Genomic DNA, 56,721 nt, shown 5'->3' on the forward strand with positions numbered 1-56,721 from the left:
GTCGAGAGCATCGGCCAGGGCATTCACACCCTCCGCCACCTCCGCGAGTTCGCGGATGCGCGGCGGCGCGAGACGCTGGCACAGGCCATCGTGTTCGAGCTCGCCGAGCGCGGCCCGAAACCCGCCGAGATCGCGCCGCACCCGTCCGAGGGCCAGGAACAGCGCCGCCAGCACCGCCGCGTTGACGGCCAGCGCGACGGCGGCGAAGTCGGACACATCTCCCCACACCTCCGCGACCTCGTCGTCCGGCACGCCGGCCACCCGGACACGGGCGATCAAGGCGCCGCCGGCCACGATATCGATGTCGCGCACCGGCGGCTCCACCCCCACCAGCCGCGCGAACCACTCCGGCGCGGCGTCGACCCGTTCGGCCGGCGCACCCGGCCCGGACGGGAGGGCGCGCCCCTCGGCATCGCTCAGCGACAGCCGCACATGACGCAGGTGGCGCAGATGCATCGGCAGCGCCGCCTCCAGCGCACCAGGATCGGCCGCCACGCGTTCCGCCACCTCGCGCACCATCTGCGCCGCCATGTCCACGGAGGCCGCCATTTCATCGCCGGTGGCGCGGCGGGCATTGGTCACCACCACGAAGCCGGCCACCAGCGCCGCGGCCGCGTTGATGGCCAGCACAGCGCCCAGCACCTGCGCCCGCAGCGACAGCCTCCCGCGGCCCACGGACACCGCCCGCCCGGCCCGACGCGCGCGCATCGCCCGCATCCTCAAGGCACCGGCCGCGCTCACGCCCATCCTCGACAGGCGACCGAAATCGTAATCACGCCAGCCTCCTCAATTCTTCTAATGATGTTCTTATTATTTCCGTCAAAGCACCCAAACACCCAGCATGAAGCATCGGCATTATACGTCACGGCGACACGCCGACCAGCCTCTATGCCGCGCCGCGGGCCAATCTGTGAATACCTGTGTTTTGTTCTTATTCCGGCGCGCCTTAGTCATCCTTCCCGCATCTGATTGCCACTTCTTCCCGGCGCCAATTGCACAAACACCGCGAGACAAGCGGGCCGGAAGGCCTTCAAATCCACTCACGCCAAACAGAACACACAAGAAAAAACTAAGAACACGCAAGAGCTGGTCGCAATCGGAGGGCGACGGCGTCTTCAGAACAACCCAGACCCCCGTGCCGTCGCGCGCCGAAAATCGAACGCGCCGGAGGCCGGCAGGTGGCGATCGCGCCACGATCGCACGTGACGGCGACCACCAACCGGCGCCGTCCGGCCGCAGAGCCATAACAATAAGCCGACCGAGGAAACCCAAGGAAACGCCATATGAACAGACTGTTGTCGTCCGCATCCCTTGTCGCCGTCACGCTCGCGCTCGCCGCCACGGGCATTGCCGCCACCGCCGCGAAGGCCAACGACAAGCTCGTCGAGCTCGCCAAGAGCGACGAGAACTGGCCCATGACCGGCAAGAACTACAATGCCAACAACTTCAGCCCGCAAAAGCAGATCAACAAGGACAACGTGAAGGAGTTGCGGCCGGCCTGGTCCTTCTCCACCGGCGTCCTCAGCGGCCACGAGGGCACGCCGCTGGTGGTGGACGGGGTGATGTACGTGCACTCGCCCTTCCCCAACACCACCTTCGCCCTGGGCCTGGACGATCCCGGCCACATCCTGTGGCAGCACAAGCCCAAGCAGAACCCCACCGCCCGCGCCGTCGCCTGCTGCGACGTGGTCAACCGGGGTCTCGCCTACTGGCCCGGCGACGGCAAGACCGGCCCGCTCATCATCAAGACCCAGCTCGACGGCAACGTGGTGGCGCTCAAGGCTGACACCGGCGAGGAATACTGGAAGCTGGAGAATTCCGACATCAAGGTCGGCTCCACCCTCACCATCGCCCCCTATGTGGTGAAGGATACGGTGCTGGTGGGCTCCTCGGGGCGCGGAACTGGGCGTGCGCGGCTACGTCACCGCCTATGACGTGAAGACCGGCGCCCAGAAATGGCGCGCCTACGCCACCGGGCCCGACGAGCAGGTGATGCTTGCCGACGATTTCAACAAGGCCAATCCGCACTATGGCCAGAAGGGCCTCGGCACCCAGACCTGGGAGGGCGACGCCTGGAAGATCGGCGGCGGCACCAACTGGGGCTGGTATGCCTTCGATCCCTCCACCAACATGGTCTACTACGGCTCCGGCAACCCGGCGCCGTGGAACGAGACCATGCGCCCCGGCGACAACAAGTGGACCATGACCATCTGGGGCCGCGACATCGACACCGGCGAGGCCAAGTTCGGCTACCAGAAGACGCCCCACGACGAGTGGGACTATGCCGGCGTCAACGTGATGATGCTGTCCGACCAGAAGGACAAGACCGGCAAGATGCGCAAGCTTCTGACGCATCCGGACCGCAACGGCATCGTCTACAGCCTCGACCGCACCGACGGCACCCTGGTTTCCGCCGACAAGATCGACGACACCGTCAACTGGGTGAAGCAGGTGGACCTCAAGACCGGCCTGCCGCAGCGGGACCCGGAATTCGGCACCCGCATGGACCATCTGGCGCGGGACATCTGTCCGTCGGCCATGGGCTACCACAACCAGGGCCACGACAGCTATGACCCGGAGCGGCAGTCCTTCTTCATGGGCATCAACCACATCTGCATGGATTGGGAGCCCTTCATGCTGCCCTACCGGGCGGGCCAGTTCTTCGTCGGCGCGACGCTGAACATGTATCCCGGCCCCAAGGGTGACCGGCAGAAATATGAGGGCCTGGGCCAGGTGAAGGCCTATGATGCCATCAACAACAAGTTCAAATGGGAAGTGATGGAGCGTTTCGCGGCCTGGGGCGGCACGCTCGCCACCGCCGGCGGCGTGATGTTCTACGGAACCCTGGATGGCTTCATCAAGGCCCGCGACAGCGACACCGGCAAGCTGCTCTGGAAGTTCAAGCTGCCGTCCGGTGTCATCGGCCATCCCATGACCTACACCCACAAGGGCGTGCAGTACGTCGCCATCTATTACGGCGTCGGCGGCTGGCCGGGCGTGGGCCTGGTGTTCGATCTCAACGACCCCACCGCCGGCCTCGGCTCGGTGGGCGCCTTCAAGCAACTCCAGCACTACACCCAGATGGGCGGCGGCGTGATGGTGTTCTCGCTCGACGGCAAGGGTCCCTACGACGACCCGAACGTGGGCGAATACGCCTCCGGCGGCTGATCGTCCCGTCGCCGGCCGCCGCTTGACCTCGGCGGCGGCCGGCGCTCCCCCCTGCGACCGTGATCCAACCCGTTGCGTTCGCCACGCGCACCGCGCCCGAACGCCTGTCCGACCCCTTTGAGGAGGCGCCCATGCCCCGTATCGCCCCCCCCGCCGGCCACGCGCTCCGCGCCCTTGTGCTCGGAACCACGCTCGCCGCCGCCGGCAGCGCCGGCGCGCAGACCGCGCCTGCTCCGGCCAAATCCGCCCCGCCCCTGCGCATCTGCGCCTCGGAGGTGGAGGCGCCGTTTTCCCAGAAGGACGCCGCGTCCGGCCAGGCGACCGGGTTCGAGAATCGCATCGCCACGGTGCTGGCCAAGGCCATGGGCCGGGAAGCGGTGTTCGTGTGGTCGCCGAAGGCCGCCATCTACCAGGTCCGTGACGGCCTGGACAAGAACCTGTGCGACGTGGTGATGGGCATCGACACCGGCGATGCCCGCGTGCTCAGCTCCAAGCCCTACTATCGCACCAGCTATGTGTTCGTGACCAAGGCCGACCGGAACGTGACCACCGGCGACTGGCAGGACCCGCAGATCAAGGCCCTCGGACGCTTCGTGGTGCGCTTTTATTCTCCCGGCGAGACCCTGCTGAAGCGGCTCGGCAAGTATGAGGACAACGCGGCCTATCTCTATGGGCTCGTCAACTTCAAGTCGCCCCGCAACCAATATGTGGAAGTGCCCGCCGACCGCATGGTGAGCGAGGTGGCCAGCGGCGAGGCCGACGTCGCCTTCGCCTTCGCGCCGGAGGTGGCGCGCTATGTGAAGGCCTCCACCGTGCCCCTGCGCATGACCGTGGCCACCACCGACCTCGCCCGCTTCGACGGCACTCCCATCCCCCTGCACTACGACCAGTCCATCGGCGTGCGCAAGGGCGACGCCGCCTTGCTGCAGGAGGTGGATGCCGCCCTGGCGAAGGCCCGGCCGGACATCGACGCCATCCTGACCGAGGACGGCATTCCCCTGCTGAAGCCCAACAGCTGAGTGCCCGCACGCCGCGGCTTCTGCCCCACATACAGCCCTGGTTATCGAGACATGCGCGATTTCTGCTGGATCAAGCTCGCCACCCGCGGCCTCGTCGCCACCATCGCGGTGCTCGGCTGCGCCCTGACCGCCCAGGCGACGCTGAGCTTCACCCACACCATCACCGGCCAGCCCCTCGACCTGTCGGAAGCGGCGCCGGAAGGACGCGACACCGAGGCGGTGAAGGTGTTCCTCGCCACCGGCAAGAACATCTACGTCGAGAATGAAAGTTGCCTGCCCAAGGCCAAGGACCTGTTCTTGTCCATGTGCTCGGGCTGCCATGGCCACTATGGCGAAGGCAAGATTGGCCCCGGCCTCAACGACGCCTATTGGACCTACCCCAAGAACATGAGCGACCAGGGTCTGTTCGAGACCATCTTCGGCGGTGCGCAGGGGCAGATGGGGCCCATGTACGGCGCCCTCAACCTCGACGAGATGCTGCTGGTGATGGCCTGGGTCCGCCATTTCTACAAGGACGACCCGAAGGAGGCGGTGTGGCTCACGCCCGCCCAGCGCGCCGCCTTCAAGCCATTTGACGAACACAACGATCACACCCCGCCCATCGAGCAGGCGCCGGTGTGCAAGGCGACCGCCTCGACCGCGGCCAGCCTCAATTCAGAAACGGGAGGACTCAAGCAATGATTTCCCTGGTGACCCTTCGCCATCCGTTCGCGCGCGCCACTCTGGCCGCCGGCCTCGCCACCGGCGCGGCGCTGCTGTCCGCCGCCGGGGCGCTGGCCTATGACGGCACCAACTGCCGCGCGCCAGGCAATTGCTGGGAGCCGAAGCCCGGCTTCCCGGACAAGGTGGCGGGCTCGAAATTCGACCCCAAGCACAATCCGACCGAGCTGAACAAGCAGTCGCAGTCCATCACCGCGATGGAGGAGCGCAACGCCAAGCGGGTCGCCTATTTCCAGAAGACCGGCAAGTTCGTCTACGACGTGAGCAAGATCCCCACGAACTGACGACTGCAGCACGCGATCCCACCAGCAGGGCAGAAGCCTGAACTTTTTCTGCCGGGCAATCCTCCGATGGATGGTGGGCCAACTGGCGCGGCCTGTCGGGACGCCAACAGGGTCTCAGGGGGGCTCTCCTCGCCCCGGCCGGCTGCGCCTTTCTTCGACGCCTTCGGGCGAACCACGGGGACGAACATGCAACGGATCGCCAGCTCGGACGCCACGCTCGCGGACTGGCGGAACCGGGCCCTCGCCTTCGAGCGCGAGGTGGCCAAGGTGGTGCTGGGCCAGGAGCGGGTCATCCGCCTCCTCACCATCGCCGTGTTCGCCCGGGGCCATGTCCTGCTGGAAGGCGACGTGGGGGTGGGCAAGACCACGCTGCTGCGGGCCATGGCCCGCGCCATCGGCGGCGCCTATGCGCGCGTCGAGGGCACCATCGACCTGATGCCCACCGACCTCGTCTATGACGCGCGCATCGGCGAGGACGGCCGCCCGCGCATCGACCCCGGCCCGCTGCTGAAGCGCGGGGACGACCTGTCCATCTTCTTCTTCAACGAGATCAACCGCGCCCGGCCGCAGGTCCATGCGCTGCTGCTGCGGCTGATGGCCGAGGGCTCGGTCTCCGCCTTCGGCGCCGAGCGGCATTTTCCCCATCTCCAGGTGTTCGCCGACCGCAACCGGGTCGAGCGGGAAGAAACCTTCGAGCTGCCCGCCGCCGCCCGCGACCGCTTCTTCATGGAAGTGCAGGTGGCCGCCCCCGCCGACCGGGCGGCGCGGCGCGCCCTCATCTTCGACCCCCGCTTTCACGACACCGACCGCCTGCTGGAGGAGATGGGCGCGGGCCTCATCGACCACGCCAGGCTCGGCGACATCGCCCGCCGCATCCAGGAGGGCGTGCACGCGAGCCCGGCCATCACCGACTACACCATCGGCCTGTGGGATGCGGTGCGCCAGCCAGGTGCGGCCGGCATCACCCTGCCCGACGTGCGCATGGAACGGCTGGTGCAGGGCGGCGCCAGCCCGCGCGGCCTCTCCTTCCTGGTGCGCGCGGCGCGCGTGCGCGCCTGGCTGGAAGGCCGCGACATGATCGTGCCCGAGGACCTGCGCGCCGTGTTCCCCGAGGTGATGGCCCATCGCATCTTCCTCGACCCGGTCTATGAGATGCGACGCGACACCCTCGCCCCCGCCCTGTGCCGCGCCGCCTTCGAGACGGTGCCCGCGCCATGACCGCCCGGCCGAACGCCGCCGCGACCGACACGCCGCCGCGCGACGATACGGCACCGCCCATCCCGGTGCTGCCCCTTGCCCTTGGCTGGCGCCCGCGCGGCCATAAGCCCGGCGCTCACGCCGCCGCCGGGGATGGCGGCGATGGCCGCTTTCACAGCCTCGCGCCGCTGCTGGCGCGGCCGGACCCGCGCCGCATCGACATCCGCGCCAGCATCCGCGACCCATTCGAAGCCGTCCATGTGCGCACCTTCGCGCCGCGCCGGGCGGTGACTGTGACGGCGCTGGTGGACCTGTCCGGCTCCATGGGCTGCGCCGGGCTTGCCGGCGCGGTGGCGCGGCTGGTCGCCACCTGCGCCGCATCCGCCATCGCCGGCGGCGATGCCTTCAGCCTGATCGCCGCCGACGCCGCCCCGCGTCCCGATCTGTTCATCCCGGCGAGCCGCCGGCGGGGCCTCGCCCGCGAGGTGCTGCACCGCCTCACCCACGCCCCGCGCGCCGGACGGGGCGCCACGGGCCTGCTGGCGGCGACGGAGCAGATCCCGCGCGCGCGGGGGATCGTGGTCCTCGTCTCGGATTTCCTGATGCCCCAGACAGAGCTGCGTGCCCTGCTCGACGCCCTGCACCGGCACGACGTGATTCCGGTGGTGGCGCGCAGCGCGGCGGCGGAAGGCGCGCTGCCGCGCTTCGGCCTCATCGACCTCGTCGACGCCGAGACCGGGGCGCGCCGGCTTGTCTTCATGCGTCCAGGCCTGCGCGCGCGCTGGCAGGCCCAGGCCCAGGCGCGCGGCAGGGCGCTCGACACCCTGTTCGCCAGCCATGGGCTGGCGCCATTTTCCCTCACCGACCGGTTCGACCCCGATGCCCTGCTCGACTTCCTGTTGCATCGCTAGGAAACCGGCATTGGCGCGCCGCGTGGCGGCCGGCGTCGCGGCTTGGCTCGCGGCCTGGATCGCGTTGTCGGCCGGGCCCGCCGCCCGGGCTGACAGCGTGACCCTCACCGCGCCCCGCGCCTTCGGCTACGTGATCGGCGACACGCTGACCCTGGATGCCGACATCCGCCTCGACCCCGGCGCCCGCCTCGATCCCGCCAGCCTGCCGCGCCCGCATTCGGTTTCGAGCACGCTCGACCTGGTGGCCGTGCACCTCATGCCCCTGCCGCTCGACGGCGCCGCGCCGCGCTATCGGCTGCAGCTCACCTACCAGAACTTCTTCGGCGCGCTGGAGCCGCGCACCCTCGACATCCCGCCCTGGCCGCTGACGGTGCGGGACGGCGCGGCACGGCGCGAACTGCTGGTGCCCGGCTTCGCCTTCGTGGCCACGCCCCTGCGCGAACTGGTGTCCAGCCGGGGCGGCAACCCGCTGGCCCTGCAACCGGACATCCCGCCCGCGCCCATTCCCCTGTCGCCCCTCGCCGCGCGCACCGGCCTTGCCGCCACGCTCGCGCTTTTTGCCTTGCTCGCCCTGGCGCTGGTGCGCGGCTGGCGCCCGTTCCGCCGAGCCGTCCGCCCGTTCGCGCAGGCCGAGCGCGCCATCCGTCGCGACGGAACCGGGGATCGCGACAGTTACCGCGCCGCCCTCCTCGCCCTTCACCGCGCCTTCGACGCCAGCGCCGGCCGCCGCCTGCTGAGCGACGACGTGGGCGCATTCCTGGCCCAGGATCGGCGCTTCGCCGGGCTCGCGGGCGAGATCGACGCGGTGTTCGCCGCCTCCCGCATCGCCTTCTTCGGCGCCGGCCTCGACGCCGCCCGCGCGCAGCTGTCCGCCGACAGGCTCCGCGCCATCGCCCGGCGCCTGACGCGCGCCGAGCGGCGCGCTCCGCCCCCACACCCTGCCATGCCGGAGGCGGCGACATGAGGCTTGGGCTCGGCCTTGGCGTCGATCATCCCGTCGTGCTGGCGCTCCTGATCCTGGCGGTGCTGCCGGTCCTCGCCGGCCCGTTTCGCGGCACGGCGCTGCCGGCGCTGGTGCAGGCGCCGACGGATCGGCTGTCCGCCGGCCTCGGCGTCGCCCTCAAGATGGCCGGAATCGTCGCCATCGCCGCCCTGGTGCTGGGGCTCGCCGGGCTGCACCGCAGCGCCGTCACCATCACCCGCCTCGGCCCCGGCGCCCATCTGATGCTGCTTCTGGACCGATCCGCCAGCATGGACAACACCTTCGCCAACCGCCAGCCGGGCCAGGGCGAGGAATCCAAGTCCGCGGCCGCCAAGCGCCTGCTCACCAACTTCCTGGCCCGCCGCCCGCGCGACAGCATCGGCGTCGCCGCCTTCTCCACCTCGCCGCTGCCGGTGCTGCCGCTGACCGATCACCACGACGCCGTCGCGGCGGCGGTGGCCGCCATCGACCGGCCCGGGCTGGCGCTGACCGACGTCGGGCGCGGGCTGGTGCTGGCCCTGCAGGCGTTCGAGGATACCCCGGCCGCGACCGCCGGCGCCGTGCTGCTGGTGTCCGATGGCGCGGCGCTGGTCGATCCGCGCGTGCAGGCGGCCTTGCGCGACGCCTTGGCTCGCCGTCCGACGCGGCTCTATTGGCTGTTCCTGCGCACCGCCGGCGCGCACGGCATCTTCGACCCGCCGAGCGCCCCCGGAGAGGACAAGCCGCAGGTGATGCCCGAGCGTCATCTCAACCTGTTCCTGGCCAGCCTCGGCGTGCCCTACCGCGCCTTCGAGGCCGCAAGCCCCCAGGCGGTGGCGGATGCCATCGCCGAGATCGACCGCCAGGAATCCGCCCCCGTGCTCTACGACGAGCGCCTCGCGCGGCGCGACCTGGCCACCGCATGCTACGCCGTCGCCGCCCTCGCCTTGGCCCTGCTGACGGCAGCCAAGCTCGCCGAGCGCGACCTCTCCCCCGAGCCGGCGAAGCCGCGCGCGGAGAGCGCCGGCGCAAGTTCAGACACACCGGAACGGAGCGCCGCGTGATGCCGCTTTCCCTGCCCCTTCACGGCCGCTGGCGGGCGCGGCGCCTCCTGGAGGCGGCTCTGGCGCTGCTCCTGGCGACGGCGTTGGCGGGGTTTGCCGCATCCACCCTCCAACTTATGGCGCGCTGGCGCGAGAATGCCGTGATCGCCGCCCTCGGCGCCGGCCGCGACGTGCCGGTGGAAACCGACGCGCCGCCCCGCGTGGTGCTGGCCCGCGCCCACTTCCTGATGATCCGCGACCGCCTCGACGAGGCCCAGCCGCTGGTGGACCTGCTGGCGCGCCGGGACGATACGGCCACCGCCGTCGCCGGCCTCTACGACCTGGGCAACGCGCGCCTCGCGCAGGCCATCTCCCATCTGGAGCGCATGCAGATCGAGCAAGCAATCCCCCAGGTGCGCCTCGCGAAAGCCGCCTATCGCGGTGCCCTGCGGCGCGATCCCGGCCTGTGGAACGCCAAGTACAATCTCGACATCGCCCTGCGCCTGGTGCGCGACTTCCCCGACCTCGACCGCGCGCCCAAGGACGAGCCCCCGCAGGCGCCCAAGCGCGTGTGGACCGACCTGCCCGGCCTGCCCAAGGGCCTGCCATGAGCCGGGCCGCCCGCCTGCGGAACGCCGTCCGACCCGGCGATGCGCGCGCCCTGGTGCTGGCGGCGGCGCTGCTGCTGGCGCTCGCCGCCGTGTTCGCCCCGCGCCTGCCCAGCCGCGACGGCGCCTACGATCTGCTTGCCGTGATCGATGTCACCGGCTCCATGAACGTGCGCGACATGAGCCGCGACGGCCGCCCGGCGGCGCGGCTCGACGTCGCCAAGGCCACGCTGCGGGAGCTGGCGGCGGACCTGCCGTGCGGCTCGCGGCTGGGACTCGGCATCTTCACCGAGCGGCGCAGCTTCCTGCTGTTCGAGCCCATCGACACCTGCGCGAACTTCTCGGCCCTCGACGGCGCCATCGCCGCGCTCGATTGGCGCATGGCCTGGGAGGGCGACAGCCACGTGGCCAGCGGGCTCTATTCCGCCATCGCCCTGGCCGCCCCGCTGGACGCCGACGTTCTGTTCTTCACCGATGGCCAGGAGGCCCCGCCCCTGCCCCGCTCCGGCCTACCGCCCTTTTCGGGAGAAAAGGGCAAGGTGCGCGGGCTCATCGTCGGAGTCGGCGGGCCGACGCCGGCTCCGATCCCGAAATTCGACCGATTCGGCCGCGAGATCGGATTCTACGGCCCCACCGACGTGCCGCAGGAAAATCGCCATGGCCTTCCGCCGGAAGGCGCCGAGGCCCGGGAGGGCTGGCACCCACGCAACGCGCCCTGGGGGGCCGACGCGGCGACCGGCGAGGAACACCTGAGCGCCCTGCGCGCCGGGCATCTGGAAGCCCTGGCCGCCGCCACCGGGCTCGCCTACATGCCGCTGGCCGACGCCCCGCCCCTGAACCGCGCCCTTGCGGATGCCGCCCGCTCCCGCCCGGTGCCGGGCGCGCGCGACACCGCGCCGGTGCCGGCGGGTCTCGCCCTGCTGCTGCTCGTCGGCCTGTTCGCGGCCCCGTTCCTGACCCGTCGCCGACCCGCCGGGCGCCAACCAGAAGCGTCCCGCGGGCCGGCCTGAAACCGGTGCCCCACCCGGACCCACGCGCCGGCCGGCCCCCACCCCGCTCCATCCGCACCACGAGGACCCTCCGCCATGACCGCCTCCACCTCCCGATGCCTGCCCCGACGCTCGACCGGAATGCTGGCCCTGTACGGCATGGTCGCAGCGTGCGTGCTCGCCGTTGGCGCAGGGCCAGCCCGGGCCCATGGACCGACGCCACAGAAGGCGGAGGCCGAGGTGGTGATCGCCGCGCCGCCGGACGCAGTGTGGGCGCTGGTGGGCGATTTCGGCGCCATCGGCGGCTGGCATCCGGATGTCAAATCCGCCCGCGCCACCGGCAGCGCTCCAGGCGCCGAGCGGGTGCTGGTGCTGGAGAAGGGCGAGATTTCCGACAGCCTGGATGAGATCGACCCCGCCGGCCGACGCATCGCCTATCGCTTGGGCACGGAGAATGTGGCGGCGTTCCCGGTGAGCTTCTACACCGCCACCGTCACAGTCTCCGATGCCGGCGGCGGCAAGAGCAAGGTGGAATGGGCGGCGCGCCTCTATCGCGGCGACACCAGCAACTTCCCGCCCGACGAATTGAATGACGAAGCCGCCGTCATCGCCACCACCACCTTTTTCGAGAACGGCCTGAAAGGGCTGAAGGCCAAGGCCGAAGGCGGGGCGGCGGGCCGGTGAGGCGCAGCGCCGGCCGCCCGGCCCACGCCCGGGCCTGCCTTCTCACCGGGCTGCTGATCATCCTGTCGCTGGCCTTGTCGGCCGCCGCCCCGGCAAGGGCGGCGCGCCTGCTGGTGGTGTGCCAGGGCGGTGGCGTGGTGAGCGTGGTGGATACATCGGCGCTGCGCGTCACCGCCGAGATCGCGGTGGGGCCGGGGCCCGCCGCCATCGCCGTGTCGCCGGACAGCGCCACCGCCTATGTCACCCATCCCGACGCCGGCCGGCTGACGCGCATCGACACCGCGCGCGGCGCGGTGCGCGATGCGGCGCGGATCGGCGGACAGCCGTTCGGCATCGCGGTGGATGGGGATGGCACCCTTTATGTGAGCGATTGGTCTGCGGATGCGGTGCGGCGCCTCGACCCGGGCACCTTTGGCATCACCGGCGTGGTGAAGGTGGGCCGCGCCCCGGCCGGACTGGCGCTCGACCGCCGCCGCCGGGAGCTCTACAGCGCCGACCGCGAGGCCGGCACCTTGAGCATCATCGACCTTGCGACCTTCACCCGAAGTGCCGCGCTGCCCGTGGGAGACGGGCCCTATGCCTTCGACACCAGCGACGATCCCCACACCTTGTGGCTGGTGAATGCCCGTGGCGGCGACCTTGTCGGCCTCCGAAAGGCAACCCGAACCCTCACCCGCGTCCCGGTCGGCAAGATGCCCTACGGGGTGGCCAGCGATCCCGATTCGGGCCGGGTGCTGGTGGCGAACCAGCAATCGGGCACCTTGAGCCTCATCGCATCCGACCCGGCCACCGCCCCCCGCACGTTGCGCGTGGGCGGATCGCCGGAGGGGGTGCGCATCGATCCCGCCGCTCCGATCGCCTATGCGGTCGACTGGTTCAGCGACGCGGTGCTGGTGATCGACCTCGACACCTTCTCCGTCCGCACCCGCATTCCGGTCAGCAAGGGCCCGCGTGCGCTGGTCCTGGTCCCCTGACGGTAGCGTGCGCTGGTTCGACGCGGGCCGGAAGCCGCCGGCCGCCGGCCCCACATGACCGCCACCCTGCAAAAGAAAACGCCGGCCCAGGGGGCCGGCGCTTCGCATCACAGGCGTCGGGCGCCGTCGTCGCAGCTTCAGGCCGCCAGCGCCTTCGACAGGTTGTCGGAGACCTTGTCCAGGAAGCCGGTGGTGGAGAGCCACTTCTGGTCGGCACCCACCAGCAGAGCCAGGTCCTTGGTCATGTCGCCGGCTTCCACCGTGTCCACGCACACCTTCTCGAGGGTGGCGGCGAACTGGGCCAGGGCCTCGTTGCCGTCGAGCTTGGCGCGATGCGACAGGCCGCGCGTCCAGGCGAAGATGGAGGCGATGGAGTTGGTGGAGGTCTCCTTGCCCTTCTGGTGCTCGCGATAATGGCGGGTGACGGTGCCGTGGGCCGCCTCGGCCTCCACCGTCTGGCCATCGGGGGTCATCAGCACCGAGGTCATCAGGCCGAGCGAGCCGAAGCCCTGGGCCACGATGTCGGACTGCACGTCGCCGTCATAGTTCTTGCAGGCCCACACATAGCCGCCGGACCACTTGAGGGCCGAGGCCACCATGTCGTCGATCAGGCGGTGCTCGTAGGTCAGGCCGCGCTTGTCGAACTCGGCCTTGAACTCGGCCTCGTAGACCTCCTGGAAGATGTCCTTGAAGCGGCCGTCGTAGGCCTTCAGGATGGTGTTCTTCGTGGAGAGGTAGACAGGATAGTTGCGCAGAAGGCCATAGTTCAGCGAGGCGCGGGCGAATTCACGGATGGATTCGTCCAGATTGTACATGGACAGAGCCACGCCGGCGCCGGGGAACTTGTAGACTTCCTTCTCGATCTTGGTGCCATCCTCGCCGACGAAGGAGACGGTGAGCGTGCCCTTGCCCGGGACCTTGAAATCGGTGGCGCGGTACTGGTCGCCGAACGCATGGCGGCCCACAACGATGGGCTGGGTCCAGCCGGGCACGAGGCGCGGCACGTTCTGGCAGATGATGGGCTCGCGGAAGATCACGCCGCCGAGGATGTTGCGGATGGTGCCGTTGGGCGACTTCCACATTTCTTTCAGGTTGAACTCCTTCACCCGCGCCTCGTCCGGGGTGATGGTGGCGCACTTCACGCCCACGCCATGCTTCTTGATGGCGTTCGCCGCGTCGATGGTCACCTGGTCGTTGGTGGCATCGCGGTTCTCGACGGACAGGTCGTAATATTCGAGGTCGATGTCGAGATAGGGGTGGATCAGCTTGTCTTTGATGTACTGCCAGATGATCCGGGTCATCTCGTCGCCGTCGAGTTCGACGACCGGATTAGCCACCTTGATCTTCGCCATGTGGACGACCTTTCGGGGGTGCTCTGCGCGTGGATGGAATTCGTTCAGAAGTCGCCTTAGGGTTCCGGGCTCGCGGTCCTCGTCTCGCGTGTCGCTCGCGCGGTTTTGGGCCTGCCTGCCCCTCGGCAATCCTCCCAGCGCGCCGCTATAGCACCGGCGCGGGCCCAAGCGGAAGCGCCATCGCCACCGCCTTTGGCATGAATTGCATGAGAATGTGTACAAGGCTCGACGCGCCCGGCGGGGCATGCGAGACAGCCGGCGGAGACAAGATGATGCCAGGTTCCGGAACGGACAGCACAAAGCCCTGGATCGCCGGCGGGCCGGTGGTGATTCTGGTGGAGCCCCAGCTCGGGGAAAATATCGGCTCCGCCGCGCGGGCCATGGGCAATTTCGGCCTTTCGCGCCTGCGGCTGGTGAACCCCCGCGAGGGCTGGCCCAACGACAAGGCGCGCATCTTCAGCGCCGGCGCCGATCGCATCCTCGAGGGAGCGGCGCTCTTTCCCGATCTGCGGTCGGCCCTGGCCGACGTCAAATACGCCTTCGCCGCCACCGCGCGCGAGCGCGGCATGGCCAAGGCGGTGCTGGGCGCCGACGACGCCGCCCGGCAGGCGGGCGAGCATCTGGCCGCCGGCGAGGACGTGGCGCTGGTGTTCGGTCGCGAGCGCACTGGCCTTTACACGGAGGAAGTGTCGCTGTGCGACGCCATCCTTACCCTGCCGGTCAACCCGGCCTTCGCCTCGCTCAATCTCGGCACCTGCGTCGCGGTGGTCGGATACGAATGGTCCAAGGCCGCGAGCGCCGGGGTGCTGCCCTTCGCGGCGCCCGACAAGTCGCCCCTCGCCGACAAGGGCGACCTGTTTGCCTTCTTCGATCACCTGGAGGGCGCGCTGGAGGCCTCCGGTTTCTTCCGCTCGCCGGAAAAGCGCCCGTCCACCACACGCAATATCCGCAACATCTTCCATCGCCTCGGCCTGACCCGGCAGGATCTGGCGACCCTGCACGGCGCCGTCACCGCCCTGGTGGAGGGCCGCGCGGGCCGGGAAGCACGCAAAGAACGCCACAATGCCGAGGCCGCCGCCCGCCGCGCCGAAAAGGCCCAGCTCAATGCCGGCGAGAACGACCCGCCAGCAGGTTGAACCGCGCCCGCCAGGCTTGGCACAGCAAACATCCGCGGCTGTGAGGAACCACCAGCACGCGCGGGGGCACCCAGGAAGGCTGCCATGGCGCCGCTGACGTTGCCCCAAGTTTTATCTAGCTTTGAGTTCGTTCTGGCGGTTGGGTTTGGCCTTTTCGGCCGAGAGAGCGAGGGAATCTGGTGCTGAGCTTTTGGCTTGGCGCGGCGTCAGCTCCCGTCGCCGGTGGAAGGTGGCGGCAAAGCCGGAGGGGGTCTGCCAGCCGAGGGTGAGATGGTCCCCATTTGGCGGACAGATTGGCGGCTTTTCTAGGCTTGGTTCCGGTGTGCGTCAGGCCGCCATGTTGATGCCGTCACAGGCCGTATGGACCTCCTCCGGCGTTCTGCCGCCGAGGGCTGAGGGGGCCTCGTGCGATTGTAGCAGGTGATCCACCTGCCGATCCCGGCCCTGGCCTGGGAACCGGTTGCAAATGCATTGAGGTCGATGCACTCGTATTTCAGCGACCGCCAGAGGCGCTCGATGAACACGTTGTCCATCCACCGGGCGCGGCCATCCAGGGAGATCCGCACGCCGGCCTCCAGCAGCATCTTTGTGAAGCGCGGGCTGGTGAACCGGCTGCCCTGGTCGGTATTGAGGATGCCGGGCCGCCCGAACCGGGACAGGACCTCTTCCAGCGGCTCGATGCAGAAGTCCACCTCCATGGTGTTGGAGAGGCGCCGCAGCAATCCAGAACGGATTGCGTGCGCAATCCCATGGACAGAACCCTGCGCCTGTTCCAGTCCATGATGGCGATCAGGTGCAGGAACCCGCGCCGCATCGGGATGGAGGTGATGTCAGCGCACCAGACCTGGTCTGGCCTGTCGATCGCCAGGGTCCGCAGGAGATAGGGGAAGACGCGGTGCGGGGGGCCGCACCGTGGTCTTCGGCCGCTGGCAGATGGCGGCTAATACCATCGGCCCCGGTCTTCGACCGGTGCCAAGTGGGTCCGCTCAAGCGCCGCGCGGGCTTGACCAGAGGCCCATGAGTCACGCTCATGGGCCTTTGGTATAACCCCATACGGGCCATGAGGCGCCGCACGCGCTTGCGCCCGGCCGCATGTCCCTGCGGGCGCAGATGACGGACCATCTGCCGCGAGCCGGACCACGGCGTTTCCAGGAACTGGCCGTCGATCGCCCGCATGACGGCAAGGGTCTCGGGGCTTCCAGTCCGCGGGCCGCCGTAGAACGCCGACCGGATGATGCCGACCAGGGCGCAGTGGCGGGTGATCGGCAGGTGTGGGTGATCCGGTTCGATCATCTCGCGTCTCGCCCCCACGCTCAGCGCCCGGAGGTCCGACGCAAAGAATCCCGTTCCACCACCAGTTGCCAGATCTTGGCATGGAGCTGGTCGATCTCACCCTCGCGGGCGACCTCGGCGGCTTCCGCCTTGCCCGAGAACACCGTGGCCATGCCCTCGACCGCCTGCGTCTTCCAGGCGTGGATCAGGGGCTGATGGACGCCATGCTTCGCAGCCAGCTGCGCCACCGTCTGCTCCCACGAAGCGCCTCGAGGGCGACCTTCGCCTTGGGACGAAGTGAACGCGAAACAGACAAATCCGCAGAATGCCGCGTCCTCTTCCCGGTCATCGGGCTCGTCCCTCCCTCAGGCCGAACCAAGCTTAGGGTCCTGTCCGCGTCGCGGGGACCACCTCACTCCGCCAGCGCCGCCTCAAGCCGGTCCGCCACCGTGCGCAGGACCTTCACGCGGGCAAAGCGCTTGTCCTCGGCCTCCACCAGGGTCCAGGGCGCCACGCGGGTGGAGGTGCGGTCCACCATCTCGGTGATCGCCGCCTCATAGAGCGGCCATTTCTCGCGGTTGCGCCAATCTTCAGGGGTCAGCTTGAAGCGCTTGTAGGGAATGCTCTCGCGCTCCGCGAAACGGCGCATCTGCTCCTCCTGGCTGATCGCCAGCCAGAATTTCACCACCACCGCACCACTGTCCGCCAGCTGCGCTTCGAAATCGTTGATCTCGCCATAAGCCCGGCCCCACTGCTCAGGGGTGACGAGGCCTTCCACCCGCTCCACCAGCACCCGCCCGTACCAGGAGCGATCGAAGATGGCGATGCGTCCGCGCGCCGGCACATGCCGCCAGAACCGCCACAGATACGGCCGGGCAAGCGCCTCGTCGGTGGGCGCGGCGATGGGGTAGACGCGGAATCGCCGCGGGTCCAGCGCCTGGCGCAGCCGCATGATGGTGGAGCTCTTGCCCGCCGCGTCGGAGCCCTCGAACGCCAGCACCAGGGCGCGCCCCTCAAATCGCGGCGCCACGGTGGCGCGCGTGATGCGGCTTTGCTCCCGGGCGATCTGGCCTTCGTAATCGTCCTTGTCCAGCGTCCGGGTCAGATCCAGCGTGGAGAGGATGGAGAAGGTGGGCAGGGACTTGGGCACCCGCGTGGGGCTGGGGGTGGGACGAGGGCGGGAGGCGCCGTTGCCGCCATCCGCCGTCATTGCCCGCAGCTTATCCAGCAGCACGCTGCCGACGGTCGCATCGCGGTAGGCGTCGTCGCCCGCCGGCACCACCTGCCACGGGGCGAAGTCGGTGGAGGTCAGGCGCGCCACGTCCTCGGCGGCGGCGGCGAGGCGCTCCCGGGCGTGCTCGCCTTCCAGCTCCGCCCATTCACGCACCACCGGCCGCTGGTAGGCGCCCTTGCGCAACGCCTTGAGGCGGCGGTGGGCCTCCTCGCCATCGAGATAAAGCCAGATCTTGAGCAGGCTCACGCCCTCGGCGTTGAGCATGGCCTCGAACCGGCGGATCTCCTCCATGGCGCTGGCGAAACCGGTCCGCCCCAGCGCCCCCAACGCCCGCTGGCAGACCGGCTTGTGATACCACGAGCCCAGCATCATGCCGATTTCGCCGAACGGCGGCAGTCCGCGCCAGTATTTCCACATGGGCGGGTGGTCGGCATCGTCGCGGCAGGGCGACTCGTAGGTAAGGGTGTCCAGCTTGCGGACGTCGAGCCAGCCGTACAGCCGGTTGAGGACAGCACCCTTGCCGGCGCCGTCCGGCCCGTGGATCAACACCAGCAGGCTGCGGCGTCGCTGGTCGATGAGCTGGGCCTGCGCGTTCAGGAGATCCTCGCGCAAGCCGGGCTCCAGCGCCTTGAACGCCGCCTTTTCCAGCCTGTGCTCCGCCTTCGCCGATTCGAACATGCGTGCCCCTGTCCCAGCCGGGCACCGGCGGCCCCCGCCACCGACGCCGCCATGCGAGCGGAGAGGACCGGCCGATCAGGCCGATGCGATCTTCTGCGCGCCGGAGGCCGGCACCTTGACCCAGGCCTCGCCGTCCAGCACCACCTCGCCCTTCACCGAGCAGATGCACGACAGGCGGGCGCGGGACCGCTCGGGAATGAGCTCCACCACCCGCACCTCCACATCGACCGTGTCGTCGATGCGCACCGGGGCACGGAAGTTGAGGGTCTGGGAGATATAGACCGCGCCGGGCCCCGGCAGGCGGGTGCCGAGCACCGCCGAGATCAGGCTCGCGGTGTAGAGACCATGGGCGATGCGGCCCCCAAACGGTGTCTTGGCCGCGAAGTGCTGGGACAGGTGAATCGGGTTGCGGTCGCCGGTCAGCTCGGCGAAGCCGACGATGTCCGAAGACGAGACCGTCTTCGACATGCGTTCCGTGCGACCCACGGTGAGGTCTTCGAAATACAGATTTTGCAGCTCTAGAAACATGGGGCGCACCCGTACCGGTCCGATCAGGGCGCGGACTGTAGTGCATTTCGCCATGCCGGGGAAACCGGGCCGCATGAAGAAAATGCGACAGCGGCACTGCCGTAAAACCGGCCGCGCGCCGCCCGCACATGGCGAATCCCGCCTCCTTGAGGCCCCGGATCACTGCGCCGTCGAGCGCAGCTTCTGCATCACCGCTTCCAGCTCCGGGTCCCGCGCCTTGGGCAGCAGCAGGTTCACCCGCACCATCAGGTCGCCGTGGCCGCCGGTGGTGTTGGGCAGCCCCTTGCCGCGCAGGCGGAAGGTCCGACCGCCCGAGGTCCAGGCGGGGATGTTCAGTTCCACCGTTCCCGACAGGGTCGGAACCCGGACCTTGGAGCCGAGCACGGCGTCCGCCAGCGCCACATCGACATTCTGGCGCAGGTCGTCGCCATCCCGCTCGAACACCGGGTGCGGCGCATAGGAGATGGTGACATAGGCATCGCCCGGCGCACCGCCCGCCGGGCTCGCCTCGCCCTGCCCCTTCAGGCGCAGGCGATGCCCCTCGCGCGTTCCCGCCGCGATCTTGATGTCGATCTGCTTGCCGTTGGGCAGGCCCACGCGCTTGCTGGCGCCGTGGGTCGCCTCCTCGAAGGTCACGGCAAGGGAAATGTCCATGTCTGCACCTGCCGGCGGAGCGGAGCCGCCGGCGGCGCCACGGCGCTGGCGGCCAAACCCGAACAGATCCCCGATGTCGTCGAAATTGCCACCCCCCTTGGGGCCCGTTCCGGCGCCGGGCCCGCCACGCCGCGCCGAGCGCCGCATCCCCTCGGGACCGAAGGAGAAGCTCTCGAAAATGGTGTCGCCGTCGAAACCGGAAAAGCCGTCGGGACCGGGGCGCCGGCCGCCGCCGAAGCCGGAGAATTCCGGCGCGCGCGGCTTGCCCTCGGCGTCGATCTCACCCCGGTCGAACTGGCCGCGCTTGTCCTTGTCCGACAGGATCTCGTGAGCCGTGTTCAGCTCCGCGAACTTGTCCTGGGCCTTCGGGTCGTTCACGTTGGCGTCGGGGTGCAGCTTTTTCGCCAGCCGCCGATAGGCGCGCTTGATCTCGGCTTCGTCGGCGGTCCTTGAAACGCCGAGGATGTCGTATGGATCACGCATGAAATCTCACCTCGCCGGCCGGCGCTCAAGCGGCCGGCCGCGTCCACGATGTGGGTCCGCCCCGGAGAAATTGCAACACTTATGCCACGATCACCACCAGATTCAGGCGCGGCCGAGAACCCGCACCTGCGTCAGGACGGTTCCGGCCCGGCCGCGGCAGGCCTCGCCGTGAATCCAGCGGTCGGCGACCTTGCCGTCGACCACGGCGATCATGAAATCGCGGCAACCCCCGGCGCGCCGGGGGCCGATGGGGGTGGCGGTGCCATGCGCCCCGGTGTCGCGATTCTCCCACGGCACGCTGATGTCGGCCTCGGACGAAGCCAGCGCCTGGTCGAGGGCCACCGTCGCCGCGCTCCAGTCGGAGGCGGCCACGCCCTGCGGCGCGGCGCCTTGCGGTGCGCGCGCGACCACCGGGCGCGGCGTGATCGAGCCGGTGATCACGTCGTCGTCGGGCAAGGGGGCGGTGCTGCAGCCGGCGCAGACAGCGGCGGCGATGACCAGGGCGCCGCCCAATCCCGCGCGAAGGACTTCGCGCAACAACGCGAGCCTCCTATAACGGAGCGTCCCGCCAGGGGGCGGGACAACCGGGACAAGGCAGGGCACGGGGGGGCTCCACATGACGACGAAGGACACCATGGAAGCCCAGAACGTCTTAACAAGTGGTGATTTCACCGAGGCCGACGAGCCTTTTCGCCTGTTCAGCGAATGGTTTGCGGATGCCGGGGCGAGCGAGCCGAACGATCCCAACGCCATGACCCTGGCCACCGTGGACGGCGACGGCCTGCCCGACGCCCGCATGGTGCTGCTGAAGGGCGTGGACGCGCAGGGATTCGTCTTCTTCACCAACACCGAAAGCGCCAAGGGCCAGGAACTGGCCGCCACCCCCAAGGCGGCCCTGGTGTTCCACTGGAAATCCCTGCGCCGGCAAGTGCGCGTGCGCGGCCCGGTGGAGCGCGTGAGCGAGGCCGAGGCGGATGAGTATTTCGCCAGCCGGCCCCGCCTGTCGCAGATCGGCGCCTGGGCCAGCCGCCAGTCGCGGCCGCTTGAGGGACGGTTCGCGCTCGAGGCGGCGGTGGCCGCAGCAACGGCGCGCTACGCCCTGGGCACGGTGCCGCGCCCGCCCCACTGGACCGGCTTCCGCGTGGTCCCGGTGCAGATGGAATTCTGGCACGATCGGCCGTTCCGCCTTCACGACCGCGTCGTGTTCCGTCGCCCCGGCGCGGATACCGCCTGGACCCGCACCCGCCTGTTCCCGTGACCAGCCGGAGAGGCACCCACGCCGCGCGCCGGGGCTCTTTGCTTCCGGCACGCGGCGTGAGAAGAAGAGCAATCTGGCCCGCGCAAGCGGACGAGTGTAATATTATACCGAAACTCAAACATAAATCACGGATTGCCCCATTCTGATCTGGCGCATCCGCGGTTCCCGTCGCACGCTGCGATCGGCGGGGCGGGGTACCGGATCCAGGTCATCGGGGCAAAACACGGGGCTGCGATGCGTCCAGACCAGCCTCTTTCCCCTTCGCCCGGCGGCGCGGCCGCGGCAGCGGAGGACAATCTCACCAACCGAGGGGCGGAAATATCCACCCTCGGCTCCCTGGTGCGTATTGGCCTTTTCACGCTCTTCTACTTCTGCACGCTGCTCACTCTGCTTTCCACGCTCCGCGCGGTGAATCTGGATTCGGCCATCTGGCCGGCCAACGCCCTGGCGGCGGGAACCTATCTGCTCGCGGTCGAGAGGGGCCTCGCCTGGAGCACGGCGGGCGTGGTCGCCGCCAGCCTCGCCGCCCACCTCATGCTCGGCGACTCGACCGCCTATTCGGTGGCCTGCGGCATCGCCAACGGGCTCACCTTCCACCTCGCCGTCACCGGCTGCCGCTGGGCCGGGCTGCGCCCGGGCGGGCCGTTCGCCGTGCGCCATGTGGCCGGGCTGGTGGCGGTGGCGCTGGGGGCCGGCATCCCCGGCGCGCTGCTGGGCGCCGGAAGCACCGTCCTGCCCTCCGGCGGCTCCTTCTGGCTGGTGGCGTTGCGCTGGTGGCTACCCGACATGGCGGCGATCATCCTGCTCCTGCCGCTGTTTCTGCTGTGGCCGGGCCGGCGCGAGGATACGGCCCGGCGCGGATCGGCCGCCGCCCCCGGCCGCCGGCGGCACGTCATCGGCGAGGCTCACGTGGCGGCCGGTACGCTGGTCGGCTCGGTGGTGCTGGCGGCTGTGGCGCGGGAACCGCTGCTGCTCGGCCTCGGCTCCTGCGTCCTGCTGTGGATCGCGTTCCGGTTCGGTCCCTTCCTCACCGCCCTCGCCGCCGCGCTGTTCGCGGCGGCGGTGCTCGGCCTTGCCTTCTTCAATATATGGGAGTGGCCGGCCCCGATGGTGTCCATGGAGGTGCTGAAGATGCAGGGGCGGCTGGTGCTGGCCGCCTGCCCCGCGCTCATCATCGCCGCCATCATGGCACAGCGCGAGCGCCAGCAACGGGCGCTGGAGGAGGACCAGCGGCGCCTCGCCTACGCCCTGGAAGGCGCCAACGACGGCATCTGGGACTGGCACCTTCCGTCCGGCGCCATCTTCTTCAGCACCCGCGCCTATCGCATGCTCGGCTACACTCCAGCCACCGACCAGGACATCCTGACGCGCTTTCAGGAGCTCATCCACCCGGAGGACCTGGCGCGGGTGCGTGAGGCCTTCGGCGATCACGCCCAGGGCCGGCACCCGCTCTTTCAAGCCGAGCTGCGCGGGCGCCACCGCAATGGAGGCTATGTCTGGCTGCTCTCGCGCGGCAAGGTGGTGGAGCGCGCCCCTGACGGCCATCCGGTGCGCGCCGTCGGCACCATCACCGACGTGTCGCAGAAAAAGCACCTGGAAGCGGCGCTGGAGCACGCCGCCAGCCACGACCCGCTGACCGGCCTCGCCAACCGCAGCACGTTCGAGCGCGCGCTGGAACACGCGCGCCGCATCCTCACCCGGGATCAGGCGCCCTTCGCGGTGCTGCTGATCGACGTGGACCACTTCAAACGCGTCAACGACATGCACGGCCACGTTTCCGGCGATCTCCTGCTCACCACCACCGCGCGGCGGCTGCAATCGGCACTGCGGGCCGGCGACGTGCCGGCCCGCTTCGGCGGCGACGAATTCGCCGTGGTCGCCATGGGCAAGACACCGGAAGAATTCACGATATTGGCGGAGCGCCTGCACGCTCATCTCTCGCGGCCGGTGGAAACCGAAGGCCTGATCCTGCCCGCGTCCTTCTCCATCGGCATCGCCGTGGCCACCACGCCGGACGTGGATCTGGCGGCCCTGGTGGCCGAGGCCGACGCCGCGCTGTACCTCGCCAAGGATGCCGGCCGGGGCACGTGGCGCGCGCTGGGCATGCGGCGCGGGACGCTGGCCACCGCCGCCGAGGCGTAGCCGAGGCCGCCCGCCGCCACCGGCGCCGGTCCCACGCCCCCCGCGCATCATGCGCAGAGACACAGCGCCCGGGACCGGGCGCTTGAGGTTACTCGCTGCCTCCGCACGCCCCGCCGTGCCGGTCCGCGTCAAAGCTCGCGCCCGGGCAGGTCGTCGGGTTCTGCTCCTCGTCGCGCGCCGGCGGCAGGCGCGCGTCGAGCCACGCCGCGATGCGCGCCACGACGCCCGCCTCGATGCCGCGATAGCCGTGCGCCGACAATGAGGTGCAGGGTCCAAGGCCCGCCGTCCCGCCCGAGACCCGCAGCACATGGACGGAAGGGGCCTTCACAAAGGCGGCGGCGATCCGCCCGGCATCCCCCGGCGGCGTGATAGGGCAGGCGTCGGTGGCATTGGCCACCACCAGGACCGGCGCCCGCACGGCCTCCGGCTGCGTGTCGAACACGGTTTCCAGGTTATCGCCGCGCGACACCGATTCCATCAGAACGAGCCCGGCAATCTCACCGGCGGGGGCAACCGACGCCACCTTGGCGGCGGCGATGCTCCCCTGGCTGGTGCCGACCACGACCAGCGGAACGGCGAACCGTTCCCGCGCCAGGGCGAGCACCGCCGCCCCGGCCCCGGCGAATTCCGCGCCGCTGCGCCGCCCGCGCTGGCTGCCGGGCCCCGGCGCGTCCGGGATGACCACGGCGAAGCCGCGGGCGACCCAGTCCGCGCGGGTGCGCACCAGAACATTTGCACCGTGCCGAAAACGCCCGTCCGCCGACAGCCCGAGTTGCCCGGTGCCGCCCACGAACATCACCAGCGCCGCGCGGGGCCGCGCGGGGGCGATGAGAAACACCCGCTGGGCGCCGCCAGGGCCGGCCAGCGTGCAAACCTGCGCGCTCGCCCCGCCGATGGAGCGCGAAGACGCCGGCGCGCAGGCCGCCTGCTCGGCGAACGCCGCTCCCGCGGGAAGCCCCGCGCCGACGGCCGGCAGCGCCAGAATCACCAGACACACCGCCCACGTCCGGCGCCCGGCCCTTCGCGCCGCTGTGACACCGCGCACCGCCCCGCGCATCGCGACCGGGGCCACGGGCCCCCCGTCCCCCGACGACACGGGCGCGCCGGCGGACAAGGCCGGAGAGCGGCGGCCAACCACGGGCGTTTTCCGTTCGCGTCGGCTCACCGCACATGCCCCGGATTACATGCCCTGGATATTGACTTGACCGATCTTCTCCACGCAAGCCGGCCACGCGCTTCGCGCGAGATGGTGGAGGCCGACGCCCCCCGGCCGGGGGGCGCCGCGAACGCCGCGCCCGATCCACGTCCGCCGGCGAACCGACGGGAACCGCCCGGCGGCGGACGGCCCACGCCGCCCGTCGCCCCGCGCCCTCAGTCGAGGGCGAGCACGCTCTCGGCGCCGAGCACGCTGGCATGGCCGCCTTCAACCGCCTCCTCCAGGCCCTTGGCCTGCGGGCAGAGATTTTCGGCGAAGAAGCGGGCGATGGCGATGCGCGCCTCGAGCCGCGGATCGGTATTGCCGGCGGCGCGCTCCTTGTGGGCCGCCAGCGCCGCCTTGGCGAGATAGGCGCCGCCGGCGGCACGGGCGAACAGGCGCAGATAGGGGGTCGCCCCAGCCAGCACCTTCTGGTTCTCCTCGCCCAGCCGGCCCAGCTGCACGCGGGTGGCGCGGCCGAGCGCGTCCACCGCTTCCGCCAGCTTTTCGCCGGCCTGGCCGAACTCGGGCAGGCCCAGCGCATGCACCTCGTCGGCGATATCGCGGAAATCGGCGATCAGCGTGGTCACCACGTCGCCGCCCTCCTGGGGCAGCTTGCGGGTGGCAAGGTCGATGGCCTGAATGCCGTTGGTGCCCTCGTAGATGGCGAAGATGCGGGCGTCGCGGTAGTGCTGGGCCGCGCCGGTCTCCTCGATGAAGCCCATGCCGCCGTGCACCTGCACGCCGAGCGAGGCCACCTCGATACCGATATCGGTGGAGAACGCCTTCGCCACCGGGGTCAGCAGGCTGGCCTCCGCCAGCGCCGCGGCGCGGGCCACCGGGTCCGGCAGGCGCCGCGAGCGGTCGAGGCCGTCGGCGGTCATCAGGCAGATGGCGCGGGCGGCGTCGGTCTCCGCGCGCATGGTCAGCAGGGTGCGCTTGACGTCGGGGTGGAAGATGATGGGGGCCATGCCCTCGCCGGTATAGCCCACGGCCTTGCCCTGGCGGCGCTCCCTGGCATAGGCGAAGGCGCGCTGGGTGGCGCGCTCGGCCACCGCCACGCCCTGGATGCCCACCGCCAGGCGGGCGTTGTTCATCATGGTGAACATGCAGGCGAGGCCGCGATTCTCCTCGCCCACCAGATAGCCAATGGCGCCCTCGCCGCTGTCGCCGAAGGTCATGGTGCAGGTGGGAGAGCCGTGCAGGCCGAGCTTGTGCTCGATGCCGGTGCACACCACGTCGTTGCGGGCGCCGAGCGAGCCGTCTTCGTTCACCAGGAACTTGGGCGCCACGAACAGGGAGATGCCGCGGGTGCCGGCGGGTGCATCGGGCAGCCGCGCCAGGACCAGATGGACGATGTTCTCGGCGATGTCCTGCTCGCCATAGGTGATGAAGATCTTGGTGCCGAAGATGCGATAGGTGCCATCGGCCTGCTTCACCGCCTTGGCGCGCAGCGCGGCGAGGTCCGAGCCCGCCTGCGGCTCGGTGAGGTTCATGGTGCCGGTCCACACCCCGGACACCATCTTCTCCAGGAACGTCTTCTGCAGCGCCGGCGAGCCGTGGGCGGTGAGCGCCTCGATGGCGCCCTGGGTCAGCACCCCGCCGATGCCGAACGACGGCGAGGCGGTGTTCCAGAATTCAGTGAGCGCGGAGGTGACGGTGGTCGGCAGGTGCTGGCCGCCGAAATCCTCCTCGGCCGCCACCGAGTTCCACCCCGCCTCGATCCAGGCGTCATAGGCGCCCTTCCAGCCGGTGGGGGTGGTTACGGCACCGTCCTTCAGGGAGCAGCCTTCCTTGTCGGCCACCCGGTCGAGGGGCTCGATGACGGAGGCAGCGAACTTGCCCGCTTCCTCAAGCACCGGCTCCACCACATCGAAGGACAGATCGACCAGGCCCTGTTCCATCAGCCTCGGCAGCGAGGTGCAGGTCTTCAGGAAAAACGATACGTCCTCGACCGGCGCACGATAGGCCATCACTCTACTCCTTGCGATGCTCGGGTGCCCGTTCCGCGGCAGGGCCAGCGGGGGTCGCATCGGGCACCCGGCGGCTTGACCGGGCCCTTCACCCGCGCTCTAAGCGCAGGCGCCGGCCGGCCCTCAATTCGCGGCGATGGCCCCCGTTCGTCAAGTCACGTCTGCTAGCCATTGGTCGCAGACGCCGTTTATATGAAGCCCTGGCATGAAGGCGCACATGGTTCCGTCTCAAGGCTCCAAGGGACCGGCGACCGTCACCATCGGCACCGATGCCGACGGCATCGGCGCGGCGGCGCGACAGCTGGCCGACGGGCGGCTCGTCGCCTTTCCCACCGAGACCGTCTACGGGCTCGGTGCCGACGCTGCGAATCCGCACGCGGTGGCGGCGCTTTATGCCGCGAAGGGGCGGCCCGCCTTCAACCCGCTCATCGCCCACGTGGCCAGCCTGGAAGCGGCCTTGCCCCTCGGCGCGTTCTCGCCCGCCGCGCGGCGGCTGGCGGCCGCGTTCTGGCCCGGCCCGCTGACCCTGGTGGTGCCCTATGCCGGCGGTGCGCGGGTGTGCGAGCTGGCCCGCGCCGGGCTCAACACGGTCGCTCTCCGGGTACCGGCCCATCCCGTCGCCACAGCCCTGCTGGCGGCCTTCGGCGGCGCCGTGGTGGCGCCCAGCGCCAACCGCTCCGGCCACGTCTCGCCCACCACCCCCGAGCATGTGCGCGGCGATCTCGACGGGCTCATCGACCTGGTGCTGGACGCCGGCCCCACCCAGGTGGGAGTGGAATCCACCATCCTCGACGTCACCGCCGACACCCCGCGCCTGCTGCGGCCCGGCGGCGTCACCCGCGAGGCCATCGAAGCCCTGCTCGGCCAGCCGCTGGCAGGAGCCGGGCCGGACGATGCCGAGCGCCCCCTGGCCCCCGGCCGGCTCGCCTCCCATTATGCCCCGCGCGCCCCGGTGCGGCTGGACGCGGACCATGTGGCCCCCGGCGAGGCGCTGCTGACCTTCGCCGGCGCCCGCCCGCCGGGCAGCGCCAGCGCCAGCACCATCATGGACCTCAGCCCCTCCGGCGACCTCACCCAGGCCGCCGCCCGACTCTACGGGGCGTTGCGCGCGCTCGACGCCTGCGGCGCGCCCGCCATCGCCGTGGTACCCCTGCCGCGCACCGGGCTTGGAGAAGCCATCGCCGACCGGCTCGGCCGCGCCGCCGCCCCCCGCCCGCCCTCTCAGCAGGAGCCCTCCCCATGACCACGCTGCAGCCTGCCGCCGTCCCGGACACCGAGGTGAGCATCAAGCATGCTGCCGACGGCGACACCGAGGCCCTCGTCGCCCTGTGGGAGAGCACCGGCCTCACCCGGCCCTGGAACGATCCCCATGCGGACATCGCCCTTGCCCGCCGCGGCCCGCATTCCACCATCCTCACCGCCAAGGCGGGCGGCAGGCTGGTCGGATCGGTAATGGTGGGGCACGACGGCCATCGCGGCTGGATCTATTACCTCGCCGTGGCCCCCGACCAGCAACGCCAGGGCCTGGGCAGCCTGCTGACCGCGGCGGCCGAAGACTGGCTGCGCGCCCGCGCGGTGCCCAAGCTGATGCTGCTGGTGCGTCCGGACAATGCTGCGGTGCGGTCTTTCTATCACGCGGAAGGCTTCATCGAGGAACCGCGCATCATCTTCTCGAAGCGGCTCGACGAAAAATAGAGATGAGGCTTTGAGCCGCCTCAAGGCTGTGATCTCCGGCCGGACTTATGCTATGAGTTCTTAAAAAAGATAAGGCTCATAGGGAGGCCGGCCGTTTCATGTCCACGTTGCTCGTCACTCATCCGTCCGGCCTCAATCATCTGACGCCGCTCGGCCACCCGGAGCGCGCCGACCGTCTGCGGGTGCTGGACCGGATCTTCGAGCAGGAGAAGTTCTCGCTCCTGGTGCGGGACAGCGCGCCGCGCGGCGAGCGCGAGGACATCATCCGCGTGCATCCGGCCGACTTCTTCGACGCCATGGGCGGGGCCTGTCCCAGCGAGGGGCTGGTGCGCATCGATTCCGACACCGTGATGTCGCCGGGCAGCTGGGAAGCGGCCCTGCGCGGGGTGGGCGGCGCCTGCTTCGCCGTGGACGAGGTGATGGAAGGCAAGGTCGCCAATGCCTTCGTCGCCATGCGCCCGCCGGGTCACCATTGCGAGTCGCGCAAGCCCATGGGCTTCTGCCTGCTCAACCAGGTGGCGGTGGCGGCGCGCCATGCCCAGGCGAAGTTCGGCGCCGAGCGGGTCGCCATCGTCGACATCGACGTGCACCACGGCAACGGCACCCAGCAGATCTTCTGGGATGACGACAGCGTCATGTACTGCTCCACCCATGAGATGCCGCTGTTCCCCGGCACCGGCGAAGTGGGCGAGACCGGCACCGCCAACACCATCGTCAACGCCCCGCTGCGGGCCGGCGACGACGGGGCCCAGTTCAAGGACGCCATGGAAAGCCGGGTACTGCCGCGCCTTGAGGCATTCCACCCCGACCTGCTGCTCATCTCCGCCGGCTTCGACGCCCATGTGCGCGACCCCATGGCCTCGCTGCGATTCGTCGACACCGACTTCGCCTGGGTGACACGGCGGCTGATGGATGTGGCGGACCGGATCTGCGGCGGGCGCGTGGTCTCCCTGCTGGAGGGCGGCTACGACCTGGAAGCCCTCGCCTCCTCGGCCTCCGCCCATGTGGCGGCGCTCATGCGCGGCTGAGCCGCCACCCGCGGCCGGCGGCGGGTGGCCGTCAGGTCGCGCAACGGATGGCCGGCGACCAGCGCCGGTCAGTGCTCCGCCGCCGGCAGATAGGGCGCGAGGGCGTGGGCGAGCTTGGCGGGCGTCAGCGTCTGGAGCCAGACATTGCCCGGCCCCCGCAGGCGCGCCAGGAACAGGCCGTCGCCGCCGAACAACACGTTCTTTACTCCCGGCAGGGTGGTGATCTCGAACGCCACGCTCTCCTCGAACATGCCCACATGGCCGGGATGCACCAGCAGTTCCTGGCCGGGCTGCAGGGCGTAGCTTACGATCTCCCCGCCCAGTTCCACGAAGGCGCTGCCGCTGCCGGTGAGATGCTGCAGCACGAAGCCGTTGCCGCCGAACACCCCGGCCCCCAACGACTGCTGCACCCCGATGGCCAGCGACAGGCCAAGGCTGCCGGCCAGAAAGCCATGGCGATGGACGAGGAAGCCGCGCCCCGGCGCCACCTTGGCCTCGATGACGGCGCCGGGCACGGTGGCCGCGAACGCGACCAGCGCCTCGCCGCTTTGGGCGGTGAACTCGGTCATGAACAGCCCGCCGCCGGACATGGCCCGGCCGATCGCCGAAAAGAAGCCGCCGGCCCCGCCGGTCGCGGTGGTGGTGCGCAGGGCGACATTCGGGCTCATCCACGACAGGCGGTCCGGCTCGGCCAGCACGCCCTCGCCCGGCTCCAGGGTGAAGGTGACGACGGGAAGGGTGGTGCCGGTGATCTCGCTGCGCATCGCAACCTCGTTCGCGACAGGTGGCGGCCCGCCCCGGAACGGACGGCCGCGGGCATCAGACAACCACCCCCAGGCATTCCAGGCAACTGCGGCGCCGGCAGGCCGCCCACGACGGAGACGGGCCCGAGGACGTTATGATAAACCTATGAAATACCGTAATATAATCAGTCATCGTGGGGTTCCCGGCCGCTTGCGGTGGCCAACGGGAAAGCAGCCGTGGCGATTTCGGGTTCGGCGGTGAAATGAAGGCCGCTATCCCTCCCCCCGCGTGACCAGCCATTGGAGCATCTGCCGCAGGAGTGCGGCGGACTTCTCTTGATCGGCGCCGGGCTCCCGAAGACTGATCGTCTTCAAACCATCCACCATGGCGACAGCGACCGTCGCCACGTTTTCCACATCGAGATCGGCACGAACATCGCCCCGCCTTTGCCCTTCCCGCAAGACACCGGCGATCAGGGCACGCAGATCGCGACTGTGAGCCTGAACCATCTCTGCCATGGCCGGGTTGCGCGTGCTCTCCGCCAGCATCTCGAACACGAGTTCGGCGCCCGCCTTTGGACCTTTCGGCGCCAGCCCGCCAATCTCCGACACCAGCGCTCCCACGAGATCGCGTGGTGCGGACACCACGCGCTCAAACCTTGCGCGGGTCCGGGAGAGCCATGCGTCGGACAGGGTGGCGATGATCGCGTCCTTGCTCTCGAAGTAATAGTAGAGGTGGCCGGGGCTGATGCCCGCCTCCTTGCAGATGTCCGCGACCGAAGCGCCCTTCAGGCCGCTGCGCTCGAAGCAGCGGTTCGCCGCCGCCAGAATCTCCTGCCGCTTCTCCTCATGCCGGACGGGATCGAGCTTACGCATACGAGTCCCTCAAAAATAATTAGAGTGATCGCTCTATCCACCCTGACGAGCAGTGAACGCCCCTCCTCTTTAAATAGAGCAGTCACTCTAATAAATGAGCGTCCCGATGAAAACCCATCGTCTGGAACGCAGCGGCCCCGAACGCCCCGGCGCCCGGCCTCGGCGACATGCCATGCCGCCGAGGCCGGGCGCAGCCGGGCCGCCAGGATGCGCGCACGGACACCGAATACCAAAGCCCATGAGCTTGCTCATGGGCTTTGGTCAAGCCCACGCGGCGCTTGGGCGGACCCATTTGGCACGGGTCGAAGACCGGGGCCGATGGTGCAGCGCGTCGCCCCGATCGAGGCCGCGTTCGAGGCGGGAATCGGGAGGATCCATACCGGCGATCTCCACGGCATGGGCCCAGACGAACGGCTGATGCGCGAAGCCTTGCGCGGCCGTCGGACCCGTTTTTCCCCAGCGTCATGTTCGGCATGATGGTCGCGCCCGGCGCGCGGCCGCCCAGCCTCGATGGTGCTCCCCCACGCGGTCGAGGATCAGGCACCCCGACCCCTCCGAGCTGACCGGAGACCAGCCCTACCGCGCCTATGCGCTTCACCAGATAACGGCTGTGGAAATGACTGGACGCTGACGCAGTTCGCCGCCTGGGTACTGGCGCAGGGGCAGGGCGCCGTTGCGCTGGTGGGCATGAGCCGCCGCACGCGCCTCGCCGAGAACCTCTCCGCCATCGATATCGCGCTGCCGGGAGAAGACCGCGCGATGCCAGATCAGATGTTCGCGCCGCAAGTCTTGCAGATGTGGCGCGCGTCACATCGAGACAGGGAGAAGACACATGACCAGACGCTCTTCGGGCTTCACCGCCGCCGACGTCGCCGATCAGTCGGGCAAGTGCTTTGTCATCACGGGCGCCAATACCGGCCTTGGATTCGAAGCCGCGCGCGTGCTCGCGGCCCGCGGCGCGCGGATCGTCCTCGCCTGCCGCGACGCGGCCAAGGCCCATGCGGCGATGGACCGGATCAGGACACAAACGCCTGCCGCCGATCTTCGCGCCCTCGCTTACGATCAGGGCGACCTCGACAGCATTCGCCGCGCCGCGGCCAGCCTGTCGGATGAGCCGCGCATCGACGCGCTGGTGAACAATGCCGGCGTCATGATGCCGCCGCTGACGCGCACGAAACAGGGTTTCGAGCTTCAGTTCGGCGTCAATCATCTCGGTTCGTTCGCCTTCACCTCGCTTTTGCTGCCCAGGCTTGCCGAAACACCCGGCGCGCGCGTCGTGGTGACTGGCAGCCTCGCCCACACGTCCGGCGAGATCGACTGGGACGATCTCAATGCCGAAAGGAGCTACAGGAGGTGGCCGCGCTACGCCATGAGCAAGCTCGCCAACCTGCTGTTCCTGTTCGAACTCGACCGGCGTCTGCGCGCGGCGGGCTCTCCGGTGGCCGTGGCCGGCTGCCATCCCGGTTTTGCAACGACCGATCTCGGTCGCCATATGCCCGGCATCGGCCTGTTGTCCATGCTCTTCAAGCCGTTCTCGAACACCTCCGCCATGGGCGCGTGGCCGACGCTGCAGGCGGCCACGGACGACACACCGCCGGGCACCTATCACGGACCGCAGGGATTTCGCGAGATCAAGGGAGCGTCCGGCATCGCCAAGCGCGCCCCGCAGGCGACCGACGCCGCGGCCGCCCGCCGATTGTGGGATGTCTCCATTGCGCTGACAGGCATCGATCCCGGCCTTTCGCCGGCATGAGCCGAGCCGTTTCCTGTGTCGCAGCGTGGCCGGAGAGGAAAATCGCCTGGGCCGCCTTCTGCCGGAAGGGATCACGTCCGATCGCCGATGCAGAAGATACGACGGCGGCCGGCGGCAGACGGGTCTTCGGATTGCTCGTCGTGGCCCGGGTAACGGACCTTGGGTTAAGGACCTCAGGGGCTTGGAACGCCGATGACGGGCGAAGACAGCTGCGGTATCGCGCCACGGCGCAACCCGGAGCGGACGTGATTTGATGGCGCAGGCAGCGAGCCGCCCTGGCCGGTTGCCTTGGCGGGCGGGCACGGAGGGCGTCCCATGTCCCAGAAGCGTCTTTTCTCCCGGCTGCGCGCGGTCGCAGGCCCCCGGGTCGGCGAATCGGGACCGGGAAGGCGGAGCCGGGTGGCGCTTGTGGCGGCGCTGACGGCCGTGGCCCTGTCCCCCGGCGCCGCCTCCGCCGCCGAGCCCGCGCAGCCCGTCACCTTGCGCTACCTGAATGCGCCGCCCGACGGGCGGCCGCTGCTGCGGACGCCCAAGCTCGGCATTTCCATCGGTGGACCGGTGCGGCGGGCGGTGATGGACACCGGCTCCACCGGCGTGGTCATCTCCGCCAGCGCCATTCCCGATCTCGCGGCGCTGCCGGACCTCGGGCCGGGCACCCTCACCTATTCCAGCTCCGGGCGCATCATGGTCGGGCGCTACGTGCGCGCGTCGGTCACCATCGAAGGTGCGGACGGCACCCGTCTCACCACCCGCCCCCTGCCGGTGCTGGCGGTAACGCGGATCGACTGCACGCGGACCGCCCGCCGCTGCCGGCCCAATCCGGCGCCGAACCGGGTGGCCATGCTCGGCGTCGGCTTTGCCCGCGAGAAGGACCACCAGCGCGGCAGCACACCGGAGAAGAACCCGTTCCTGAACCTCCCTGCCATGGGGACTGCCGACGCGCCGGGGCCGGTCGGCCGGGGCTATGTGGTCACCCGCGGCGCGGTTCGGGTCGGCCTCGGCGCGGGCGATGGCGAGGGTTTCGCCCAGGTGCCTCTGGCGCCGGCGACCGTTGCCGGCGACTGGCAGGCGCCGCCGGCCTGCTACGCCCTCGCCGGCCGGACACCCGCCGCCTGCGGCACGATCCTGGTGGATACCGGGGTCTTCCGCAGCTTCCTCACCGTGCCCGACGCGCAGATGGAAGGTCTTCTGTCCCCCGACGGCCGGCTGACCCTCGCCCCCGGCACGCAGGTGGAGGTGCGCCCGGCACCCGGCGCCGCCGCCCCGCGCTTCGGCTACACGGTGGGCGATCGCGCCGATCCGGTGGCGCCGAGCGAGGTGATCGTGGTGCCCCGCCCGGGCGCGCCGGCCTTCCTCAACACCTCGGTGCGGGTGCTGAACGCCTATGACTACCTCTATGACGCGGACCACGGCGTCGTGGGCTTCCGCCCGCTCGCCCGCTGAACGCCGAAGCGGCCGGCTGGACAGGGGCGGCGGATGTCGTCACCCTCGGCAGCCGGTCCCGGGCCTGCCCCTTTTCGCCCGGGGGGAGATTGCCGTGCCATGTCCCAGTCGCTGCATATTCCGTTCGATAATTCCTATGCCCGCCTGCCGGAGAGCTTTTTCGCCCCGGTCCAGCTGACCCCGGCTTCCGCCCCGCGCCTGGTGAAGCTCAATGTGCCCCTCGCGGAGGAGCTGGGGCTTGATCCCGCCGCCCTCGCCACTCCGGAGGCGGTGGAGATGTTCGCCGGCGTGCGCGTGCCGGAAGGGTCCGCGCCCATCGCCCTCGCCTATGCCGGGCACCAGTTCGGCCAGTTCGTGCCGCAGCTCGGCGACGGGCGGGCGGTGCTGCTGGGCGAGGTCATCGACCGGGCCGGACGGCGCCGCGACATCCAGCTCAAGGGCTCCGGGCCCACCGCCTTTTCCCGCCGCGGCGACGGCCGCGCGGCCATCGGCCCGGTGCTGCGCGAATATCTCATCAGCGAGGCCATGGCGGCGCTGGGCGTGCCCACCACCCGCACGCTGGCCGCCGTCACCACCGGCGATCCGGTGTGGCGCGAGCGGGCCCAGCCCGGCGGCGTTCTGGCCCGGGTGGCGGCCAGTCACATCCGCATCGGCACCTTCCAATTCTTCGCCGCCCGCAAGGACATCGAAGGCCTGCGCGCCCTCGCCGACTATGCCATCGCCCGCCACTATCCCGAGCTTACCGGAGCGGAGCGCCCCTATGCCGCGCTGCTGGAGGCGGTGATGACGCGCCAGGCGGCGCTGGTGGCGCGCTGGCAGCACATCGGCTTCATCCACGGGGTGATGAACACCGACAACATGTCCATCGCCGGCGAGACCATCGACTATGGCCCATGCGCCTTCATGGATGCCTACCACCCTTCCACGGTGTTCTCGTCCATCGACGCCATGGGGCGCTATGCCTACAAGAACCAGCCGCAGATCGCCCACTGGAACCTCGCCCGCTTCGCCGAATGCCTGATTCCGTTGCTGGACGACGCGCGGGAGGCCGCCGTGGACGAGGCCAATGCCCTCTTGAACACCTTCCCCCAGCGGTTCGAGGCGGCCCATCACGCCGGCCTCAAGGCCAAGATCGGCCTCGCCGACGGCGCGGCTGAGGACGCGGCGCTGGCCCTCGACCTGCTGGAGGTGATGAAGGGCTCCAAGGCCGACTTCACCCTCACCTTCCGCCGCCTGGGTGCCGCTGCCGAAAGCGCCGACGGGCTCGCCGCCGTGCGCGACCTGTTCCTGGACCGCGCCGCCTTCGATGCCTGGGCCGAACCCTGGCGGGCCCGCCTGGCGCGGACCGGCCGCGCAGGCGCCGACATCCGCGCCGACATGGACCGGGTGAACCCCCTGTTCATTCCCCGCAACCATCAGGTGGAGTGGGCCCTGGAAGCAGCGGCCGAGAGCGCCGACTATGGGCCGTTCGAGGAATTGCTGGGCGTGATCCAGAAGCCGTTCGACGAACAGCCCCGCTTTGCCGCCTATGCCGAGCTGCCGCCGGAAATGGCGGACTACCAGACCTTCTGCGGCACCTGAGCGGCAAGGGGCCGCCCCCGCCCGCCAGCGAGACGGTCAAAAGAAAAGGGCGCGACCGAGGTCGCGCCCTTCCCTTTTCCTGCGCCAGGAGGCGTGGATCAGAAGTCCATGCCGCCCATGCCGCCCATGCCGCCGCCGGGCATGGCGGGCAGGGCCGCATCCTTCTTCGGCAGCTCGGCGATGAGCGCCTCGGTGGTCACCAGCAGGCCGGCCACGGAAGCGGCGTCCTGCAGCGCGGTGCGCACCACCTTGGCCGGGTCCACGACGCCGGCGGCGACGAGGTCCACATACTCTTCGGTCTGCGCGTTGAAGCCGAAGTTCGGATCGGTCGCCTCGAGCACCTTGCCCACCACGATGGAGCCTTCCACGCCGGAGTTCTCGGCGATCTGGCGGATGGGGGCCTCAAGGGCGCGCAGCACGATCTTGATGCCGGCCTTGATGTCGGCATTGTCGGAGGTCAGGCCTTCGACCGCCTTCTTGGCGCGCAGCAGGGCCACGCCGCCGCCGGGAACGATGCCTTCTTCCACCGCGGCGCGGGTGGCGTTCAGCGCGTCGTCCACGCGGTCCTTCTTCTCCTTGACTTCCACCTCGGTGGAGCCGCCCACGCGGATCACGGCCACGCCGCCGGCCAGCTTGGCGAGACGCTCCTGGAGCTTCTCACGGTCGTAGTCGGAGGTGGTGCCTTCGATCTGCGCCTTGATCTGGGCGACGCGCGCCTCGATGTCGGCCTTCTCGCCCACGCCGTCGACGATGGTGGTCTTCTCCTTCTCGAGAATCACCTTCTTGGCGCGGCCGAGCTGGGCGAGGGTCACGTTCTCGAGCTTGATGCCGAGATCTTCCGAGATCACGGTGCCGCCGGTGAGGATGGCGATATCCTCCAGCATGGCCTTGCGGCGATCACCGAAGCCGGGGGCCTTCACCGCCGCGACCTTCAGGCCGCCGCGCAGCTTGTTGACCACCAGGGTGGCCAGCGCCTCGCCTTCCACGTCCTCGGCGACGATCACCAGCGGACGGCCCGACTGCACCACGGCCTCGAGGACCGGGAGGATCGGCTGGAGGCCGGAGAGCTTCTTCTCGAAGATGAGGATATAGGGCTCTTCCAGGTCGGCGATCATCTTCTCCGCATTGGTGATGAAGTACGGAGAGAGATAGCCGCGGTCGAACTGCATGCCCTCGACCACGTCGAGCTCGGTGTCGGCGGTCTTGGCTTCCTCGACGGTGATGACGCCCTCGTTGCCCACGCGCTGCATGGCGCCGGCGATCATCTCGCCGATGGAGCTGTCACCGTTCGCGGAGATGGTGCCGACCTGCGCCACTTCGGCGGAGGAGGACACCTTCTTGGCGCGGCCCTGGATGTCCTTGAGGGCGGCGGCGACCGCAAGGTCGATGCCGCGCTTCAGGTCCATCGGGTTCATGCCGGCGGCAACCGCCTTGGCGCCTTCCTTGACGATGGACTGGGCCAGCACGGTGGCGGTGGTGGTGCCGTCGCCGGCGAGGTCGTTGGTCTTGGAGGCGACCTCACGCACCAGCTGCGCACCGAGGTTCTCGAAGCGGTCCTCGAGCTCGATCTCCTTGGCGACGGAGACGCCGTCCTTGGTGATGCGCGGGGCGCCGAACGACTTCTCGATCACCACGTTGCGACCCTTGGGGCCGAGGGTCACCTTCACCGCGTTGGCGAGGATGTCCACGCCGCGCAGCAGCTTTTCGCGCGCGTCGGCAGAAAATTTTACGTCCTTGGCAGCCATTTCGGCCTCCTGAATATGTAAAGTCCTAGGCGTGTGGGAAAGCCGGGATCACAGACCCCAGGATCACTTGGCGATGACGCCGAGGATGTCGCTTTCCTTCATGATGAGCAGGTCCTGGCCGTCGATCTTGACCTCGGTGCCCGACCACTTGCCGAACAGCACGCGGTCACCGGCCTTGACGTCGAGGGGGACGAGCTTGCCGGCCTCGTCGCGGGCGCCGGCGCCCACCGCGATCACCTCGCCCTCCTGGGGCTTTTCCTTGGCGGTGTCGGGGATGATGATGCCGCCAGCGGTCTTCTGCTCGGCTTCGATGCGCTTGACGACCACGCGGTCGTGCAGGGGACGGAAGGACATGGGTCTATTCCTCTCGCTGATCAGATCTCGCGACAGCGTTTGGCGCTGTCGCCGTTGCTCTGGCACTCGCTGGCCGTGAGTGCCAAGCCCGCGGCGGAGATAGGCGCGCGATCCGGTTCCGTCAAGGCGGTGCCGCCCGAACCCGGTGCGCGGACCCTGCGGGATACGAAGCGGTAACCGCCCCCATCTATGGTCAATTTCCGAAGGTTCGCGAGGCGGTTCGTCGCGCGTTCCCGCGTGAAGCGCCATCGACGCCAGGGAACCGAGCCGTTATGGTCACTGCGCCGCTCGGCACGCGAATGGGCGATGGCACGAGTCCGGAGTTGAGACCGCGGAGGCCTCGGAGTAACCCATGACCATCACGTTTGCACGATCGAACGTGCGCCCCGGGACGCAGTCACGCGCCGGCCTCGCCGGAGTCGCCGCCGGGCTGGCGCTGATGCTCGCCGGCTGCAGCACCACCAGCGAGCCGCCGCCGCCGGCGCGGCCGCAATTCGTCAGCCCGATCCCGCCGGATCGGCTGGTGGGTCGCTTCGGCCTTGCCGCCTATCACCGCCCCGACGACGCCGGCCGCACCGAGGCCCAGGCCAAGGCGCAGTGCTCCAACCCGTATGTCATCACCGCCGGCACCAACGGCGGCGTGCTGATGTATCTTGCCGACGACAACAAGCTTACCGAGGTGGTGTCCAAGCAGGTGGGCAACGGCCCCATCTTCCTCGGCCCGCCTGACGATCCGGCGGGCGGCGAACGCGACCGCCAGGTGATGCGCTTCGACGGCAACGTGCTGGTGCTGCGCTGGGTGGACCCCGAGGTTTCCAAGCGCTACGGCACCATGGTCTACGTGCGCTGCGCCTGAACCCAGGGGCGGCGGCGTGGCCCCGCGCCTTGCCCCCTTCCATGACCGTGCCCGCGCACCGGGCACGGCCGCTGCACCCAGTCCCATCCCCTGGCGCCGAGCCTGGCGCCTGCCGGCCACGCGGGGCGGCGCACGATGCAGACAGATGAAGCCCCTGCCGCGCGTGTCGTCCGCGCTTCCGCGCACTCGGCACGGACACGCGAGGCATGGTGACGGACGCGCCGCCACGAAGCCGGACCACCCGGGCCAGATCGACGCGCAGGCGCGCGATCACAAGACGGCAGGCGCTTGCGTTGCGACCGGCGCGGCTCACGCCATCGCGGGCTGCCCCATCGGAACGATGCGCGCGCCCCGGCCGTAGCCCGCTCTAAACCTTGGTCTGGTCCTCGACAGCGGCGGACGGCGTGTTCTTCTTGATGGACTCGATGGCATCGAGCGCCGAGGCCTTGGCCTTGTAGCCCTCGGAGGAGAACATGATCTCCCCGTTCGACGCCCGGTACCGGAAGCGGAACTCGCCCGCCTTATCCTTGAAGATCTCGAACTTCGCCATGGCTCACACTCCTGCTCGCCGGCCAAAGCCGCGCACCGCGGGGAGAGTGCAGCGAGTCGCGATCACACGCCAGACGGCGAGGCCCGCGCCTCACTCGTCCATCTTGAGCGCGGCGATGAAGGCTTCCTGGGGAATCTCCACCTTGCCGAACTGGCGCATCTTCTTCTTGCCTTCCTTCTGCTTGTCCAACAGCTTGCGCTTTCTGGTGATGTCGCCGCCGTAGCACTTGGCGGTGACGTCCTTGCGCAGGGCCTTGATGGTCTCGCGGGCAATGATCTTGGCGCCGATGGCGGCCTGGATCGGGATGTTGAACAGGTGCTGGGGAATGAGATCCTTCAACTTCTCGCACATCACCCGCCCGCGCGCCTCGGCGCGGGTGCGGTGCACCAGCATGGACAGGGCGTCCACCGGCTCCGCATTCACCAGGATCGACATCTTCACCAGATCGCCGGTGCGGTATTCGGTGATCTGATAGTCGAACGAGGCGTAGCCCTTGGAGATGGACTTCAGCCGGTCGTAAAAGTCAAACACCACCTCGTTGAGCGGCAGGTCATAGGTGACCATGGCGCGCGCGCCCACATAGGTGAGCTCGATCTGGTTGCCGCGCCGGTCCTGGCACAGCTTGAGCACGGAGCCGAGATAATCGTCCGGAGTGAGGATGGTGGCGCGGATCCACGGCTCGCGGATTTCCTTGATCTTCACCACGTCCGGCATGTCCGCCGGGTTGTGCAGGTCGATCACCGTGTCGTCGTTCATCTCGATCTCGTAGATGACCGAGGGCGCGGTGGCGATAAGGTCGAGATTGAACTCGCGCTCCAGCCGCTCCTGGATGATCTCCAGGTGCAGAAGGCCGAGGAAGCCGCAGCGGAAGCCGAAGCCCAGCGCGGCGGAGGTCTCCATCTCGAACGAGAAGCTGGCATCGTTGAGGCGCAGCTTGCCCATGGCGGCACGCAGGTCCTCGAAGTCCGCCGCATCCACCGGGAACAGGCCGCAGAACACCACCGGCTGCGCCGGCTTGAAGCCCGCCATGGCCTCGGCGCAGGGGCGCTTGTCCTCGGTGATGGTATCGCCCACGCGGGTGTCGGCCACCTCCTTGATGGAGCCGGTGAGAAAGCCGATCTCCCCCGGGCCCAGTTCGGCCATGGCCACCATCTTGGGGGTGAACACGCCCACCCGATCCACGTCATAGACCGCGCCCGAGCCCATCATCTTGATGCGCTGGCCCTTCTTCAGCACGCCATCGACGATGCGCACCAGCACCACCACGCCGAGGTAGGTGTCGTACCAGCTGTCCACGAGCAGCGCCTTCAGCGGCGCCTCGCGATCGCCCATGGGCGGCGGCAGGCGGGTGACGATGGCTTCCAGCACCTGGTCCACGTTCAACCCGGTCTTGGCCGAGATGCCGATGGCGTTGGAGGCATCGAGGCCGATCACGTCCTCGATCTGCGCCTTGACCTTCTCCGGCTCCGCCGCCGGCAGGTCCACCTTGTTGAGGACCGGCACGATGTCGTGATTGTTGTCGATGGCCTGGTAGACGTTGGCCAGCGTCTGCGCCTCCACCCCTTGCGAGGCATCCACCACCAGCAGCGAGCCTTCCACGGCGGCCAGCGAGCGGTTCACCTCATAGGCGAAGTCCACGTGCCCGGGGGTGTCGATGAGGTTCAGCGTATAGGTCTCGCCGTCCTTCGCCTTGTAGGAGAGCCGGACGGTCTGCGCCTTGATGGTGATTCCCCGCTCGCGCTCGATGTCCATGCTGTCGAGCACCTGATCCGTCATCTCGCGCTCGGAGAGCCCGCCGGTGATCTGGATCAGGCGGTCGGCGAGGGTCGACTTTCCATGGTCGATATGGGCGACGATGGAGAAGTTGCGGATGTTCTTCTGGGCGCTGGCGGTCATCGTGGCCGCATAGCACCGGCCACGGGCGGCCACAAGCGCCGCGACCCCGACGCGCGCCCCGGGCGCCGCGTCCTCTTCGGATGACGCCTGCGCCCGCGCGCAGGCGTGGTCGCAGGCATGCCTACGCAATTTCCCCGAGTTTCCGCTATTTTCCCCAGGAAATAGCTTAAGCGCACCCCGGCCGGAGCCGAGCCCCACGTGATGTTTGGTCACGTTTTCCGGTCGTTTCTTTAAATGTTTGGGAGAGCCGTGGTGTCCATTGCCCCGAGCGCGGCACAGGCCGCCGATACCGAAGGACCGGTCGCGTTTTTCCAGGCCCAGCATCAGGGCTTTCTCGGCACCTTCACGTCCCACAGGGCGAAACCCGATCTCCTCGATCGCATCTGGATGCAGGCCTTCACCAGCTTCGAGCGCAATGTGGAGGACCAGACCCGCGACCTGCCGGCATTGGCCTGCCGCAAGGGCTGCGGCACCTGCTGCCAGATCCTGGTCGCCGCCACCGCGCCCGAAGTGCTGATGGTGGCGCGCTATGTGCGCGGCATGGCCGCCGGCTTCAAGACCGTGGGCATCGACCTGGTCGGCCGGCTGTACGGCGCCGCAAATTTCGTGGAACCCTCCGGCGACTTGCGTCCCATGGCCTTGACGCGGGAATGCCCGTTCCTGGCGGAGGGCATCTGCGTGGTCTATCCGGTGCGGCCGCTCGCCTGCCGCGGCCATGCCTCGTTTAACGAGGAGGCGTGCGTATCCGCCCTCAAGGGGGGCCTCGACGACGTGCCGGTGTCCGAACCGCACCGCACCGTGCGTGGACTGGTGCAGAACGCGCTGCAATCGGCCATGCGCGACGCCGGCTTCGCCTGGGGCCTCTATGATCTGGTGGCGGCGCTGAAGATCGCCCTGGCCCGCCCTGACGCCGAGGCTGAGTTCGCCCAGGGCGGCGATCCGTTCGCGGCGGTCGCCATCGACGCGGTCAGCCGGGAGGAGATGGCCTCCGCCTTCGATCGCCTGAAGAGCTGAGGCGATCGCGCCGGCCATCGCCCTTGACCCGGGCCGCGGAAGGTCGCACCACAGGACGAACCCGTGGACGATCCATGCGCATCCGCTGCCTTCTTCTGTCCTTCGCCCTGGCGCTCAGCCCCGGCTTCGCCACGCGCCATGCCGTGGCCGCGCCGCCCGCCGAGGGTGCCACGCCGCCCTATGACGAGGATCTGCTCCGGCTGGCGGAGATTCTCGGCGGCCTGCACTATCTGCGACCCCTGTGCGGCGCCACCGGCGAGGCCCAGCGCTGGCGGGACGAAATGGTCGCGCTGATCGACACCGAGCAGCCGTCCGAGGCCCGCAAGGGCAAGATGATCGCCTCGTTCAACCGCGGCTATTCCAGCTTTGCGCAGGTCTATCGAAACTGCACCGCGGCGGCGCGGGTGGCGGTGGAACGGCAGTTGGAGCAGGGCTCGCACCTCGCTCACGAGATCGTGGTCCGCTACAGCGGCAACTGACCGCCGCCGGCCGCGCCGCGTTAACCTTTTGGTTAGAACCGGGCTTCCCCGGCAGGCTTGGCATGGTAGGGATGTCCCATCGCCGCCCGTTGCGCGGCTGGAGGCCATCACGTGTCCACATTGCCGAACCCAGCCATCGACCTTCCCGATATTGCGGACATGGCGGCCGACGATCGCCACGCGGCCTTGACCTATTTGAACGACGCCTGGGTCGAGGCGGTCCGCGATGGGCTGGAAGAGGAATGCCTGGTTCAGGCGGCGCTGTTCTCCGCTTTGCGCAACCTCGTCGCCACCTATGGCGAGGAGGCCTGCGCCGAGTTCGTCGCCGGCCTCGCCGCGCGGGTGCGCGGCGGCGAATACACGGTGGCCGGCTGCTGCCACTGACGCGATGAGGAGCCGAGACGCGACGGTCCGGCGATCCGCGGATGCCATGTGATGCTTAGGTGAGAGTACCGCTTGAAGAGTACCGCACGACTTGGGCGGATCGGGTTGCCCGATCCGCCCTTTTCTTTGCCCTCCGGCCCGCGCCCCCGGCGGGACCGCCCGCTCCCCGGCCCATGCGCCGCCAGACGGGCAGCCGCGCCCGTCCCGTCTCTGGACGCTCGAGCCCGCTGCTCACGGGCCGCGAGCGCTCCGGCCGCGAATCCTGCGGACGGCGACGGCGCGAGAAGGCGACAGCGACGCCTGCGGCACACGGATCGCCGCGACCACCACTGGATCGGCTTCAAGCTGGCCGTGCGGCAGCGGCGCGGAACCGTCGACGCCCGGTCACCGGCATGCCCGCAGACCGCCCCAAAACGAAACCGGCGCCCCGAGGGGCGCCGGCTCATGAAGCAAGACCGTGAGTCAGCGGCGATCAGGCCGCAGCATCGCGCTTGTTCTGGCGATTGTGGATGAGGTCGTCCACCACGCCCGGATCGGCCAGGGTCGAGGTGTCGCCAAGGCTCTCGAACTGGTCCTCGGCGATCTTGCGCAGGATGCGGCGCATGATCTTGCCCGAGCGGGTCTTGGGCAGGCCCGGCGCGAACTGGATCAGGTCCGGAGAGGCGATGGGGCCGATTTCCCGGCGCACCCAGCCCACCAGTTCCTTACGCAGTTCCTCGGTGGGCTCAACGCCGTCCATCAAGGTGACATAGGCATAGATGCCCTGACCCTTGATGTCGTGCGGGAAGCCGACCACCGCCGCTTCCGACACCTTCGGGTGAGCGACCAGGGCGCTTTCCACTTCCGCCGTGCCCATGCGGTGGCCGGACACGTTGATGACGTCGTCCACGCGGCCGGTGATCCAGTAATAGCCATCCTCATCGCGGCGGCAACCGTCACCGGTGAAGTATTTCCCCGGATAGGTGGAGAAATAGGTCTGCTCGAAGCGCTCGTGGTCGCCATAGACCGTGCGCATCTGGCCCGGCCACGAATCGGCGATCACGAGGTTGCCCTCGCAGGCGCCGGTCAGCACCTTGCCTTCCGCATCCACCACTTCGGGCAGCACGCCGAAGAACGGACGGGTAGCGGAGCCGGGCTTCAGCTTGGTGGCGCCGGGCAGCGGAGTGATGAGGATGCCGCCGGTCTCGGTCTGCCACCACGTGTCGACGATGGGGCAGCGCTCATCGCCCACCACGCGGTGATACCACTCCCAGGCTTCCGGATTGATGGGCTCGCCCACCGAACCGAGCAGGCGCAGGGACGCGCGCGAGGTCTTCTTCACCGGCTCCTCGCCGCCCTGCATCAGCGAACGGATGGCAGTGGGCGCAGTGTAGAAGATGGTGACCTTATGCTTGTCGATCACTTCCCAGAACCGGGAGGTGGAGGGATAGTTGGGCACGCCTTCGAACATGAGCGTGGTGGCGCCGTTGGCGAGCGGGCCGTAAACGATATAGGAATGGCCGGTCACCCAGCCCACGTCGGCCGTGCACCAGTAAACGTCGCCGTCGTGATAGTCGAAGATGTACTGGTGCGTCATCGACGCATAGACGAGATAGCCGCCGGTCGTGTGCAGCACGCCCTTCGGCTTTCCGGTGGAGCCGGAGGTGTAGAGGATGAACAGCGGGTCTTCCGCGTTCACGTGCGCAGGCGGGCACTCGTCCGTCACCAGCGCCGCCGCCTCGTCGTAATAGACGTCCCGGCCGGGGGTCATCTCCACCTTGCCGCCGGTGCGACGGACCACGATCACATGGTCCACGCCGCCGTCGATCTGCGCCACCGCTGCGTCCACATTGGCCTTCAGCGGCACCTTGCGGCCACCACGCAGGCCTTCGTCGGCGGTGATGATGACCTTGGAGCCGCAGTCGGCCACGCGGCCGGCCAGGCTGTCCGGCGAGAAGCCGCCGAAGACGATGGAATGGACGGCGCCGAGCCGCGCGCAGGCGAGCATGGCATAGGCCGCCTCGGGAATCATCGGCAGGTAGATGGTGACGCGGTCGCCCTTCTCCACGCCGCGATTGCGCAGCACGTTGGCGAGCTTGTTCACCTCGGCCGAGAGCTCACGATAGGTGATGACCTTCGATTCTTCCGGCCCATCGCCCTCCCAGATGATCGCAGGCTGGTCGCCGCGCGCCTCCAGATGCCGGTCCACGCAGTTGTAGGCGACGTTGGTGACGCCGTCCTCGAACCACTTGATGGAGACGTGGCCGGGATCGAACGAGGTATTCTTCACCTTCGTGTAGGGGTGAAACCAGTCGATCCGCTTGCCGTGCTCACCCCAGAAGGTGTTGGGGTCATCAACGGAGGCGGCATACATGGCATTGTAGCGGGCATCATCCACGTAGGCCTTCTCAGCCCATACGGACGGCACATCATAAATCTTTTCGGACATGGCTTTTGCCTCCCTCCCGCGGACCATTGGGCCCGCAACCTTGGATCTTCCCGCCGCCGGCGCGTCACCGTGAGCACGGACGGGACGGCTTGCAATCTTTAGTTTTCGGCGATTTGGTCTCGCCTTATTGGGTCGGGATTATGCTGACCTCGCCCCCACTCCACAAGGCACCCGGAAGCCCGACTTTGGGTGCATAGCGGGACCCGACGCCATGCGCGTCACGCAAAGGCAGGGCCCCCGCCCTCCCTGGGCCGGCACCGGCCGCGACGTCCCGGCCAATGTCTCGAGGCCCGTTTCGCGCCTATAAGATTCAAGGAATCGGGAGGAGCTTCGGCGATGGACATCTGGACGCGGATTCTGCTGGTTCTGGCCGGCCTCCTGGGCGCCTGCGGCGTCGCCGGAGCAGCGGTCGCGGCCCATGTGGCCGGCGGCTCCGTGCTGGAAACGGCAGCCTATTTCCTGATTCTCCATGCCGCCGCGCTCTTCGGGCTGGTCGCGCTTGCGCTCACGCTGACGCGCGGCGGGGCGGCGCTGCGCATCGCCGCGTCGGCTCTGGCGGTGGGCGCGATCCTGTTCTCCGGCGATCTCGCCGCGCGCGCGCTGCTCGACGTGAAGCTGCTCGGCGGGAGCGCGCCCTTCGGCGGCAGCCTCATGATCGCCGGCTGGCTGGTGGCCGCGCTCGCCGCGCTGGTGGCGCGGCGAGCCTGAAAGACGGAACACCCGAGGCCCAGCGGCGCGGTCGCCGCTCAAGCGTCCGCGCGCGGACGCCAGACGCAGGTGCGCTTGATCTCCATGTCTTCCAGCTCGCGCGTCACCGGAACATGGTATTCGGCGAGCTGTTCCAGCCGCGCCTTCGGCAGATAGGTACGTCCGGGATCGCCGATGAGCACCCGCGCGCCACGCCCGGCCAGCGCCAGCAGCCACGCATAGACCCGTTCGGCCAAGTCCTTCTCATAGCAGATGTCGCCGGCGAGCACCGTGTCCCAGCCGCGATCCTGGCCGATGAGGTCCTCCCCCACCGGCTCCAGCGCCACTCCGTTGGCGGCGCCGTTGAGGGCGATGGCGGTCAGAGCGAACGGGTCGATGTCGGCGCAGATGGCTGCCCCCGCCCCCGCCTTCATGGCGGCGATGCCCACCAGCCCGGAGCCGGAGGCGAAATCAAGCACCCGGCCGCCCGCCACCAGCTCGGGATGGTCCAGCACATGGCGCGCCAGCGCCTGCCCGCCAGCCCAGGCGAAGGCCCAGAACGGCGGTGGCAGGCCGATCTCCCCCAGTTCTTCCTCGGTGCGGTGCCAGATGGGCACCGCCTCGTCGGCCACATGGAGCATGACTTCGGGCACCAGCGCGGTGGGACGCAGGCGGGTTTCGGCGCGGATGAAGGCGGCCGGATCGGCGATGCGGGCGCTCACACCCCACCCATCGCGCACAGGATGACCCATTCCTCTTCCGTCACCGGCTGCACCGAGAGGCGGGAATATTTGATGAGCGCCATGTCTTGAAAGCGGGGATCCGCCTTGATCGTGGCAAGGCTGATGGGCGCCTTCAGCGGCTTCACCGCCTTCAGGTCCACCATCACGAACTTGCCGGTGGGGTCCGAGGGGTCCGGATAGGCCTCCTTGATGACCTCGACGATGCCGACGATCTCCTTGCCCTCGTTGGAATGGTAAAAGAAGCCGGTATCGCCGCGCTTCATGGCCAGCATCTGCTGCTTGGCGAGGTGGTTGCGCACGCCGTCCCAATGGGTGCCCGCCTCGCCCGCCTTCACCTGCATGTCCCAGGACCATTTGAAGGGTTCGGATTTATAGAGCCAATGGGCCATGGGCACGCTCGAAATGCTGGGGAAGAACCCGCCCGGTGTGCCGCGTCCGCCGGCGCTTGGCAAGCCCAGGCGACGCACGGCCCCGGGGCGGGGGCTCCATGCGGCGCCTCCCTCGACGGGCTCGATGGTGGCTGGCGAAGCGGTGGAGCCCCGGCAGATGGCCACACCAGAGGCCAAACCGGCGCCTGAAAGCTGCTGTTGGCAGCGGCCGGACCCTTTACCGGCCACCTTCGTGTATGACAGACGCGGCGGCGCCCCGCCGCCGAACAGAAGGACTGCACCATGGTCTATGAGGTCGCCACCATCGAGATCAAAGCCGGCGCCGAGGCCGCCTTCGAGGCCGCCGTCGCGCAGGCCGCTCCCGTGTTCCAGCGTGCGCGCGGCTGCCGTGGCCTCTCGCTGGAGCGCTCGGTCGAGACCCCCAGCCGCTATTTCCTGGTGGTGACCTGGGACAGCGTGGAAGACCACATGGTGCACTTCCGCAATTCGCCGGAGTTCCAGGAGTGGCGCAGCCTCGCCGGGCCGCACATGGCCGGCGCGCCGCAGGTGGAACACACCACGCTCGCCCTCACCGCCTTCTGAAACCAACGGCGGCCCCGGCGCGCATCCGCACCGGGGCCGCCGTCCGCAGATCAGAAGCCGAAGAATCGCCGCTTGGGCGGGGGCGGCTCCGGCTCCGGCTCCTCGGCATCCGGGCCGGGGTCGTCGGGCAGAGGCGGCATGGCAATGATCGGGTCCGCGGTACGGCCCCCGGTTCGCTGCGCCGCCGCGGCGGCGCCATCTCCGGCCGAGGACGGGCCCGCGTCTGGCGCCACCCTGCCGGGTGCCCCATCCCTGGCCGCCACCTCGACCGCCTCCGCGTCCGGTGCACCGGACGACCGGGCGCCCCCATTCGCGGCAGCCGACTCCCTGGCCGCGCGCTCCTTAGCGGCAGCCTCCTTCACAGCAAGCTCCTGCTCAGCGCGCTCCTGAGCCTCCCGCTCCCGGGCGGCGGCTTCCGCCGCTTCTGCCTCCCTGGCGGCGGCGGCTGTCGCTTCCCTGGCGGCCTCGTCCGCAGCAGCCTGGCGGTCGGCGGCCTCGCGAGCCGCGGCCTCGTCCGCAGCCGCGCGGGCGGTGGCTTCCGCCAGGGCCTTGGCCTGCTCTCCGGCGCGCACGGCGGCGATGGCCGCCATGACCCGCTCGGCGCCATGCTCCAGGATCGGCGTCGCCGATACCCCCGGCGGCACCGCCCATTCGAAGGCGTCGAGCCGGCCAGAGACCGGCGATACCGGCTGCCACTGGTCGGAAATCACCCCGTCGGCGATCCAGGCCGGATCGCGCGGCGCGTGGACGGCACGGGCAGTCCATTCACGGGCCTTGCCCACATCGCCGTTCTCGGCCGCCTCCAGCTCCGCCATCAGCAGGCATACACGCTGGCTCGGCGCCTGGAGCAGGGCCTCGAGGGTGCGGCGCGCCTCGTCATATTCATGCGCGTCCAGGGCAGCGCGCGCGAGCGCGATGGCGCTCTCCACGTGGCTCGGCGCCTTGCCGGCCAGCAGCCGGATCCGGCGCAGGCGGTCGAGCGCGGCATCACCGGGCCGCAGGTGCGCTTCCACCTCGGCAAGCTCCGGGTGCGGCGTGGCGGCGTAGGCCGTCTCCACCACCTTCGCCGCCTTCTTCAGCTCCCCGGCAGCGCCCAGCAGGCGCCCGGCGCAGGCGGCCGCCGGCACCAGGGTGGGGGCAAGGCGCACCGCCTCCTGCACCAGCTCCCGCGCCACCAGCGGATCGGAATGCTCCAGCGCCAGCGCCTCGGCCGTGAGCAACACCGCGCGGCGGCGGCGATACTGGGCCTTGTCGATGCCCTTCTGCGCCATCTGCCGTTCCAGCACCGTGCGCGCGGCGCGGAAATCCCCGGCGGCGCAATGGGCCTCGATGACGGCGTCGGCGGCCCAGGCCAGGGTCGGCGCGTCGGCCACCGCCTCGGCGGCGATAGCCGCTGCGGCCACCCGGTCTCCGCTCTTGCGCGCCTCCATGTGCAGGCCGCGCAGACCCAGCAGCCGTGTTTCAGGGCGCGCCGCCATGGCCTTGAAGGCGGTGATGGCGGCGTCGGGATTGTTGTCGAACTGCGCCGCCTGGGCGGTCAGCAAATGGGTCAGCGGCTCGTGCGGCAGCAGGCGGGCCGCCTCGCCGCGCGCCTTGCGGGCGGCGGCGGCGTCGCCGGAACCGATGGCCAGCAGGCCCCGGCTCAGGGCCCGCAGGCCCTGGTCGCGCCGACGCCGGCGGGAGAGCGCCGCCATCAGCTTCGGCGAGGCGATGAGAAAGGCGATGAGCCGCCACAGGGCGAGCATGACCCCGGTGGCCACGGCGATGACGGCAAGGGCCACCGGGACGGTGGTTTCCACCCGCCAGCCCTGCCAGACCACGGAGATTTCGCCCGGCCGATCGGCAATCCAGGAGGCGCCGAAGGCGAGGGCCGCGAGCAGGGCGAGGAACAGGACCAGACGGATCACGGTGCTTTCCCCGAAACGGCGGCGAGCGCCTGCTGATAGAGGGTGGCCGCCGCCTCGGCGGCACGGCGGCGGACGTCGATCTCGCCCGCCACGGTGGCAAGCTTCTCCTGCACCGGCGCCGGCAGTTGCTTCAGCGTGGCGAGGGCAGAGGCCAGATCGCCGGCGCGCACGGCGGCGACCGCGCGGTTCAGGGTGCCGCGCAGGCTCTCGGGGTCCTCGGAACCGGCGGGCCGCACCTTCACCAGGGTCTGGGCACTGGCGAGGAAGCGCGTCACCAGCGTCGCGTCGGGCGCCGGTGCCTCGACCGGAGGCGCAAGGCCGTCGATGGCGGCGTTGCCGGCGACGGCCAGGCGGTCCGCCAGCTTCGGCAATTCTGGAAAACCGGTGGCGGCGACGGCGGCGAAGGGGTCCAGCGCCGCGACACGGGCGCCGACCAGGGCGCGCGCGGCGTCCAGCTCGGCGGCGAACGGCCGGCCGGCGTCCACCGCCTGCTTCAAGGTGCCGAGCACCAGCAGCGCGGCGGCGGTACGATTGACGGCGGAAGACGCGGCGGCGGCATCGGCAGCCTGCTTGCGCACCGTCTCCACATGGGTGGTGAGGGCATCGAGACGCGGACCCAGGACCTGCGCCTGCTGAGCCGTCGCGGTGGCGGTGGCGGCGGCGGCACCGACCGCCGCCTGGACCGCGTCCTGCGCGGTCTTCAGCGCGGCCACGCGGGCGTTCACATCGCCCACGGCGGCGTCGGTCCGGGCGAGCGATGCCTCGGTCTTCGCCTGCGCGGCCTCGATCTTGGCCAAGGCCGCCTTGAGAGCGTCCACGTTCGGCGCCGGAGCCCCGGCAGCGGCGCTCGCCGCCGACGCAGAGGCCGCCTTCAGCGCCGCCAGCGCGGCATCGAGGTCGCGGAAGCGCGCGTCGGCCTGGCTGAGCCCCTGCCGCAGCGCGGCGAGCGCCGCCGGATCGGCCACCGGCCGCGCCTCCAGCACGGCGATGCGCGCGGTCAGCGGGGACATGTCCACCACCGCCGGAGGGGCCTGATGCTGCGCGGCGTAATAGAGCACGCCGCCGCCGGCCGCCCCACCCGCGAGGGCGCCGAGCACCAGGGCGGCGAACACCGTTCCCGCCCCCGATCCGCGACGCGGCTCCGCCGCCGCCCCGGGCGGAAGTGGTTGCGAGGCGCGCGCCGTGCTGGCGGGAGAATCGGCCGCCGGCGACGCCGCTCCGGCCGTGTCGAGCCCGGGCGTGCCGGACACGGCGGCTTCAGGCGCCGACACCGCGGCTTCGGACTCGGGTTTCCCGGGCGAAGATGCCTCTGGCGAAAGTGTCTCGGACGAGGGCGTCTCGGACGAGGGCGTCTCGGACACAGGCTGCACCGCCGCCTCCCCCCCGGCCGTGGCCAGCGGCTCGCCCTTGGCCGGCTCCGCGGCGGCATCGGTCGCCGGCACCGAATCGCCGGCCGCTTCGGCGCGCACCTCCTCGGCTGTCAGGTCGAGAGTGGGCGGAGTGCGGGAACGGCGGGATGAACCGCCAGCCGCCTGGGGATTGTCGCTCGCCATGGGCCTCCTCGTGGGGTCGATCCGCCTTTGCGTCCCGGATAGACCGCCCGGCGGTCCACCGCAACCGTCGCGCGGCGGGGGCGGGATCAGAACAACGCGAACAGGGCGTCCTCATCGGGCGCCGCCGCCGCCTCGATTGGCAGGCCGGCCCGCACCAGCGGCCCCCCCACCTGTTCCGACAGGCAGAACGCGCGCACCCCGGCCAGCTGCCGCAGCAGGCCCGCCGCCTCCACGCAGGTCAGCAGGGTCTTGACCGTGCGCTGGGAGAAATGCAGCGCGGCATCGATGCGGCCCGCCGCCAGGGCCTCCCGCGCGGCGTCCGACAGCGCGTCCGCCGGCGCGGCGGCGTAGATGATGGTCAGCACCAGTTCCAGTTCCGGCGCCTTCAGCAGCTCGGCGAGATCGGTCGCCCGGTCCTCGCCGGCGGGGTTCAGCACCCGCGCGCCCTTGGGCAGAGCCTGGGCCAGCCGCACCGCCAGCGCCTCGGCATCGCCCTCGCAGTCGGTAACCGTGCCGAAGCCCGCGTTCCGCGCCTCCTTGGCGGTGCGCGAGCCCACCGCGAACGCCGGCAAATGAAACAGGGACGGCCCCTCGGGATGGGCGGCGAACGCCTTCACCCCGTTGATGGAGGTGAAGGCCACCGCATCGAACGGCCCGTGCGGCAGCGGCGCCGTGGTGGGGGCGATGCGCAGCATGGGGTCCACCGTCGCCTCGTGGCCGAGCTTGCGCAGGCGTTCGGCGGTCTGGGTGGCGGCGGGTTCGGGCCGGGTGATGAGAAAGTGCATGACGTCAGCTCCGGTGCGCCGACAGGCCGAGGGCACGGGCCGGGGCGCTGTCGCGCAGCCGCGCGCCGCAGCGGGCGCCAAGCGCGGCCGCCTGCGCCACCGGGGCGTTGTCCTCCGTCTCGGCCGCGTCGGCGCCGTCGAGGGCCAGCACCAGGCCGGCGAACCGCACCGTGTCTCCCTGCACCGTCGCCAGGGCGGCGATGGGGGTGCGGCAGGACCCGTCGAGGGCGGCCAGGAACGCCCGTTCCGCCGTCACGGCGATGCCGGTGTCGCGACAGGCGATGGCGGCGATGGCGGCCGTGGTGGCGGCGTCATCGATGCGGGATTCGATGGCCACCGCCCCCTGCCCCACCGCCGGGAGGAAGTCCCGGGTCTCGAGAATCGCGCTCGCCTCATGGGCGAGGCCGAGCCGGGTCAGGCCCGCCAGGGCCAGCAGCGTGGCGTCGAAATCCCCCTCCCGCACGCGGGCGAGACGGGTGTGCACATTGCCCCGCAACAACTCCACCTGCAGGTCCGGCCGCAGCCGCTTCACCTGGGCGCCGCGCCGCAGCGAGGCGGTGCCCACCCGGGCCCCGGCCGGCAGGTCGTCGAAGCCGGCGCCGCGCTTCAGGATGAGGGCGTCGCGCACATCGGCGCGGGGCAGGAAACCCGACAGGAACAGCCCGTCCGGCAGCACCGTGGCCACGTCCTTGGCGGAATGCACGGCCAGGTCGATGCGCCCTTCCAACAGGGCGTCCTCGATCTCCTTGGTGAACAGCCCCTTGCCGCCGGCCTCCGACAGGGCACGATCCTGGATGGTGTCGCCGGTGGTGCGGATGACCTCGATGGCAATGGCGTCCACCGGCACGCCCTGGGCGGCGGCCAGGGCGGCCTGGACCGCATGGGCCTGCCACAGCGCCAGCGGACTGCCGCGCGTGCCGATGCGAAGGCGCGGCGCGGCGGTTTTCACGGCCGGGGCGAGGAACGGGCTCGTTTGGGGGTTCGTGTCTGCGCTCATGGGCGCGTACAATGCTCGCAGGAATCAAATCGGGGTAGAGCGGCGTTCCGGCGCAGCGTGGATAAGGCGGGGGCAGCGTGGCGGATCTTCTCGTTCTCGGCATCGAGACCACGTGCGACGAGACCTCGGCCGCCGTGGTGGCCCGCTCGCCCTCGGGCGCCAGCGACATCCGCTCCAATGTCATCCGCTCGCAGATCGCCATTCATTCGCCCTATGGCGGCGTGGTGCCGGAGATCGCCGCGCGCGCCCATGTGGAGATCCTCGACCACGTCATCGCCGAGGCCATGCGCCAGGCGAATCTCTCCTTCTCCGAGCTGTCGGGCATCGCGGCGGCGGCGGGGCCGGGGCTCATCGGCGGGGTCATCGTCGGCCTCACCACCGCCAAGGCCATCGCGCTCGCCGCCCACAAGCCGCTGGTGGCGGTGAACCACCTGGAGGCGCACGCCCTCACCGCCCGCCTCACCGACGGCGTGGCCTTCCCGTACCTGCTGCTGCTGGTCTCCGGCGGGCACACCCAGTTGCTGGCCGTGGAGGACGTGGGCCGCTACACCCGCCTCGGCACCACGCTCGACGACGCGGTGGGCGAGGCCTTCGACAAGGTCGCCAAGATGCTGAGCCTGCCCTATCCCGGCGGGCCGCAGGTGGAGGCCCAGGCGGCCCACGGCTACGGCGGCCGATTCGGTTTTCCCCGCCCGCTGCTGGGCCGGCGCGAGCCCGACTTCTCCCTGTCCGGCCTCAAGACCGCGGTGCGGCTGGAAGCGGAAAAGCTCGCCCCCCTCACCGACGACGACGTGGCGGACCTGTGCGCCGGTTTCCAGGCCGCGGTGGTGGACGTGATCGTGGACCGGGTGCGGGCGGGGGCGCGGGCCTTCCGCGACCGGCTGGGGCGCGGTCCCACGGCGCTGGTGGTGGCCGGCGGCGTGGCCGCCAACGGCGCCATTCGCACCGCCCTCGGCCGGGTCGCGGCCGAGCTCAACACCCGTTTCGCCATGCCGGCGCCCAACCTGTGCACCGACAATGGCGCCATGATCGCCTGGGCCGGCGCCGAGCGGCTGTCGCGCAAGCTCACCGACACGCTGGAGGTGAGCCCCCGCGCCCGCTGGCCGCTGGACCCGGCGGCCTCCGCCTCCGCCTCCGCCCGGGCCTGACCGGTGCCGCACATCCACACCATCGGCGTCGTGGGCGCCGGCGCCTGGGGCACGGCGCTCGCCAATGCCGCCGCCCGCGCCGGCCGCCAGGTGCACCTTTACGCCCGCGATGCCTCCCAGGTGGCCGACATGCTGGCCCGGCGCGAGAATCGCCACGCTTTGCCCGGCATCGCCCTTGATGCACGGGTGACGCCCACCGCCGATCTTTCCGAGGCGACGCGCGCCGACGCGTTGTTGCTGGTGGTGCCGGCCCAGGCCTGCCGGACGGTGACGCGGGCGCTGGCGCCGCTGCTGGCGCCGGGCACGCCGGTGGTGTCCTGCGCCAAGGGCATCGAGCGCGGCAGCCGCGCCTTCATGTCCGAGGCCATCGCCGCCGAGGCGCCGGCAGCGCGGCCGGCGGTGCTCTCCGGCCCTTCCTTCGCCAGCGACGTGGCGGCGGGCCTGCCCACGGCGGTGACACTCGCCAGCGCCGACGCCACCCTCGCCGCCGCCCTGTGCGACGCGCTCGGTTCCCCGACGCTGCGGCTCTACTTCTCCACCGATGTGCGCGGCGTGGAGATCGGCGGCGCCACCAAGAACGTGCTGGCCATCGCTGCCGGCATCGTCGCCGGGCGGCGGCTCGGTGCCAGCGCCAGCGCCGCGCTGGTGGCGCGCGGCTTCGCCGAGCTGACTCGGTTCGCTCAAGGCTATGGCGGCCGGTCGGAGACCATGACCGGCCTGTCGGGCCTTGGCGACCTGATCCTGACCACCTCCGGTCCACAATCGCGCAATTTCGCGTTCGGAGCGGCGCTGGGCGCGGGCGCCGCCGCGCCCGACAAGCTGGCGGAAGGCGCCTTCACCGCCAGCGTGCTGGTGGAAATGGCGCAGGCCCGAGGCATCGACATGCCCGTGAGCGCGGCGGTGGACGCGGTGCTTCAGGGCCGCCTGTCCATCGACGCCGCCATCGAGGCGCTCATGGCCCGCCCCCAGAAAGCCGAAGGCTGAGCCGGCCGGCGCCGGAGATCCGCCGAAGCGGGCGCCTCGACCGCCAGGAAAACGGCGGGAACACAGACCGCCAAGGACACGGACGGCCAGGAACACGGACGGCCAAGGACACGGACGGCCAAGGACACGGACGGCCAGAAACACGGACGGCGATGGACAGCCCGGAACAGCAGCGCTCCGGGGCGGCGTGCGATCCACGGCGCGGCGCGTTTCAGGCCGCCCCGCCAGGGAGGCCCGGCTCGCTCGCCCCGTCCTCGTCGCCATAGCCCACCAGCCGCAGCGGGCGGGCGCGGAGCTGGCGGGTGTGGGCCCAGTGCACCAGGGCGTCCTCGGCCCCATGGGTGACCCACAGCTCTTCGCAGCCGGTGGCGCCAACGCTCGCGCACAGGCCATCCCAGTCGGCATGGTCCGACACCACCAGCGGCAGTTCCACGCCGCGCTGGCGGGCCCGCGCGCGCACCCGCATCCAGCCCGAGGCGAACACGGTCAGAGGATCGGCGAAGCGCCGCGCCCACAGGTCGGTCATGGCCATGGGCGGGGCGATCACGATGGCCCCCGCGAGCGCCGCCTTGCCGGCGCGGCCCGCGCCCGCCGCTACCGGCTCCAGCGCGCCGAAATCCTGGCCTCGGCTCACATAATAGTCGGTGACGGCGGCGAGCGCGCCGTGCAGGTGCAGCGGCGCGGTGAAGCCCGCCTGCCGGATCAGCGCCATCAGCCGCTGCGCCTTGCCCAGGGAATAGGCCCCCACCAGGTGGGTGCGCTCGGGAAACAGCGCCGCCGACGCCAGCAGCCGGGCCACCTCCCCTGCCGCGGGGGGATGGCGGAACACCGGCAGGCCGAAGGTCGCCTCCGTGACGAACACATGGCAGCGCACCGGCTCGAACGGAACGCAGGTGGGATCGGCGGCATCCTTGTAGTCGCCGGAGACGACGATCACGAGGCCATCCTTCTCCAGCCGCACCTGGGCCGAGCCGAGCACATGGCCGGCGGGATGCAGGCTCACCCGCACGCCGTTGATCTCCACCGCCGCCCCATAGGCAAGGGGCTGGCGCGCACCGGTGAAGCCCGGGCCGAGTCGCAGCGCCATCAGGTCCAGCGTCTCGGTGGTGGCGAGCACGGCGCCATGCCCGGCGCGGGCGTGGTCGGAATGGCCGTGGGTGACCACGGCGCGCGGCACCGCGCGCAGCGGGTCCACATAAAAGTCGCCGGCCGGGCAATAGAGGCCCTTGGGCGAGGGGCAGAGCAGGTCTTCGGCGCGCACGACTGGCCTCACGCGGGGTGGTTCCTATATGGGAAGGCGGTGCAGAACCTGCGAGGTGCCGTGGCCGCCCTTCCCCATTCCTCAAGCTCGGGCGATCCCGCCCTCGACCGCCGCCTGGACTGGGCCCGCGCCCTGATCGCCGAGGGTGACGGCGCCGCGGCGGCGGAACTGCTGACCGACACGGTGGCGCAGGCGCCGCGCTTCGCCGCCGCCTGGTTTCTGCTGGGCGAGGCCAAAGAGGCCGCCGGCGACCTCTCCGGAGCGGCGGCGGCCTTCGCCGAGGCCCGCGCCGCCGACGACGAGGATGTGCTCGGCGCCGGCCTGCGCCTGGCCCGGCTGGGACAGGCGCCGGCGGAGGGGGCCATGTCGCCGGCCTATGTGCGCACCCTGTTCGACC

Annotated in this window: 51 protein-coding genes and 2 pseudogenes (2 of these 53 running past the window's edge); 30 read left to right on the forward strand and 23 right to left on the reverse strand. The window is 70.1% G+C overall.

The window, feature by feature from the left end; translation table 11 throughout:
• Positions 1-708, reverse strand: the 5' portion of a protein-coding gene (locus tag V5F53_RS07180; RefSeq protein WP_393996641.1) for a LapD/MoxY N-terminal periplasmic domain-containing protein. The gene continues 741 nt to the left of window position 1, outside the view; only the first 708 of its 1,449 coding nucleotides appear in the window; its start codon is at positions 706-708; its stop codon lies beyond the left edge, outside the window.
• Between the two features lie 575 nt (positions 709-1,283).
• On the opposite strand from V5F53_RS07180, the pseudogene V5F53_RS07185 reads away from it, so the two are divergent.
• From V5F53_RS07185 to V5F53_RS07240, 12 genes and pseudogenes are all read left to right on the forward strand, one after another.
• Positions 1,284-3,168: pseudogene (locus V5F53_RS07185) on the forward strand (methanol/ethanol family PQQ-dependent dehydrogenase).
• A 131-nt stretch (positions 3,169-3,299) separates the two neighbouring features.
• Entirely contained in the window at positions 3,300-4,187 is an 888-nt protein-coding gene (gene moxJ, locus V5F53_RS07190) for a methanol oxidation system protein MoxJ (protein WP_393996640.1), read from the forward strand.
• Between the two features lie 51 nt (positions 4,188-4,238).
• Positions 4,239-4,868, forward strand: coding sequence for a cytochrome c(L), periplasmic (gene moxG, locus V5F53_RS07195; protein ID WP_393996639.1), 630 nt, complete (start codon positions 4,239-4,241; stop codon positions 4,866-4,868).
• Positions 4,865-5,191 carry a methanol dehydrogenase [cytochrome c] subunit gene (locus V5F53_RS07200; RefSeq protein ID WP_393996638.1) on the forward strand — a complete coding sequence of 109 codons (327 nt, stop codon included), beginning with the start codon at positions 4,865-4,867 and terminating at the stop codon, positions 5,189-5,191. The genes moxG and V5F53_RS07200 overlap by 4 nt, the downstream gene beginning before the upstream one ends.
• Before the next feature lie 186 nt (positions 5,192-5,377).
• Positions 5,378-6,409, forward strand: a complete 1,032-nt coding sequence (locus V5F53_RS07205) for an AAA family ATPase (protein WP_393996637.1) — start codon at positions 5,378-5,380, stop codon at positions 6,407-6,409.
• On the forward strand, positions 6,406-7,299 hold the full coding sequence (locus tag V5F53_RS07210; RefSeq protein WP_393996636.1) for a DUF58 domain-containing protein: 894 nt from the start codon (positions 6,406-6,408) through the stop codon (positions 7,297-7,299). Before V5F53_RS07205 ends, V5F53_RS07210 begins: the two co-directional genes overlap by 4 nt.
• Positions 7,300-7,309: 10 nt before the next feature.
• The gene (locus V5F53_RS07215) at positions 7,310-8,263 is read left to right on the forward strand and encodes a nonribosomal peptide synthetase MxaA (protein ID WP_393996635.1); all 954 of its coding nucleotides are present in this window, start codon (positions 7,310-7,312) and stop codon (positions 8,261-8,263) included.
• Positions 8,260-9,324 (forward strand): vWA domain-containing protein, encoded by a 1,065-nt coding sequence (locus V5F53_RS07220; protein ID WP_393996634.1) that lies wholly within the window; start codon positions 8,260-8,262, stop codon positions 9,322-9,324. Before V5F53_RS07215 ends, V5F53_RS07220 begins: the two co-directional genes overlap by 4 nt.
• Positions 9,324-9,914, forward strand: coding sequence for a hypothetical protein (locus V5F53_RS07225; protein WP_393996809.1), 591 nt, complete (start codon positions 9,324-9,326; stop codon positions 9,912-9,914). Before V5F53_RS07220 ends, V5F53_RS07225 begins: the two co-directional genes overlap by 1 nt.
• On the forward strand, positions 9,911-10,921 hold the full coding sequence (locus V5F53_RS07230) for a vWA domain-containing protein (protein ID WP_393996633.1): 1,011 nt from the start codon (positions 9,911-9,913) through the stop codon (positions 10,919-10,921). Before V5F53_RS07225 ends, V5F53_RS07230 begins: the two co-directional genes overlap by 4 nt.
• 75 nt (positions 10,922-10,996) lie before the next feature.
• Positions 10,997-11,584, forward strand: a complete 588-nt coding sequence (locus tag V5F53_RS07235) for an SRPBCC family protein (RefSeq protein WP_393996632.1) — start codon at positions 10,997-10,999, stop codon at positions 11,582-11,584.
• Positions 11,581-12,558, forward strand: a complete 978-nt coding sequence (locus tag V5F53_RS07240) for a YVTN family beta-propeller repeat protein (protein WP_393996631.1) — start codon at positions 11,581-11,583, stop codon at positions 12,556-12,558. Before V5F53_RS07235 ends, V5F53_RS07240 begins: the two co-directional genes overlap by 4 nt.
• A 137-nt stretch (positions 12,559-12,695) precedes the next feature.
• On the opposite strand, the gene V5F53_RS07245 is transcribed toward V5F53_RS07240, so the two are convergent.
• Positions 12,696-13,910 carry an NADP-dependent isocitrate dehydrogenase gene (locus V5F53_RS07245; RefSeq protein WP_393996630.1) on the reverse strand — a complete coding sequence of 405 codons (1,215 nt, stop codon included), beginning with the start codon at positions 13,908-13,910 and terminating at the stop codon, positions 12,696-12,698.
• 269 nt (positions 13,911-14,179) lie between these two features.
• On the opposite strand from V5F53_RS07245, the gene V5F53_RS07250 reads away from it, so the two are divergent.
• Positions 14,180-15,046 carry an RNA methyltransferase gene (locus V5F53_RS07250; protein WP_393996629.1) on the forward strand — a complete coding sequence of 289 codons (867 nt, stop codon included), beginning with the start codon at positions 14,180-14,182 and terminating at the stop codon, positions 15,044-15,046.
• Between the two features lie 360 nt (positions 15,047-15,406).
• Here V5F53_RS07250 and V5F53_RS07255 read toward each other — a convergent pair.
• From V5F53_RS07255 to V5F53_RS07275, 5 genes and pseudogenes are all read right to left on the reverse strand, one after another.
• Positions 15,407-16,667, reverse strand: a pseudogene (locus V5F53_RS07255) (IS3 family transposase); the annotation flags it as partial.
• A gap of 63 nt (positions 16,668-16,730) precedes the next feature.
• On the reverse strand, positions 16,731-18,230 hold the full coding sequence (gene pap, locus V5F53_RS07260; RefSeq protein WP_393996628.1) for a polyphosphate:AMP phosphotransferase: 1,500 nt from the start codon (positions 18,228-18,230) through the stop codon (positions 16,731-16,733).
• Between the two features lie 75 nt (positions 18,231-18,305).
• A complete protein-coding gene (locus tag V5F53_RS07265) occupies positions 18,306-18,758 on the reverse strand; it encodes a MaoC family dehydratase (RefSeq protein WP_393996627.1) in 453 nt (150 codons plus the stop codon).
• A 159-nt stretch (positions 18,759-18,917) separates the two neighbouring features.
• Entirely contained in the window at positions 18,918-19,895 is a 978-nt protein-coding gene (locus V5F53_RS07270) for a DnaJ C-terminal domain-containing protein (protein WP_393996626.1), read from the reverse strand.
• A 102-nt stretch (positions 19,896-19,997) separates the two neighbouring features.
• Positions 19,998-20,432, reverse strand: coding sequence for an RT0821/Lpp0805 family surface protein (locus V5F53_RS07275; protein ID WP_393996625.1), 435 nt, complete (start codon positions 20,430-20,432; stop codon positions 19,998-20,000).
• A gap of 79 nt (positions 20,433-20,511) precedes the next feature.
• Between V5F53_RS07275 and pdxH the strand changes: the two genes are divergently transcribed.
• A complete protein-coding gene (gene pdxH / locus V5F53_RS07280; protein ID WP_393996624.1) occupies positions 20,512-21,153 on the forward strand; it encodes a pyridoxamine 5'-phosphate oxidase in 642 nt (213 codons plus the stop codon).
• A 339-nt stretch (positions 21,154-21,492) separates the two neighbouring features.
• Positions 21,493-23,295: a diguanylate cyclase gene (locus V5F53_RS07285; protein WP_393996623.1), complete on the forward strand. Its 1,803-nt coding sequence runs from the start codon at positions 21,493-21,495 to the stop codon at positions 23,293-23,295.
• Between the two features lie 88 nt (positions 23,296-23,383).
• Here the strand turns inward: V5F53_RS07285 and V5F53_RS07290 are convergent, their stop codons facing one another.
• Positions 23,384-24,409: an alpha/beta fold hydrolase gene (locus V5F53_RS07290; RefSeq protein ID WP_509212984.1), complete on the reverse strand. Its 1,026-nt coding sequence runs from the start codon at positions 24,407-24,409 to the stop codon at positions 23,384-23,386.
• 257 nt (positions 24,410-24,666) lie between these two features.
• A complete protein-coding gene (locus V5F53_RS07295) occupies positions 24,667-26,463 on the reverse strand; it encodes an acyl-CoA dehydrogenase family protein (RefSeq protein ID WP_393996621.1) in 1,797 nt (598 codons plus the stop codon).
• Between the two features lie 205 nt (positions 26,464-26,668).
• On the opposite strand from V5F53_RS07295, the gene V5F53_RS07300 reads away from it, so the two are divergent.
• From V5F53_RS07300 to V5F53_RS07310, 3 genes are all read left to right on the forward strand, one after another.
• Positions 26,669-27,706 carry an L-threonylcarbamoyladenylate synthase gene (locus V5F53_RS07300; RefSeq protein WP_393996620.1) on the forward strand — a complete coding sequence of 346 codons (1,038 nt, stop codon included), beginning with the start codon at positions 26,669-26,671 and terminating at the stop codon, positions 27,704-27,706.
• Positions 27,703-28,158 (forward strand): GNAT family acetyltransferase, encoded by a 456-nt coding sequence (locus V5F53_RS07305; protein WP_393996619.1) that lies wholly within the window; start codon positions 27,703-27,705, stop codon positions 28,156-28,158. Before V5F53_RS07300 ends, V5F53_RS07305 begins: the two co-directional genes overlap by 4 nt.
• A gap of 98 nt (positions 28,159-28,256) precedes the next feature.
• Positions 28,257-29,186: a histone deacetylase family protein gene (locus tag V5F53_RS07310; protein WP_393996618.1), complete on the forward strand. Its 930-nt coding sequence runs from the start codon at positions 28,257-28,259 to the stop codon at positions 29,184-29,186.
• 68 nt (positions 29,187-29,254) lie between these two features.
• Here the strand turns inward: V5F53_RS07310 and V5F53_RS07315 are convergent, their stop codons facing one another.
• Complete coding sequence (locus V5F53_RS07315; protein ID WP_393996617.1) at positions 29,255-29,950, reverse strand: AIM24 family protein; 696 nt, start codon at positions 29,948-29,950, stop codon at positions 29,255-29,257.
• Positions 29,951-30,202: 252 nt separating this feature from the next.
• Positions 30,203-30,805, reverse strand: coding sequence for a TetR/AcrR family transcriptional regulator (locus V5F53_RS07320; RefSeq protein ID WP_393996616.1), 603 nt, complete (start codon positions 30,803-30,805; stop codon positions 30,203-30,205).
• 832 nt (positions 30,806-31,637) lie between these two features.
• On the opposite strand from V5F53_RS07320, the gene V5F53_RS07325 reads away from it, so the two are divergent.
• From V5F53_RS07325 to V5F53_RS07335, 3 genes are all read left to right on the forward strand, one after another.
• Positions 31,638-32,558 carry an oxidoreductase gene (locus V5F53_RS07325; protein WP_393996615.1) on the forward strand — a complete coding sequence of 307 codons (921 nt, stop codon included), beginning with the start codon at positions 31,638-31,640 and terminating at the stop codon, positions 32,556-32,558.
• A 315-nt stretch (positions 32,559-32,873) separates the two neighbouring features.
• Positions 32,874-34,001, forward strand: a complete 1,128-nt coding sequence (locus V5F53_RS07330) for a hypothetical protein (RefSeq protein WP_509212985.1) — start codon at positions 32,874-32,876, stop codon at positions 33,999-34,001.
• Between the two features lie 99 nt (positions 34,002-34,100).
• Positions 34,101-35,582, forward strand: a complete 1,482-nt coding sequence (locus tag V5F53_RS07335) for a protein adenylyltransferase SelO (protein WP_393996613.1) — start codon at positions 34,101-34,103, stop codon at positions 35,580-35,582.
• A 98-nt stretch (positions 35,583-35,680) separates the two neighbouring features.
• Here the strand turns inward: V5F53_RS07335 and groL are convergent, their stop codons facing one another.
• Both groL and groES read right to left on the reverse strand, forming a co-directional pair.
• Positions 35,681-37,327: a chaperonin GroEL gene (groL, locus tag V5F53_RS07340; RefSeq protein WP_393996612.1), complete on the reverse strand. Its 1,647-nt coding sequence runs from the start codon at positions 37,325-37,327 to the stop codon at positions 35,681-35,683.
• Positions 37,328-37,390: 63 nt separating this feature from the next.
• Positions 37,391-37,681, reverse strand: coding sequence for a co-chaperone GroES (groES, locus tag V5F53_RS07345; protein WP_237346512.1), 291 nt, complete (start codon positions 37,679-37,681; stop codon positions 37,391-37,393).
• Positions 37,682-38,033: 352 nt separating this feature from the next.
• Between groES and V5F53_RS07350 the strand changes: the two genes are divergently transcribed.
• Positions 38,034-38,537, forward strand: coding sequence for a hypothetical protein (locus V5F53_RS07350; protein ID WP_393996611.1), 504 nt, complete (start codon positions 38,034-38,036; stop codon positions 38,535-38,537).
• A gap of 367 nt (positions 38,538-38,904) precedes the next feature.
• Here V5F53_RS07350 and V5F53_RS07355 read toward each other — a convergent pair whose 3' ends face one another.
• Both V5F53_RS07355 and lepA read right to left on the reverse strand, forming a co-directional pair.
• Positions 38,905-39,087: a YegP family protein gene (locus tag V5F53_RS07355; protein WP_393996610.1), complete on the reverse strand. Its 183-nt coding sequence runs from the start codon at positions 39,085-39,087 to the stop codon at positions 38,905-38,907.
• A gap of 90 nt (positions 39,088-39,177) precedes the next feature.
• Positions 39,178-40,983: a translation elongation factor 4 gene (lepA, locus tag V5F53_RS07360; RefSeq protein ID WP_393996609.1), complete on the reverse strand. Its 1,806-nt coding sequence runs from the start codon at positions 40,981-40,983 to the stop codon at positions 39,178-39,180.
• Positions 40,984-41,235: 252 nt separating this feature from the next.
• Here lepA and V5F53_RS07365 point away from each other — a divergent pair, with 252 nt between their 5' ends.
• The 3 genes from V5F53_RS07365 (at position 41,236) to V5F53_RS07375 (ending at position 42,860) form a co-directional block, all read left to right on the forward strand.
• Positions 41,236-41,997, forward strand: a complete 762-nt coding sequence (locus tag V5F53_RS07365; RefSeq protein WP_393996608.1) for a YkgJ family cysteine cluster protein — start codon at positions 41,236-41,238, stop codon at positions 41,995-41,997.
• 74 nt (positions 41,998-42,071) lie between these two features.
• Positions 42,072-42,476 carry a TIGR02301 family protein gene (locus tag V5F53_RS07370; protein WP_393996607.1) on the forward strand — a complete coding sequence of 135 codons (405 nt, stop codon included), beginning with the start codon at positions 42,072-42,074 and terminating at the stop codon, positions 42,474-42,476.
• Between the two features lie 111 nt (positions 42,477-42,587).
• Complete coding sequence (locus V5F53_RS07375) at positions 42,588-42,860, forward strand: hypothetical protein (protein ID WP_393996606.1); 273 nt, start codon at positions 42,588-42,590, stop codon at positions 42,858-42,860.
• A gap of 472 nt (positions 42,861-43,332) precedes the next feature.
• Here V5F53_RS07375 and acs read toward each other — a convergent pair whose 3' ends face one another.
• Positions 43,333-45,288, reverse strand: a complete 1,956-nt coding sequence (acs, locus tag V5F53_RS07380; protein ID WP_393996605.1) for an acetate--CoA ligase — start codon at positions 45,286-45,288, stop codon at positions 43,333-43,335.
• Positions 45,289-45,624: 336 nt separating this feature from the next.
• Here acs and V5F53_RS07385 point away from each other — a divergent pair, with 336 nt between their 5' ends.
• A complete protein-coding gene (locus V5F53_RS07385; protein WP_393996604.1) occupies positions 45,625-45,996 on the forward strand; it encodes a DUF423 domain-containing protein in 372 nt (123 codons plus the stop codon).
• Between the two features lie 38 nt (positions 45,997-46,034).
• Here V5F53_RS07385 and V5F53_RS07390 read toward each other — a convergent pair whose 3' ends face one another.
• Both V5F53_RS07390 and V5F53_RS07395 read right to left on the reverse strand, forming a co-directional pair.
• Positions 46,035-46,727: a class I SAM-dependent methyltransferase gene (locus tag V5F53_RS07390; RefSeq protein WP_393996603.1), complete on the reverse strand. Its 693-nt coding sequence runs from the start codon at positions 46,725-46,727 to the stop codon at positions 46,035-46,037.
• Positions 46,694-47,107, reverse strand: a complete 414-nt coding sequence (locus V5F53_RS07395; RefSeq protein ID WP_393996602.1) for an EVE domain-containing protein — start codon at positions 47,105-47,107, stop codon at positions 46,694-46,696. Before V5F53_RS07395 ends, V5F53_RS07390 begins: the two co-directional genes overlap by 34 nt.
• 282 nt (positions 47,108-47,389) lie before the next feature.
• Between V5F53_RS07395 and V5F53_RS07400 the strand changes: the two genes are divergently transcribed.
• Positions 47,390-47,689, forward strand: coding sequence for an antibiotic biosynthesis monooxygenase family protein (locus V5F53_RS07400; protein ID WP_393996601.1), 300 nt, complete (start codon positions 47,390-47,392; stop codon positions 47,687-47,689).
• Positions 47,690-47,739: 50 nt separating this feature from the next.
• Here V5F53_RS07400 and V5F53_RS07405 read toward each other — a convergent pair whose 3' ends face one another.
• The 4 genes from V5F53_RS07405 to hemC all read right to left on the reverse strand — a co-directional run bounded on the left by V5F53_RS07405 (position 47,740) and on the right by hemC (position 52,931).
• Positions 47,740-49,596 carry a heme biosynthesis protein HemY gene (locus tag V5F53_RS07405; RefSeq protein ID WP_393996600.1) on the reverse strand — a complete coding sequence of 619 codons (1,857 nt, stop codon included), beginning with the start codon at positions 49,594-49,596 and terminating at the stop codon, positions 47,740-47,742.
• Positions 49,593-51,149 carry a hypothetical protein gene (locus V5F53_RS07410; protein ID WP_393996599.1) on the reverse strand — a complete coding sequence of 519 codons (1,557 nt, stop codon included), beginning with the start codon at positions 51,147-51,149 and terminating at the stop codon, positions 49,593-49,595. Before V5F53_RS07410 ends, V5F53_RS07405 begins: the two co-directional genes overlap by 4 nt.
• An 86-nt stretch (positions 51,150-51,235) precedes the next feature.
• Positions 51,236-51,934, reverse strand: a complete 699-nt coding sequence (locus V5F53_RS07415) for a uroporphyrinogen-III synthase (protein ID WP_393996598.1) — start codon at positions 51,932-51,934, stop codon at positions 51,236-51,238.
• 4 nt (positions 51,935-51,938) lie between these two features.
• Positions 51,939-52,931, reverse strand: coding sequence for a hydroxymethylbilane synthase (gene hemC, locus V5F53_RS07420; RefSeq protein ID WP_393996597.1), 993 nt, complete (start codon positions 52,929-52,931; stop codon positions 51,939-51,941).
• 77 nt (positions 52,932-53,008) lie between these two features.
• On the opposite strand from hemC, the gene tsaD reads away from it, so the two are divergent.
• Entirely contained in the window at positions 53,009-54,079 is a 1,071-nt protein-coding gene (gene tsaD, locus V5F53_RS07425) for a tRNA (adenosine(37)-N6)-threonylcarbamoyltransferase complex transferase subunit TsaD (protein WP_393996596.1), read from the forward strand.
• A gap of 3 nt (positions 54,080-54,082) precedes the next feature.
• Positions 54,083-55,063 carry an NAD(P)H-dependent glycerol-3-phosphate dehydrogenase gene (locus V5F53_RS07430; RefSeq protein WP_393996595.1) on the forward strand — a complete coding sequence of 327 codons (981 nt, stop codon included), beginning with the start codon at positions 54,083-54,085 and terminating at the stop codon, positions 55,061-55,063.
• Positions 55,064-55,274: 211 nt separating this feature from the next.
• Here the strand turns inward: V5F53_RS07430 and V5F53_RS07435 are convergent, their stop codons facing one another.
• Positions 55,275-56,324, reverse strand: a complete 1,050-nt coding sequence (locus V5F53_RS07435) for a ligase-associated DNA damage response exonuclease (protein WP_393996808.1) — start codon at positions 56,322-56,324, stop codon at positions 55,275-55,277.
• Positions 56,325-56,384: 60 nt separating this feature from the next.
• Between V5F53_RS07435 and V5F53_RS07440 the strand changes: the two genes are divergently transcribed.
• Positions 56,385-56,721 carry the start of a class I SAM-dependent DNA methyltransferase gene (locus V5F53_RS07440; protein WP_393996594.1) on the forward strand. It continues 587 nt past the right edge of the window, so only the first 337 of its 924 coding nucleotides appear in the window; the start codon lies at positions 56,385-56,387; its stop codon lies beyond the right edge, outside the window.

The sequence above is a fragment of the Xanthobacter cornucopiae genome, from assembly GCF_043195065.2.
Lineage (GTDB): Bacteria > Pseudomonadota > Alphaproteobacteria > Rhizobiales > Xanthobacteraceae > Xanthobacter.

Coding starts and splice junctions, on each gene's coding strand:
- moxJ (WP_393996640.1), top strand. CDS start 3,300: ATGCCCCGTATCGCCCCCCCCGCCGGCCACGCGCTCCGCGCCCTTGTG.
- moxG (WP_393996639.1), top strand. CDS start 4,239: ATGCGCGATTTCTGCTGGATCAAGCTCGCCACCCGCGGCCTCGTCGCC.
- V5F53_RS07200 (WP_393996638.1), top strand. CDS start 4,865: ATGATTTCCCTGGTGACCCTTCGCCATCCGTTCGCGCGCGCCACTCTG.
- V5F53_RS07205 (WP_393996637.1), top strand. CDS start 5,378: ATGCAACGGATCGCCAGCTCGGACGCCACGCTCGCGGACTGGCGGAAC.
- V5F53_RS07210 (WP_393996636.1), top strand. CDS start 6,406: ATGACCGCCCGGCCGAACGCCGCCGCGACCGACACGCCGCCGCGCGAC.
- V5F53_RS07220 (WP_393996634.1), top strand. CDS start 8,260: ATGAGGCTTGGGCTCGGCCTTGGCGTCGATCATCCCGTCGTGCTGGCG.
- V5F53_RS07225 (WP_393996809.1), top strand. CDS start 9,324: ATGCCGCTTTCCCTGCCCCTTCACGGCCGCTGGCGGGCGCGGCGCCTC.
- V5F53_RS07230 (WP_393996633.1), top strand. CDS start 9,911: ATGAGCCGGGCCGCCCGCCTGCGGAACGCCGTCCGACCCGGCGATGCG.
- V5F53_RS07235 (WP_393996632.1), top strand. CDS start 10,997: ATGACCGCCTCCACCTCCCGATGCCTGCCCCGACGCTCGACCGGAATG.
- V5F53_RS07245 (WP_393996630.1), bottom strand. CDS start 13,910: ATGGCGAAGATCAAGGTGGCTAATCCGGTCGTCGAACTCGACGGCGAC.
- V5F53_RS07250 (WP_393996629.1), top strand. CDS start 14,180: ATGATGCCAGGTTCCGGAACGGACAGCACAAAGCCCTGGATCGCCGGC.
- pap (WP_393996628.1), bottom strand. CDS start 18,230: ATGTTCGAATCGGCGAAGGCGGAGCACAGGCTGGAAAAGGCGGCGTTC.
- V5F53_RS07265 (WP_393996627.1), bottom strand. CDS start 18,758: ATGTTTCTAGAGCTGCAAAATCTGTATTTCGAAGACCTCACCGTGGGT.
- V5F53_RS07270 (WP_393996626.1), bottom strand. CDS start 19,895: ATGCGTGATCCATACGACATCCTCGGCGTTTCAAGGACCGCCGACGAA.
- pdxH (WP_393996624.1), top strand. CDS start 20,512: ATGACGACGAAGGACACCATGGAAGCCCAGAACGTCTTAACAAGTGGT.
- V5F53_RS07295 (WP_393996621.1), bottom strand. CDS start 26,463: ATGGCCTATCGTGCGCCGGTCGAGGACGTATCGTTTTTCCTGAAGACC.
- V5F53_RS07300 (WP_393996620.1), top strand. CDS start 26,669: ATGAAGGCGCACATGGTTCCGTCTCAAGGCTCCAAGGGACCGGCGACC.
- V5F53_RS07305 (WP_393996619.1), top strand. CDS start 27,703: ATGACCACGCTGCAGCCTGCCGCCGTCCCGGACACCGAGGTGAGCATC.
- V5F53_RS07310 (WP_393996618.1), top strand. CDS start 28,257: ATGTCCACGTTGCTCGTCACTCATCCGTCCGGCCTCAATCATCTGACG.
- V5F53_RS07315 (WP_393996617.1), bottom strand. CDS start 29,950: ATGCGCAGCGAGATCACCGGCACCACCCTTCCCGTCGTCACCTTCACC.
- V5F53_RS07320 (WP_393996616.1), bottom strand. CDS start 30,805: ATGCGTAAGCTCGATCCCGTCCGGCATGAGGAGAAGCGGCAGGAGATT.
- V5F53_RS07325 (WP_393996615.1), top strand. CDS start 31,638: ATGACCAGACGCTCTTCGGGCTTCACCGCCGCCGACGTCGCCGATCAG.
- V5F53_RS07330 (WP_509212985.1), top strand. CDS start 32,874: ATGTCCCAGAAGCGTCTTTTCTCCCGGCTGCGCGCGGTCGCAGGCCCC.
- V5F53_RS07335 (WP_393996613.1), top strand. CDS start 34,101: ATGTCCCAGTCGCTGCATATTCCGTTCGATAATTCCTATGCCCGCCTG.
- groL (WP_393996612.1), bottom strand. CDS start 37,327: ATGGCTGCCAAGGACGTAAAATTTTCTGCCGACGCGCGCGAAAAGCTG.
- groES (WP_237346512.1), bottom strand. CDS start 37,681: ATGTCCTTCCGTCCCCTGCACGACCGCGTGGTCGTCAAGCGCATCGAA.
- V5F53_RS07350 (WP_393996611.1), top strand. CDS start 38,034: ATGACCATCACGTTTGCACGATCGAACGTGCGCCCCGGGACGCAGTCA.
- V5F53_RS07355 (WP_393996610.1), bottom strand. CDS start 39,087: ATGGCGAAGTTCGAGATCTTCAAGGATAAGGCGGGCGAGTTCCGCTTC.
- lepA (WP_393996609.1), bottom strand. CDS start 40,983: ATGACCGCCAGCGCCCAGAAGAACATCCGCAACTTCTCCATCGTCGCC.
- V5F53_RS07370 (WP_393996607.1), top strand. CDS start 42,072: ATGCGCATCCGCTGCCTTCTTCTGTCCTTCGCCCTGGCGCTCAGCCCC.
- acs (WP_393996605.1), bottom strand. CDS start 45,288: ATGTCCGAAAAGATTTATGATGTGCCGTCCGTATGGGCTGAGAAGGCC.
- V5F53_RS07385 (WP_393996604.1), top strand. CDS start 45,625: ATGGACATCTGGACGCGGATTCTGCTGGTTCTGGCCGGCCTCCTGGGC.
- V5F53_RS07390 (WP_393996603.1), bottom strand. CDS start 46,727: ATGGGTCATCCTGTGCGCGATGGGTGGGGTGTGAGCGCCCGCATCGCC.
- V5F53_RS07395 (WP_393996602.1), bottom strand. CDS start 47,107: ATGGCCCATTGGCTCTATAAATCCGAACCCTTCAAATGGTCCTGGGAC.
- V5F53_RS07400 (WP_393996601.1), top strand. CDS start 47,390: ATGGTCTATGAGGTCGCCACCATCGAGATCAAAGCCGGCGCCGAGGCC.
- V5F53_RS07410 (WP_393996599.1), bottom strand. CDS start 51,149: ATGGCGAGCGACAATCCCCAGGCGGCTGGCGGTTCATCCCGCCGTTCC.
- V5F53_RS07415 (WP_393996598.1), bottom strand. CDS start 51,934: ATGCACTTTCTCATCACCCGGCCCGAACCCGCCGCCACCCAGACCGCC.
- hemC (WP_393996597.1), bottom strand. CDS start 52,931: ATGAGCGCAGACACGAACCCCCAAACGAGCCCGTTCCTCGCCCCGGCC.